Annotated in this window: 59 protein-coding genes and 2 pseudogenes (1 of these 61 only partly in view); 30 read left to right on the top strand and 31 right to left on the bottom strand. The window is 45.4% G+C overall.

Features of this window, described 5'->3' with window-relative positions:
- Positions 1-756: the 3' portion of an ABC transporter permease gene (locus QUB11_RS16380; protein ID WP_333198969.1), read on the top strand. Its footprint begins 462 nt before the window's first position; only the last 756 of its 1,218 coding nucleotides appear in the window; its start codon lies beyond the left edge, outside the window; it ends in the stop codon at positions 754-756.
- A gap of 137 nt (positions 757-893) precedes the next feature.
- The gene (locus QUB11_RS16375; protein WP_333198966.1) at positions 894-2,114 is read left to right on the top strand and encodes an ABC transporter permease; all 1,221 of its coding nucleotides are present in this window, start codon (positions 894-896) and stop codon (positions 2,112-2,114) included.
- A 133-nt stretch (positions 2,115-2,247) separates the two neighbouring features.
- On the opposite strand, the pseudogene QUB11_RS16370 reads toward QUB11_RS16375, so the two are convergent.
- Positions 2,248-3,006: pseudogene (locus QUB11_RS16370) on the bottom strand (transposase).
- A 704-nt stretch (positions 3,007-3,710) separates the two neighbouring features.
- Here QUB11_RS16370 and QUB11_RS16365 point away from each other — a divergent pair.
- Positions 3,711-5,441 carry a phosphatase PAP2 family protein gene (locus tag QUB11_RS16365; protein ID WP_333198963.1) on the top strand — a complete coding sequence of 577 codons (1,731 nt, stop codon included), beginning with the start codon at positions 3,711-3,713 and terminating at the stop codon, positions 5,439-5,441.
- A 130-nt stretch (positions 5,442-5,571) separates the two neighbouring features.
- Here the strand turns inward: QUB11_RS16365 and QUB11_RS16360 are convergent, their stop codons facing one another.
- The gene (locus QUB11_RS16360) at positions 5,572-8,586 is read right to left on the bottom strand and encodes a glycerol-3-phosphate acyltransferase (RefSeq protein ID WP_333198961.1); all 3,015 of its coding nucleotides are present in this window, start codon (positions 8,584-8,586) and stop codon (positions 5,572-5,574) included.
- Positions 8,587-8,723: 137 nt separating this feature from the next.
- On the opposite strand from QUB11_RS16360, the gene psb35 reads away from it, so the two are divergent.
- Positions 8,724-8,918: a photosystem II assembly protein Psb35 gene (psb35, locus tag QUB11_RS16355; RefSeq protein ID WP_333198959.1), complete on the top strand. Its 195-nt coding sequence runs from the start codon at positions 8,724-8,726 to the stop codon at positions 8,916-8,918.
- A gap of 378 nt (positions 8,919-9,296) precedes the next feature.
- Here psb35 and QUB11_RS16350 read toward each other — a convergent pair whose 3' ends face one another.
- Both QUB11_RS16350 and QUB11_RS16345 read right to left on the bottom strand, forming a co-directional pair.
- A complete protein-coding gene (locus QUB11_RS16350) occupies positions 9,297-9,881 on the bottom strand; it encodes a DUF6658 family protein (RefSeq protein WP_333198957.1) in 585 nt (194 codons plus the stop codon).
- Positions 9,882-10,115: 234 nt separating this feature from the next.
- Complete coding sequence (locus QUB11_RS16345; protein WP_333198955.1) at positions 10,116-10,853, bottom strand: DUF2993 domain-containing protein; 738 nt, start codon at positions 10,851-10,853, stop codon at positions 10,116-10,118.
- A gap of 426 nt (positions 10,854-11,279) precedes the next feature.
- Here QUB11_RS16345 and QUB11_RS16340 point away from each other — a divergent pair, with 426 nt between their 5' ends.
- The 5 genes from QUB11_RS16340 to QUB11_RS16320 all read left to right on the top strand — a co-directional run bounded on the left by QUB11_RS16340 (position 11,280) and on the right by QUB11_RS16320 (position 15,434).
- On the top strand, positions 11,280-12,692 hold the full coding sequence (locus QUB11_RS16340; protein WP_333198953.1) for an HD domain-containing phosphohydrolase: 1,413 nt from the start codon (positions 11,280-11,282) through the stop codon (positions 12,690-12,692).
- Positions 12,693-12,786: 94 nt separating this feature from the next.
- Positions 12,787-13,380: a pentapeptide repeat-containing protein gene (locus tag QUB11_RS16335; protein WP_333198951.1), complete on the top strand. Its 594-nt coding sequence runs from the start codon at positions 12,787-12,789 to the stop codon at positions 13,378-13,380.
- Between the two features lie 127 nt (positions 13,381-13,507).
- A complete protein-coding gene (locus QUB11_RS16330) occupies positions 13,508-14,263 on the top strand; it encodes a DUF2993 domain-containing protein (RefSeq protein ID WP_333035730.1) in 756 nt (251 codons plus the stop codon).
- Between the two features lie 235 nt (positions 14,264-14,498).
- On the top strand, positions 14,499-14,789 hold the full coding sequence (locus QUB11_RS16325; protein ID WP_333198949.1) for a DUF1816 domain-containing protein: 291 nt from the start codon (positions 14,499-14,501) through the stop codon (positions 14,787-14,789).
- Between the two features lie 369 nt (positions 14,790-15,158).
- On the top strand, positions 15,159-15,434 hold the full coding sequence (locus tag QUB11_RS16320; protein ID WP_333198946.1) for a DUF1816 domain-containing protein: 276 nt from the start codon (positions 15,159-15,161) through the stop codon (positions 15,432-15,434).
- 162 nt (positions 15,435-15,596) lie between these two features.
- On the opposite strand, the gene QUB11_RS16315 is transcribed toward QUB11_RS16320, so the two are convergent.
- Complete coding sequence (locus QUB11_RS16315; protein ID WP_333391194.1) at positions 15,597-16,607, bottom strand: J domain-containing protein; 1,011 nt, start codon at positions 16,605-16,607, stop codon at positions 15,597-15,599.
- Positions 16,608-17,590: 983 nt separating this feature from the next.
- Here QUB11_RS16315 and QUB11_RS16310 point away from each other — a divergent pair.
- Positions 17,591-17,824 (top strand): hypothetical protein, encoded by a 234-nt coding sequence (locus QUB11_RS16310; RefSeq protein WP_333257076.1) that lies wholly within the window; start codon positions 17,591-17,593, stop codon positions 17,822-17,824.
- Between the two features lie 103 nt (positions 17,825-17,927).
- Here QUB11_RS16310 and QUB11_RS16305 read toward each other — a convergent pair whose 3' ends face one another.
- Positions 17,928-19,217, bottom strand: a complete 1,290-nt coding sequence (locus QUB11_RS16305; RefSeq protein WP_333391192.1) for a glucose-1-phosphate adenylyltransferase — start codon at positions 19,215-19,217, stop codon at positions 17,928-17,930.
- 268 nt (positions 19,218-19,485) lie between these two features.
- Complete coding sequence (locus QUB11_RS16300) at positions 19,486-19,692, bottom strand: hypothetical protein (RefSeq protein WP_333391190.1); 207 nt, start codon at positions 19,690-19,692, stop codon at positions 19,486-19,488.
- A 434-nt stretch (positions 19,693-20,126) separates the two neighbouring features.
- Here QUB11_RS16300 and QUB11_RS16295 point away from each other — a divergent pair, with 434 nt between their 5' ends.
- Positions 20,127-21,593, top strand: coding sequence for a glycoside hydrolase family 13 protein (locus QUB11_RS16295; RefSeq protein WP_333391189.1), 1,467 nt, complete (start codon positions 20,127-20,129; stop codon positions 21,591-21,593).
- 189 nt (positions 21,594-21,782) lie between these two features.
- On the opposite strand, the gene QUB11_RS16290 is transcribed toward QUB11_RS16295, so the two are convergent.
- Complete coding sequence (locus QUB11_RS16290) at positions 21,783-22,196, bottom strand: fasciclin domain-containing protein (RefSeq protein WP_333107900.1); 414 nt, start codon at positions 22,194-22,196, stop codon at positions 21,783-21,785.
- Positions 22,197-22,361: 165 nt separating this feature from the next.
- A complete protein-coding gene (locus QUB11_RS16285) occupies positions 22,362-22,787 on the bottom strand; it encodes a DUF2358 domain-containing protein (protein ID WP_333199006.1) in 426 nt (141 codons plus the stop codon).
- Positions 22,788-22,845: 58 nt separating this feature from the next.
- Between QUB11_RS16285 and QUB11_RS16280 the strand changes: the two genes are divergently transcribed.
- Entirely contained in the window at positions 22,846-23,424 is a 579-nt protein-coding gene (locus tag QUB11_RS16280; RefSeq protein ID WP_333198935.1) for a hypothetical protein, read from the top strand.
- A 122-nt stretch (positions 23,425-23,546) separates the two neighbouring features.
- On the opposite strand, the gene QUB11_RS16275 is transcribed toward QUB11_RS16280, so the two are convergent.
- The 5 genes from QUB11_RS16275 to QUB11_RS16255 all read right to left on the bottom strand — a co-directional run bounded on the left by QUB11_RS16275 (position 23,547) and on the right by QUB11_RS16255 (position 28,489).
- Positions 23,547-24,740, bottom strand: a complete 1,194-nt coding sequence (locus QUB11_RS16275) for a transposase (RefSeq protein ID WP_333391188.1) — start codon at positions 24,738-24,740, stop codon at positions 23,547-23,549.
- A complete protein-coding gene (locus QUB11_RS16270; protein ID WP_333198932.1) occupies positions 24,706-25,344 on the bottom strand; it encodes an IS607 family transposase in 639 nt (212 codons plus the stop codon). Before QUB11_RS16270 ends, QUB11_RS16275 begins: the two co-directional genes overlap by 35 nt.
- Positions 25,345-25,430: 86 nt before the next feature.
- Positions 25,431-26,057 (bottom strand): Eco29kI family restriction endonuclease, encoded by a 627-nt coding sequence (locus QUB11_RS16265; RefSeq protein WP_333391186.1) that lies wholly within the window; start codon positions 26,055-26,057, stop codon positions 25,431-25,433.
- Positions 26,058-26,080: 23 nt separating this feature from the next.
- Positions 26,081-27,271, bottom strand: a complete 1,191-nt coding sequence (locus tag QUB11_RS16260; protein ID WP_333391185.1) for a DNA cytosine methyltransferase — start codon at positions 27,269-27,271, stop codon at positions 26,081-26,083.
- A gap of 36 nt (positions 27,272-27,307) precedes the next feature.
- Complete coding sequence (locus QUB11_RS16255; protein WP_333391183.1) at positions 27,308-28,489, bottom strand: histidinol-phosphate transaminase; 1,182 nt, start codon at positions 28,487-28,489, stop codon at positions 27,308-27,310.
- Between the two features lie 183 nt (positions 28,490-28,672).
- Between QUB11_RS16255 and QUB11_RS16250 the strand changes: the two genes are divergently transcribed.
- Positions 28,673-28,957, top strand: coding sequence for a WGxxGxxG family protein (locus QUB11_RS16250; RefSeq protein ID WP_333198924.1), 285 nt, complete (start codon positions 28,673-28,675; stop codon positions 28,955-28,957).
- Positions 28,958-29,111: 154 nt separating this feature from the next.
- On the opposite strand, the gene QUB11_RS16245 is transcribed toward QUB11_RS16250, so the two are convergent.
- From QUB11_RS16245 to QUB11_RS16210, 8 genes are all read right to left on the bottom strand, one after another.
- Positions 29,112-29,819, bottom strand: coding sequence for an ROK family protein (locus QUB11_RS16245; RefSeq protein WP_333198922.1), 708 nt, complete (start codon positions 29,817-29,819; stop codon positions 29,112-29,114).
- Positions 29,820-29,851: 32 nt separating this feature from the next.
- A complete protein-coding gene (locus QUB11_RS16240) occupies positions 29,852-30,544 on the bottom strand; it encodes a YqiA/YcfP family alpha/beta fold hydrolase (protein WP_333391181.1) in 693 nt (230 codons plus the stop codon).
- Between the two features lie 346 nt (positions 30,545-30,890).
- Positions 30,891-31,376 (bottom strand): Spy/CpxP family protein refolding chaperone, encoded by a 486-nt coding sequence (locus QUB11_RS16235; RefSeq protein WP_333198917.1) that lies wholly within the window; start codon positions 31,374-31,376, stop codon positions 30,891-30,893.
- Between the two features lie 19 nt (positions 31,377-31,395).
- Positions 31,396-31,842 (bottom strand): hypothetical protein, encoded by a 447-nt coding sequence (locus QUB11_RS16230; RefSeq protein WP_333198915.1) that lies wholly within the window; start codon positions 31,840-31,842, stop codon positions 31,396-31,398.
- Positions 31,839-32,429, bottom strand: coding sequence for a sigma-70 family RNA polymerase sigma factor (locus tag QUB11_RS16225; RefSeq protein ID WP_333157121.1), 591 nt, complete (start codon positions 32,427-32,429; stop codon positions 31,839-31,841). Before QUB11_RS16225 ends, QUB11_RS16230 begins: the two co-directional genes overlap by 4 nt.
- Before the next feature lie 292 nt (positions 32,430-32,721).
- The gene (locus QUB11_RS16220; protein ID WP_333198912.1) at positions 32,722-33,264 is read right to left on the bottom strand and encodes an opioid growth factor receptor-related protein; all 543 of its coding nucleotides are present in this window, start codon (positions 33,262-33,264) and stop codon (positions 32,722-32,724) included.
- 376 nt (positions 33,265-33,640) lie between these two features.
- On the bottom strand, positions 33,641-34,984 hold the full coding sequence (gene gor / locus QUB11_RS16215) for a glutathione-disulfide reductase (protein WP_333391180.1): 1,344 nt from the start codon (positions 34,982-34,984) through the stop codon (positions 33,641-33,643).
- A gap of 262 nt (positions 34,985-35,246) precedes the next feature.
- Positions 35,247-35,858, bottom strand: coding sequence for a DUF4231 domain-containing protein (locus QUB11_RS16210; RefSeq protein WP_333257071.1), 612 nt, complete (start codon positions 35,856-35,858; stop codon positions 35,247-35,249).
- 926 nt (positions 35,859-36,784) lie between these two features.
- Between QUB11_RS16210 and QUB11_RS16205 the strand changes: the two genes are divergently transcribed.
- Positions 36,785-37,549, top strand: coding sequence for an ABC transporter ATP-binding protein (locus QUB11_RS16205; RefSeq protein ID WP_333139323.1), 765 nt, complete (start codon positions 36,785-36,787; stop codon positions 37,547-37,549).
- A gap of 181 nt (positions 37,550-37,730) precedes the next feature.
- Here QUB11_RS16205 and QUB11_RS16200 read toward each other — a convergent pair whose 3' ends face one another.
- The 3 genes from QUB11_RS16200 to tadA all read right to left on the bottom strand — a co-directional run bounded on the left by QUB11_RS16200 (position 37,731) and on the right by tadA (position 40,208).
- Positions 37,731-38,087, bottom strand: coding sequence for a hypothetical protein (locus QUB11_RS16200; RefSeq protein ID WP_333198902.1), 357 nt, complete (start codon positions 38,085-38,087; stop codon positions 37,731-37,733).
- Positions 38,088-38,403: 316 nt separating this feature from the next.
- A complete protein-coding gene (locus QUB11_RS16195; RefSeq protein WP_333198897.1) occupies positions 38,404-39,132 on the bottom strand; it encodes a lysophospholipid acyltransferase family protein in 729 nt (242 codons plus the stop codon).
- A 575-nt stretch (positions 39,133-39,707) separates the two neighbouring features.
- Positions 39,708-40,208, bottom strand: coding sequence for a tRNA adenosine(34) deaminase TadA (tadA, locus tag QUB11_RS16190; protein ID WP_333391177.1), 501 nt, complete (start codon positions 40,206-40,208; stop codon positions 39,708-39,710).
- Between the two features lie 75 nt (positions 40,209-40,283).
- Between tadA and QUB11_RS16185 the strand changes: the two genes are divergently transcribed.
- Positions 40,284-40,880 (top strand): TerB family tellurite resistance protein, encoded by a 597-nt coding sequence (locus QUB11_RS16185; protein ID WP_333198893.1) that lies wholly within the window; start codon positions 40,284-40,286, stop codon positions 40,878-40,880.
- Between the two features lie 310 nt (positions 40,881-41,190).
- A complete protein-coding gene (menB, locus tag QUB11_RS16180; RefSeq protein ID WP_015176244.1) occupies positions 41,191-42,024 on the top strand; it encodes a 1,4-dihydroxy-2-naphthoyl-CoA synthase in 834 nt (277 codons plus the stop codon).
- A 230-nt stretch (positions 42,025-42,254) separates the two neighbouring features.
- Here the strand turns inward: menB and QUB11_RS16175 are convergent, their stop codons facing one another.
- On the bottom strand, positions 42,255-42,557 hold the full coding sequence (locus QUB11_RS16175) for a hypothetical protein (protein ID WP_333391175.1): 303 nt from the start codon (positions 42,555-42,557) through the stop codon (positions 42,255-42,257).
- Positions 42,558-43,126: 569 nt separating this feature from the next.
- Between QUB11_RS16175 and QUB11_RS16170 the strand changes: the two genes are divergently transcribed.
- The 3 genes from QUB11_RS16170 (at position 43,127) to QUB11_RS16160 (ending at position 46,475) form a co-directional block, all read left to right on the top strand.
- Positions 43,127-44,374 (top strand): transposase, encoded by a 1,248-nt coding sequence (locus QUB11_RS16170; protein ID WP_333198890.1) that lies wholly within the window; start codon positions 43,127-43,129, stop codon positions 44,372-44,374.
- Positions 44,375-44,399: 25 nt separating this feature from the next.
- The gene (locus tag QUB11_RS16165; protein WP_333391173.1) at positions 44,400-45,626 is read left to right on the top strand and encodes an SPOR domain-containing protein; all 1,227 of its coding nucleotides are present in this window, start codon (positions 44,400-44,402) and stop codon (positions 45,624-45,626) included.
- A gap of 144 nt (positions 45,627-45,770) precedes the next feature.
- On the top strand, positions 45,771-46,475 hold the full coding sequence (locus tag QUB11_RS16160; protein WP_006635935.1) for a PspA/IM30 family protein: 705 nt from the start codon (positions 45,771-45,773) through the stop codon (positions 46,473-46,475).
- 54 nt (positions 46,476-46,529) lie between these two features.
- Here the strand turns inward: QUB11_RS16160 and QUB11_RS16155 are convergent, their stop codons facing one another.
- A complete protein-coding gene (locus QUB11_RS16155) occupies positions 46,530-46,706 on the bottom strand; it encodes a hypothetical protein (RefSeq protein WP_333331468.1) in 177 nt (58 codons plus the stop codon).
- 70 nt (positions 46,707-46,776) lie between these two features.
- Between QUB11_RS16155 and QUB11_RS16150 the strand changes: the two genes are divergently transcribed.
- Positions 46,777-47,562, top strand: coding sequence for a PspA/IM30 family protein (locus QUB11_RS16150; protein ID WP_333391169.1), 786 nt, complete (start codon positions 46,777-46,779; stop codon positions 47,560-47,562).
- A 799-nt stretch (positions 47,563-48,361) separates the two neighbouring features.
- Here QUB11_RS16150 and QUB11_RS16145 read toward each other — a convergent pair.
- Positions 48,362-48,670, bottom strand: a complete 309-nt coding sequence (locus QUB11_RS16145; protein WP_333391166.1) for a hypothetical protein — start codon at positions 48,668-48,670, stop codon at positions 48,362-48,364.
- Here QUB11_RS16145 and QUB11_RS16140 point away from each other — a divergent pair.
- The 6 genes from QUB11_RS16140 (at position 48,665) to QUB11_RS16115 (ending at position 52,924) form a co-directional block, all read left to right on the top strand.
- Positions 48,665-48,910, top strand: a complete 246-nt coding sequence (locus tag QUB11_RS16140; RefSeq protein ID WP_333198882.1) for a hypothetical protein — start codon at positions 48,665-48,667, stop codon at positions 48,908-48,910. The two genes, QUB11_RS16145 and QUB11_RS16140, sit on opposite strands and share 6 nt — an antisense overlap.
- A 27-nt stretch (positions 48,911-48,937) precedes the next feature.
- A complete protein-coding gene (locus QUB11_RS16135; RefSeq protein ID WP_333198880.1) occupies positions 48,938-49,315 on the top strand; it encodes a hypothetical protein in 378 nt (125 codons plus the stop codon).
- A gap of 560 nt (positions 49,316-49,875) precedes the next feature.
- Positions 49,876-50,484: a Uma2 family endonuclease gene (locus QUB11_RS16130; RefSeq protein WP_333198878.1), complete on the top strand. Its 609-nt coding sequence runs from the start codon at positions 49,876-49,878 to the stop codon at positions 50,482-50,484.
- Positions 50,485-50,681: 197 nt separating this feature from the next.
- The gene (locus QUB11_RS16125) at positions 50,682-50,879 is read left to right on the top strand and encodes a DUF433 domain-containing protein (RefSeq protein ID WP_333198877.1); all 198 of its coding nucleotides are present in this window, start codon (positions 50,682-50,684) and stop codon (positions 50,877-50,879) included.
- 25 nt (positions 50,880-50,904) lie between these two features.
- Positions 50,905-51,888, top strand: a complete 984-nt coding sequence (locus QUB11_RS16120) for a hypothetical protein (protein ID WP_333198875.1) — start codon at positions 50,905-50,907, stop codon at positions 51,886-51,888.
- A 160-nt stretch (positions 51,889-52,048) separates the two neighbouring features.
- Positions 52,049-52,924, top strand: coding sequence for a pentapeptide repeat-containing protein (locus QUB11_RS16115; protein ID WP_333391163.1), 876 nt, complete (start codon positions 52,049-52,051; stop codon positions 52,922-52,924).
- A gap of 194 nt (positions 52,925-53,118) precedes the next feature.
- Here QUB11_RS16115 and QUB11_RS16110 read toward each other — a convergent pair whose 3' ends face one another.
- A complete protein-coding gene (locus tag QUB11_RS16110; RefSeq protein ID WP_333198871.1) occupies positions 53,119-53,667 on the bottom strand; it encodes a hypothetical protein in 549 nt (182 codons plus the stop codon).
- Between the two features lie 197 nt (positions 53,668-53,864).
- Here QUB11_RS16110 and QUB11_RS16105 point away from each other — a divergent pair, with 197 nt between their 5' ends.
- The 4 genes from QUB11_RS16105 (at position 53,865) to QUB11_RS16090 (ending at position 55,861) form a co-directional block, all read left to right on the top strand.
- Positions 53,865-54,986, top strand: a complete 1,122-nt coding sequence (locus QUB11_RS16105; RefSeq protein ID WP_333198869.1) for an ATP-binding protein — start codon at positions 53,865-53,867, stop codon at positions 54,984-54,986.
- 307 nt (positions 54,987-55,293) lie between these two features.
- Positions 55,294-55,503, top strand: coding sequence for a type II toxin-antitoxin system HicB family antitoxin (locus QUB11_RS16100; RefSeq protein WP_333058537.1), 210 nt, complete (start codon positions 55,294-55,296; stop codon positions 55,501-55,503).
- A gap of 2 nt (positions 55,504-55,505) precedes the next feature.
- Positions 55,506-55,730, top strand: a complete 225-nt coding sequence (locus tag QUB11_RS16095; RefSeq protein ID WP_333058538.1) for a type II toxin-antitoxin system HicA family toxin — start codon at positions 55,506-55,508, stop codon at positions 55,728-55,730.
- On the top strand, positions 55,727-55,861 hold the full coding sequence (locus QUB11_RS16090; protein WP_333198866.1) for a hypothetical protein: 135 nt from the start codon (positions 55,727-55,729) through the stop codon (positions 55,859-55,861). Before QUB11_RS16095 ends, QUB11_RS16090 begins: the two co-directional genes overlap by 4 nt.
- 16 nt (positions 55,862-55,877) lie before the next feature.
- Here the strand turns inward: QUB11_RS16090 and QUB11_RS16085 are convergent, their stop codons facing one another.
- Both QUB11_RS16085 and QUB11_RS16080 read right to left on the bottom strand, forming a co-directional pair.
- The gene (locus tag QUB11_RS16085; RefSeq protein ID WP_333058540.1) at positions 55,878-56,456 is read right to left on the bottom strand and encodes a Uma2 family endonuclease; all 579 of its coding nucleotides are present in this window, start codon (positions 56,454-56,456) and stop codon (positions 55,878-55,880) included.
- 205 nt (positions 56,457-56,661) lie between these two features.
- Positions 56,662-56,775: pseudogene (locus tag QUB11_RS16080) on the bottom strand (photosystem II q(b) protein); the annotation flags it as partial.

The following is a 56,775-nucleotide window of genomic DNA, read 5'->3' as shown; positions in this document are numbered from 1 at the left end:
TTAGGATCGGAAGCTGCCGAACAATTGTTTGGCAATACACAGCCAATTGGTCAATACATTCGCATCAAAAACTCGACTTTTCAAGTGATTGGTGTCATGCAGGCGAAAGGCTCAAGTTTTGGCGACAATCAAGATATGAATGTTTATTTGCCGCTGACAACAATGGCTAACAGAATTGTTGGTCGCTCGTCTCCCTACGGTACAAAAGTTACATTTATTTCGGTTGCTATCAAAGATGAAACTATGATGCAAGCGGCCCAGTTTCAAATAGAAAATTTGCTCAGGTTGCGTCATAAAATTACTAAAGAAGATGATTTTACTGTTCGCAACCAGAAAGATTTAATGAATACTTTGGGCAGTATTACTGGTGCTTTGACGTTGATGTTGGCTTTCGTGGCGGCAATCTCGCTGTTTGTCGGCGGCATCGGGATTATGAATATCATGCTGGTTTCTGTTACCGAACGTACCAAAGAAATTGGATTGAGAAAGGCGATCGGAGCTTCTCAGCAAGATATCCTGATTCAGTTTATGATAGAGTCTGTGATTTTGTCAGCGGCAGGCGGGGCGATCGGCACTGGATTCGGTATCGGCGGCGTCCTTTTAGTAGCTGCTTTTACTCCCCTGCAAGCTAGCGTTTCCCCAGTGGCGATCGCACTTGCAGTAGGTGTTTCCGGCAGCATCGGCTTATTCTTCGGCATTGTACCTGCAAAACAAGCGGCTAAACTAGATCCGATTGTGGCATTGAGAAGTGCTTAAGAAGTCATTAGTCATTAGTCATTAGTCATTAGTCATTAGTCATTAGTCATTAGTCATTGGTTATTTGTTGGTTTCAATTACCAATGCCCGATGCCCGATGCCCAATTCTCAATTCCCAATTCCCAATTCCCCAAAGTATGAATTTTATTGAAAGCGTCAAAATGGCCGGTCAAACGCTACTAGCCAACAAAACTCGCAGCAGTTTAACCATGATCGGCATGATTGTCGGCAACGCCTCAGTAATTGCCATGATTGGAATTGGAGAAGGAGCTCAAAAATTTGTAGCAGGACAAGTTCAATCCCTGGGTACAAACGTATTAATCGTGAGGCCTGGAGTACCGAACGCTAGGCGAAGTACCATCTCAAGTGCGCCTCAAACTCTCGTATTGCCAGACGCAAAGGCGATCGCAACTCAAGTCCCTTCCGTTCAAGGCGTGTCAGCAGAACTTAACAGTTCAGAGATTGTTCGCTACAGCAACAAAAATGTTTCGTCTCTAATTTTCGGCACAATTCCAGAGTTTCTAGAAGTTAGAAGCTTTGAAATGGCAAAAGGGCGGTTTTTGACCGAACTTGATGTTAAGCAAAGTAACCAAGTTGTGGTGCTCGGTTCAGAATTGGCCGAGAAACTTTTTGGCAATACAAATCCCTTGGGCGAACAGGTGCGGATTAAAAATGTCAGCCTCAAAGTAATTGGAGTATTGGCGCCCAAAGGCACATCTTTTGGTACGAATTTTGATAATTCCGCCGCTGTGCCGATCGCCACAATGGCCAATCGCATTGTCGGGCGCACATCTCCCTACGGTTTGGCTGTCACATCGATATTTATTTCGATTAAAGATGAATCGCAAATGGACGCGGCGCAATTTCAGGTAGAAAACCTGCTGAGATTGCGGCACAAAATTACTACCGAAGATGATTTTACTGTCAGAAATCAGAAAGATTTAATGGCAAGAATGGGGGCAATTTCCGGCGCTTTGACTCTGATGTTAACTGCTGTTGCCAGCATTTCCCTATTAGTCGGTGGCATTGGGATTATGAACATTATGCTTGTGTCTGTTAGCGAACGCACTCAGGAAATTGGGCTCAGAAAGGCGATCGGCGCATCTCAACAAGATATCTTATTTCAATTTATTGTCGAAGCTGTAATTTTATCAGCCGCCGGAGGGATAGTCGGTACTTGCGTAGGTGTGGGTGGTATCTTGATTGTAGGTAATTTCACGCCCTTGCAAGCTGGAATATCACCCGTGGCGATCGCCCTTGCGGTCAGTGTATCCGGTGCAGTTGGCCTATTCTTCGGCGTTGTCCCCGCCCGCCAAGCGGCAAAACTCGACCCGATCGCAGCTTTGAGGAGTGCTTAATAAATATCTACTTACCTTGGTTACAAAATACGCTCATTTTATGATATCGGAATATGGGTTATATAAAAATTTTAAAAAAGTATTTTTTTGTAAAGATTTAACAAAGTTGCACTGTTTGAGCATTGGTAACAAGTTAAGCCTGTATGGCAGTTGTCAAGGGGGTTTGAGAAGATATCTCAAAGAAATATCGATCGGAGCCTCGCTGTCGATCGGGGCTCATGTGCAACAATTAACTTAACATTGGGCTTTCGTTGAGATTTAACAATACCTAAATCCCGATTTTCTCTTCAAGGCGAAATACTCCATCGGGTCAGTTGCCTTTCCTTGTTGGCGGGCTACATAAAAATGGTAAAGACCCCGGTAAATCATCTCTAATGAAATCGAATCTATTGGTAAAGAGAGTTGGTCAGCAACGGCATTACCTAAATCGACCAAGATTGCATAAAATATCCAAGTTCCCCAAATTTGAAGCTGAACGCCATTGAGAGAACCCGTCCACAAATAACTTAATCCCAACAGCCTTTTTACGGTATTGAAAGCTTCTTCAATCCTCCAGCGCCTGCGATATAAATCTGCCACAACGTAGGGTGGTAAAACTTGAGGTTCAAGTACGCTTAAGGAGGCAGGAAAACTTAAAAATCTCTATCGACATGGCTTGTTGAGTAACTGTCGTGGGTCGGCACCACAAAAAGCCTTATCTTGCTAACATTCTTGTGAGTTCTGTTACTCCGGCTACCTCTCGCCACAGCAAAGTTAATACTGCTGCTACCATCAAGGGTAGGTTAAGAATTCTGGCTCGTAAACCCGGTTGACGGTAGTAATTTTCTTGTGAGGTGATGGCTGGTGTTAGTAATGCCGATAGTTGCGAGGCAATCGCATCATCTTCCACCATCGGTCTTGTGGTTTTTTTGGCGTGGGATCGGTTGGTCTTTTGACTCTTAGCCATATTTACTGACCTACACAATCGCTCAATTATTTGTCAATTATATCGTTCGATCGTACCAACTCTCGCAATCGATCGTCCTCGCCCCGACGCTCGAAAGTACACTTGTGGTGCAACCCGGGATCGATCGCCCGCCACTGTTATCGATCGCCCGCCACTGTTATCGATCGCCCGCCACTGTTATCGATCGCAGTGCCACGCCAATCGAGCCAACAACTTATTAATAATGATAATCGCGCCCTTGCGTGGGAGAGTCTGCCACAGGCGGACTCTCCCACCCTTACCCCTTGTTTGATGATCATTATTATCCAATTATATTTATGCACAAAGGGGTATTGACAGAATCTACTCCTTTTGTTGAATTATCATTATCCAATTATATTTATGCACAAAGGAGTATTGACAGAATCTACTACTTTCTAACTTGTTACCAAGGCTGTTTGATGAACTTTTGTAAATAGTATTTTGAATTACATTTACAGCGCAAAAGTTCATCAAAAACCCATTAAATGTTAAAGATTTAATAAACCTTTATTGTGGCGTTTGCTTACGAACAACAAAGTTTAATAATATTAAATCTGGGGTAAACAGACTTAAGCATCTACTGACAGTAGGAATCTATGCGCTTTAATCAAAATATCCAATAAATCAACATGGCATCCCTGACCCATAGTCCTCAATTTGACTATCTCGAAGGAACCACCCAACCAGACATATTTAACGCTTTGGATGGCAACGACATAATTTATGCCAACAGCGGAGACGACTATCTCGAAGGCGATGTCGGCAAAGACAAAATCTGCGGCGACCAAGGTAACGATACTATCATTGGCGGTGCAGACGACGACATTCTCTGGGGAGGCAAAGGCAGCGACCTAATTGGTGGCGATGCCGGCAACGATATCATCTATGCAGGCGCAGGTAGCGATACCGTGAGCGGCGGCACAGGCGATGATATATTTGCCATTGCTAAAGGCAGCGGTGGCCCAACTGTAGCAACAGCCGACTACATCGCCGACTTCGGCAACGGCAATGACAAAATTCGATTGCTAGATGGCCTCACCTTTGAAGATTTAAACATCCAGCAAGGCACCGGAGTCAACAGCAACAGCACCGTAATTCAAGACAAACTAACGGGCGAGTATTTAGTAGTATTGCAAGGAGTCAACAGCAACACAATCAACCGCGACCAATTCACAAATCAGCTATCGGGAAACCCTGTCATTGAGTGGAACGGAGTCATGCTGAATGCAGTGCGGACAGCCAACACCGCGCCTCCCCTCGCCTCCCGCAACATGGCAATGGTTCACGCAGCCATTTACGATGCTGTTAACTCGATCAGCAAAAAATACAGCCCTTACCAGGTCAACATAGATGCACCAGCAGGCACATCAGCAGAAGCTGCCACCGCCGCAGCCGCCCATCGCGTCTTAGTCAGCGTCTACCCAGCGCAAGCAGCCACATTCAACGAAGTATACGCATCGTCTTTAGCTAAAATTACCGATGGCAAAGCTAAAGAAGACGGGATTGCCCTCGGACAGCAAGTTGCTGACCAAATTATCAGTTCGCGGAGTACAGACGGCATCACAAAAGTAGTGCAGTACACCCCCTCAACCAACCTTGGCAGTTGGGTGCCGACTCCCCCCGCCCTTGCCCCCGCGCTGGCACCACAGTGGGCAGAAGTTACTCCCTTTGCCATGACTAGCGGTTCTCAGTTCCGCCCGGTCGCCCCGCCCGCCCTTGACAGCGCGCAGTACGCAGAGGAAGTTAACTACGTCCAAGAAATCGGCAAAAGTGACAGTCTTACGCGCACCGCAGACCAAACTGTGATCGCCAAATTCTGGGCCAACGGCGCTGGGACGTTTACCCCTCCGGGTCACTGGAACCAAATCGCCGAAGAAACAGCGAATCTCACTGGTCAATCCTTAGAAGATAGCGCCCGCTTGTTCGCCCTGCTGAATATTGCTCTCGCCGATGCAGCTATTAGTTGCTGGGATGCCAAGTACCAGTACAATTTATGGCGGCCGGTGACAGCTATCCGCCAAGCTGACACAGACAACAATCCCGAAACGACAGCCGACCCCCTGTGGACTCCGCTGCTAACTACTCCACCGTTCCCTGAGTACACGTCGGGCCACAGTACCTTTAGCGGTGCGGCAGATCCTGTTATGAGTTCTGTATTTGGTTCGGATTACGGCTTTGCTGATCGGGGTGATCCATCTGTCAACACTTTGCGAACCTATCAAAACTTCAGCGAAGCGGCCGACGAATCGGGCCTGAGTCGCATTTACGGAGGCATTCATTTCATGAGTGCTAACGTAAATGGTTTAAGTGTGGGTAGAAATGTGGGGAATTATGTTGTCCAGAATTTCTTAACAGCCTAGGAAAGTTGGGGCGGGTTTACAAGATTGCTGAGATGTTGCACCATTTTCAATAATCTTTTTAGGAACGGGCAAGATGCCCGTTCCACAAAACTCAATTTTATTGTGGAACAGGCATCTTGCCTGTTCCTAATTATTCCAGCAATTCCACAGTGCCGAGATAGCCATCTACTCGGACTTTTTGACCGTCTCGCAAGCGAGTTGTAGCTTCAGAAATATTCATAACTGCGGGAATTTTGTACTCGCGAGCGATAATTGCTCCGTGAGATAGTTGGCCGCCAACTTCGGCGATAATTGCTGTTGCTCCTAATAGCAGCGGTGCCCAACCTGCATCGGTGTATGGGACTACTGCGATCGCATTTTCTCCTAAATCCGTGCTCGCGGTGCGGCAAATCTTGACAAAGCCTTCGACACGGCCAATACTTGCGGGAATTCCCTGGATGATATTAGTTTCCGATGTTGCGGAGTCGATCGCCCTTGTCTGAGAATTTGGCAGCAAATTGCCGTAGACAACAGGGGGAATCGGACGATCGCGATCGGCTACCAGGCGATCGCGCCTTTGGCTAATTGTATCCTGAAAAGAAACACTCGCGCCGCTACGAATCCACTGCTGAATTTCCCCAAATTCCAGATAAAAAATATCCCCGCTTTCGTGAAACACCTGCATTGCCAATCCGCAAGCTTCAATCTCCAAAAAAGTCCACCGTAAATGAGCCAACAACCGCGCGTAAATTTCGCTAATTTCGTTTTTGACAAGCGCTCTTTCTTGACATTTATCTAATCGCCACTTCTGCGAAAAAGTCAATCCTCTTTCACGCTTTTCAACTAAATTTGTTGCGCCTTTTTGAGCCATATTTATTAGCAACTTTTGATAAACTTCCGGTTGTTCTCGCCAAGTAGGAACAGCAATATCCGTCCCCACCTCGCTCAAATATCCGTAAATATCAAGCCACTTTTCAAAGTCGGCTTGTAAAGCCGGAGTTGCCGCAAATGTCTGTGCTAAATCTGCGACTGAACCAGTTTCGTCAGGCTGGGAAACAGCAGCTTGCCGCAATTTCTGAGCCAACTGCTGTAAAGCTCGCACCGAAGCAATTTCAGGAGCGCTGTCATTAGCAAGCCAGTCATCATCAACGCGAAAAATTGCCTTGCGAATAGCCAGCCCGATCGGCCCTAATATATTGTAGTAAGTAATCGGTTTCAGCCACTCCTGAATTTGCTCCGCTCTCTCCAACAATTCCGTTAAATATTGATAATTGGGCATTGGGCATTGGGCATTGGGCATTGGGCATTGGGCATTGGGCATTGGGCATTGGGCATTGGGCATTAATATTCCTTTTGACTCATCCTCCATAATTAATCCGTGTATCCGTGTCAAAATCCGTGTCGTGCCGGCCTTCTCCAGACTTTGCAGTGCCGGGAGGAAAATAGAACTACGATCGCCCTTAAATTCTGCATTGAGCGCCCTCTCTCGCTGCACCAGACGCCACAACCCAGGCAAAGAAGGCAAAATCTTCCCCAAAGGCGGCTTGCCCATTTTTTGCCCTCTGAGCAAAAATTCCAAACCCTGCTCCGGCAATCCCATCATCCGAAAAATTTCGCCCAACAAAGTCGCATTAAAATAGGCGTGAGAACCGAGCAAAGTTGCCGTTTCATTAAAGTTTAAGCCGATCGCGCGATCGCCCAAAACCACCTTGAATATTTCTCCCCAAACGCCGCAAGTCAGCGGCCGATTAATCGACCAAGTTAGCGGACGAATTGCACCGGGAATCACTTCCGCTGCAATAGTACGCGTCCAAAAAGGCTGCAAATTAGTAATTGGGCGGCTTTGCAAAATCCAAACTTTTTCCCCGTCCCAACTCCACTCAATATCCTGCGGAATTCCGTGAAAAAATGCTTCAATCGCTTGGGCTTGTTTCACCAATTCTGCTAAAATCGATTGAGCAATAATTGAATTACTTTGAAGTTCAGTTAATTTTTTTTCTAAGGATTCAGGTTTACTAAAATCAATTTCTAAATGAACCGGAGTACATTGGCCGCCGACAACAGATTCTGCTCCTCCCGGTAAAGCTTCTATAATTACCTGGGAACCACCATCTAAAGGATTGCGGCTGAACATGACTCCCGCCAATTCGCTGTCAATATAAGGCTGAATTAATACAGCCATTTGGGTGTCGGGCAATTGTCGCTGTCGGCGATAAGCCACAGCTTCGGAAGTCCAATAAGACTGGCGGCAGCGATTAATGCCGTCGAGTAATTCTGCTTCAGTGAAAACAGGGCCAATAGTTTGATATTGTCCGGCGGCCGAACTCGTATCGCCATCTTCTCCCGCAGCAGAAGAACGCACAATCATTCGATTTTGGATTTTGGATTTTAGATTTTCGATTAAAGAATTAGGAATTGACAATTCCTCACTATTTCCTCGATGCCCGATGCCCGCTTCTTGTGATAATATCCAACCAGAGGGTACATTAAACCCGGCTCGTTTGAGTTGAGACAATTTAGCAGCTTTATCGCCGCAGATTGCAGCATCTAACGAGTCATCAAGAGAAAACAATTGATCTGATTTAGATAAAGCCATATCATCACCTTGACTGAAATTAATTGCTGCTAACAACAAAGCTAATCCTGCTGCTGCTAAAAATTCGGGCATTGATTGTCGCCACACCCAAACCCAAATTGGCGTGCACAGACACCCGCAACGGGAAGCAAAGAGTCTCGCCCGATCGCCCTCACCCCACCACCGCTGTGCCAAACCCCACACCAGCAGCCCCCAAATGCCCGATGAAACAGCCACCGGCGGCGAAAATACCAAAAGACCCCAAACAGCGTTGGTCACGCCTCCACCTCGGGCGATCGCATATCTGCCTGCAACTAGAGGAATTAACAGGGCGATCGCGATCGCAGGTGCATCCGGGAAGTAAAATCGCCCCGCCAAAACCGGCAAAATACCCCTGGCAATTTCCGCCAACACCGCAGCAATTCCCGCTAGTTTCCCCCCGTGAATGAAAGCAGCAGACACACCCACATTCCCCGTGCCCAGCGCCCTCAAATCTCGGCGGCTAAACACTCGCACCGCCCATCCCGTTAGCGGTAAAGCACCCAGACTGAAACTAGCAGCCAACAGCCATGCTATTGTCCCCAACGGCATAAAATCTGCTCTCCTATTTTCACGCTCTAAACATTATGACGGCAATTATGTCAATTTTTCTGTCTTCCGATATATCAACCAGACGGCATTAACACTTAAGATAATATAAAAGTAGAGTAGATAAGGATTTAACTATCATGACAGATGTCAGCTTGACGACCCCAATAGCAGTTCTTGTCGCTGGCTTTATTGCCGCAGTTACGATCGGCTCGATCGCCTGGTACAACTCCAAGCGTCCCCCCGGTTGGGAATCCAAAGAACGCCCTGATTTTGTACCGAAAGTTGATAAAGACGATTTGATTGCTGATGTTTCTGACTCGAAACGTAAATAAAACAAAGTTTCTTTAGAGGAATAAAAGCAGGACTTGTGCATTATTAATGAGAAAACTCGGTCATTACCAGTTGTCATTGCTAGCCAGAGCGCGGCAATTTCAAGGGTTCACCTTTCCATTTTTGGCGCAAGTCCTATAAATCTCAAATCCCCAATCTAAAATCTACAATAAGGTGCGCCCCTAAGCACCCTACATATACAGGACTAAGGCTAAAAAGTAGTTTTAGACGATATATATAGCGTAAGGTGCGTCCAGCGCACCTAGAGATTCTCCGTTCAAGACAGATATAGAATTTCTGCCTAAGTCTTGTGAATATAGTGTAGGGGCAATTCTGAAAAAGCCCCTACAAATCGGCGATACCGCGCAAGTTCTGCTAGCTTATTTTTGCAGCGGATTGAGTTTCGTCACCGAGCTTTCCTTGGCATCTTCAGCGCTATCTTTCAGGAAAGCAGAAGCATCCTTAACAGCGGCGCCTACTCTCTCTAAAATATTGGCATCGGGATCGCTGCGATCGAATACGGGTTGAGCCTTAGCCGGCTGTCCGTCTGGCGCTTCTAACAGAGTTTTATCTCCGCCGAGTTCGAGGTCGAACTTGTCAGTTTCCATCGGTGCAGAACCCGGATAAAGCAGCTTTGAGGAATTAGATTCAGCGGTAGTCGAGGCCAGGAGACGATCGCCTACAATCGACAAATCAGCCCGATTCTTTTCTGCTTTAGCAGGCGATTGATTGACTTTAGGGTCAGTAGACATTTGATAATTCGTGTATCCATCTCCACCGGCCTTGTGAGGGTTATTCATTCCTCCCATTTGAACGGGAGGATTCTCTGGCCGAGCACCTCGAACATCGCCGGGATTACAAGCGGTGCTGGTAAACAGCAGCACACCTGCCATAAATACAGTCAAAAATTGAGTCAAAAATTGACCGATACGCAGTCTTTTAAAAAAAGCAGTTACAGTGTTCACAAAAATTTCCCGATTTTTTACTACTACTTGTCAAGAGTAAAAGTAAACTCCCCATGCGTGCCTCTAACGGCGGTGATATTTTGCTGCGGGTTGCTATCGACTTTTTTATAACTTTAGAGGGATTTCATAAACTGCGGAGATTTTGCCCAAGCAAAGCATAATGGTAGGGTGCGCCAGTTCCAATAGTTGCTGGAATTGAAGAGATTTTTTGTTTCTGACACACCCTACAAGCTCTTAATTAGGGAATTTTTCGACTTTCGCTTCAGCTTGCAAAGTCAGCAAACCAGCTTCCACATTTAGCTGCTGAATTCGCAGGGACATTCCCTCAAGTTCAAAATTTCGCAAGTTTAAAACTTCACCAGCTTTGTCCGCCAAAGCTTCAGTTAAGTCCGGCGAAAATTCCTTGTTTTCGGGATACTCGACATCCTGAAGAGAAATTGCCCAACCGCCCGCTGCGATCTGAGGTTTTGATGTAAAATAAATTTTTTCAGTTGAGGCAGTTTCCTGCACCAATACCTCAGCATTTAAAGCGATTTTTCCGGCTAGCAATTGGCACTCAATAGTTTTAACGTCTATTGTCTGCTGTTGTCCGTCAACAGTAACTTTTAAGTTTTTCAGTTTCCTGCTGATGTATTCGGAATTAAAAGCGCGGTTGATATCGCTTTCTGTTAAAACAGCGCGCGCCGCACCGAAGGCAGGCCCGTTCAGTTCAATTTTGCCAAACATAGCGGTGAGGGGATTGACAGCAATATCCTTTATGTGAATTTGCAAATCTTCCACGCGCAAATCTTGTTGCATTACCAACCCTGTGCCCTCAACGGCAACCGCCTCTACTGAACCCTGGGCTAGCTGGATCGGATCGGTGTTGACTGTGACAGACAAAGTTTCTGATTCGTCTAATTTGCTAGCAATAGCAATCTCTGCCACTTTGTCGATCGCCTGTTCCCCTAAACTTCTATTTTGTTGAAGCACGCTCAGAATTCCTAATAATATTATTGTTTAAAAATAGTAGTTAATACTTAATAAAGTATGCGTCTTCCTCTCGGCAGGTTTCTCGTCTGAAAAAAACTTAGCCAAAGACAGAGGGTTTCCAGCAAATTGCTAAAATTAATCAGGTACTCTTCGGCGCACTCTACATTGACAATCAAGCATCCAGGATACCCGCCACGTGATTCATCCGTCCAGAAATAAAAAACCTGTATCCGATGAAACTTGCCGAACGTATTGATCTCGCGCAAGTCAATGCTTCAATTCTTTAATCTAAAATCTAAAATCTAAAATCGATTGACTCGGTGGCGAAGCGGTGAAAAATCAAAAACTTGGATTTTTGCCAAAAGTCTTTTCGAGAAGTTCGATCGCCCGGTACAATTAAGTTAAGAGCCGGCACCGCCATTTGCAATGAATCCAGAATCAACTCTCGCTAGACTACAAGCTACACTTCCCGACGGAAAACTGCCTTCTAGCTACGGGGTATACTTCAAAAACACCCTAGTAGCCCTATGTCACGCCCTAGAAGACCACATTTTGCAAACCAGTGGCGGGGACAAGAACGAACTCCAACCCTTAGTTTTGGTAACGTTTCAGCAGGGAAAATGGTATTTACAGGAAGCCGATCGCTACCTAGATATTGCTAATGCCTCTCGGCGCGTTGTCATAGGTGCAGTAGCCGACAGCGGTTTTGCTACCCACAAAACCGGGCAATTAGAAAATGTATCTTTAATAAATCTCGATGAGAATGACCCCATAATCGAAGAATGGAATTTAATCATCCTCGCCCCGACATACAAAGCAATGGTGCTTTGCCGCGAACTTTCAGCCCAGGAATACTTGCCAGAAGGCAAGCCTGAAGTAGATACAGAACGAAAGTTCTACGGTTTGTGGTCGTTTGACCAGTCTTTGGTGTCGGCGGCTGCAGAAATTTTTATAGAACAGACGCGACATTACAATTCTCCCCTGGCCGACACTTTGCTGGAAATGCACCACGAAATCCTGGCAACCATTGGCCCGCCCTTGGCCGACATTAGTGGCGTGGTATCGCGGATAGTCACTTACCTGCAAAGTTCTCAGCAGCAAATGGTAGCAATTAACCGCCAAACCCGCGAGTTGTGGGAATTGGAAGGTCAAGCTTTGCGCGTCAGCCGGAATTTGAACGCTAACAAACTTCAAGCTTTTCTACGCATGGCCCAGCGCGTAGACGAACGCGATACCGCAAACCCCACAGCGTCATTGCAGGTGGCGGCTTTGTCGGAAACTTTGGGTCAACTGCTGGATTTGCCGGCTTTGCAGTTGCGGAGGCTGCGGCTGGCTGGATTGCTATTTCGAGTCGGCTTAGTTTCTGCCCCGAATGAGGTGTTCGATCGCACTCCCGATGCTTTTGACGAAGCAACTTTCTCGTTTTGGCGCGATCGCAGTTTCATTGGTTCCCAACTGCTGCAAGCAATGCCGGAACTAGCACCCGTAGCGGAAATTGTCAAGCATAAACTCGAATATTGGGACGGCAGCGGCAGGCCAGAGGGTTTGCGAGCCGAAGCGATACCGATGACTTCGCGGATTTTGGGGTTGGTCGCTTATTTTCAAGAACTGACTCAACCGCGTGGCGATCGTCCCGCTTTGAGTTTGAGCGAAGCTTTGGAAGAGTGCCGGGAACTGTCGGGCACGCGCTTCGATCCGGCTTTGGTGGAAACTCTGGGCAACGTCGTCAGGCTGGCAGAAATGGGTTTGATGGAGTTACCAACTCGCCCTAGCCAACTGCCTAACGTGTGGTTGGAGGATTTGGGCGATCGAACGACCGCGACCGCTCCGGCATTATAAAATAACTCGACTGTTGACTGTTGACTGTTGACTGTTGACTGTTGACTGTTGACTGTTAACCAACAACTGACAACCAACAACTGACAACTGACTAATGACTAATGACCTCGAAGCCATACGCCAAGGCAAAATTTTGATGTTGGCCGGCACTGATTTAGCCGGCAAAGACTTAGCCGGAGCCGATCTCGCCGGTGCTAACTTGTCTCAAGCCAACTTGAGTGGAGCTAATCTCGCCGGCGCTAACTTGCAGCGGGCCGTATTGCGAGCCAACCTCCGCGGCGCTGACTTGAGCGGCGCTAACCTGCGAGGGGCAGATTTTCGGAATGCCGATTTGCGGGGAGCTTCCTTCGCTAACGCTTTAGTCCGCGACGCAAGTTTTGGGGGTGCTTTTTTGACGGGGGCATCCATCGGCAATTTGGATTTGAGCGGTGTCGATTTGCGCGGTGCCGATTTGCGGGGCGCTGCTTTGGCTAGGGCAATTTTGCTTGGTGCCGATTTGAGCCATGCTAATTTGTCCGGCGCTGATTTGTCAGGAGCTGACTTGGAAGAAGCGATCCTGAATGGAGCCGTACTGCGCGGCGCTAACCTGACGGGGGCTAATTTGCTTTGCGCCATGATGGAAAAAACCCTTTGGGATGGAGCTTTGCTCGATCGCGCCTGTCTCCAAGGTACCCCCCTGAGCCCTTAAATTTCAACAATGTTGTTTTGAACACAGACAAAAAACAAGATCTGCTTATGAGGTGAATAAGCACAAGCGATTTTTACATTTCTTAATATGAGGTTATAATGGCGACTGTAGATGAGCAAACGAATAAATGGTAGCAGCTTTGTTTAGCGGTACATCCTTTCAAGGTCAAAGTGGCGATCGCCTTGTTAGTAAAGTAGCAGGAGCTGCGATCGCAGCCTTATTCAAGCGTTCTGAAAAGGCCGAGGCCAACATCCGAGTCGAACCAGTAGCCAAACTCTTGCAGGGAAGCATCGACGGTTTCGACTTCGTTGGCAAAGGTATGTTGATGTACAACGGCCTTCGCATAGAAGTGATGGAACTCTATCTGCAAGCACTCTCCATTGATTTTGGGGCGATTTTTGCAGGTCAAGTGAAATTACGGCAGCCTACCCAGGCAAATATGCGAGTAGTCTTAAGTCGATCGGATTTAACCACCTCATTCAATACACCTTTTGTAGTTGAAAAACTCCAGAAGCTGAAGTACCAAGAGCAATCTCTGCACTTTCAAAACACTGAAGTCAGCTTCGGAACCGACAAATCAATTCGGCTTCAGTCCGAAATTACCGTAGGCGATGCCAGCGAACCGGTCAAAATAGATATTACTGCTCAATTGCAAGTTGAAGACAGACGCAAAATCCAATTTGTCAGCGTTACTTACGGCGGTGACGAGCAAGCAGTAGACTTGGGTCAAGCTATAATTGCCCACGTAAATAACTTGCTAGACTTAGACAAATTTGCCTTAGAAGGCACTCAACTGCGAGTAGACCGCTGCCGAGTTCAGAACGACGAGCTGGTTTTCTACGGTTGGGCTGGTATCGAACAGTTTCCCAAAGGCAAGCGCTAAACCTCACCAGGCTGAGGTTTGCCCAGCCATCTAGTTTGGAAAAAGAGCATTTTTCAGTTAGCAAACAACCCGCACCGGCGGGTTTTGCTTTAGATATTAGATGGGAGGAAAAATCTAAGATCTAAAATCTCGCATCTAAAGTCGATCGAGGCAAAATCAGCACAGAGGTTGATTCGAGCGGGCAAATTATTTTGATAGATTTAAATAATAAATTAAACCACCCTCAAGAATAAAAATGCTCGGAATTTATTTATTTTGTATCTACGTCGCAGTATTGTCCGTGTTTGCTGGCTCCAGCCCCCGCAGCCCTGAGAAATGGTGGGTAGAAATCGTCACAGATTTGCCCCGCTGTACCTACTATTTTGGCCCCTTCGACACCGACAAAGAAGCCTCCAGCAATATTCCGGGCTACATCGAAGACCTAGAAAGCGAGAAAGCCAAAAGAGTTAGCATCCGCATCAAACGCTGTCAGCCTTCGGAACTCACGATTTGCGACAGTGAATTCTCAGAGGGTATCGCGGCTTAAGAATTTTGATAGTCCAGACTCCAGAAACCGGGTTTTTTGACTAAAATACTCCCTCTCTCGCGAGGGGTATCTGTTAAATAACCCGGTTTCTGAGCGTCAAGAGTGCCTAAGTTTTGTTTGAGCTTTCAATTACCTCAAGCCTCAACAATAATATTAAGCCTCATCTTGTCCTAGTCCTTACCTTGCGGAGTTTGTATTTGTAGTGGTGGCTTAAAAGTCGGCATCTTCTCCACCAAAATGCAGATTTTATGAACCATTAACTGCCAAAATTTATCGGGATCGAATCAGCACTGAGGATGAGCCGATCGCTCTCGTTGCGTTGATAAATTGAGAACAGTAAAAACTACTTAAGTCTTCTCCGAGGTAAATATGTTTGAAATCTCTATGTTGGGTATGTTTTTCACAGCTTTTTGGGTGCTAGCTCAACCTGCTAGCAGCACTCGACGCGACGAATGGTGGGTAGAAGTGGATACAGATTCCCCAAAGAGTACCTATTACTTTGGGCCCTATGACAGCAGACAGGAAGCTTCCGACAACTCGAACTACTACATCCGAGACCTGGAGAACAAAGGAGCTAAAAAAATTAGCATCAACATCAAACAAGGTAGTCAACCTACTCAGCTAAGAGCTAGCGAAGAGTCTTGAGAAGGTGGGAAAGTGCAAATTACGGGCGAATAAAATTTGAGTTGTTAACAGGGTTTTTTTCAAATGAGATCGCGCTGGCATACACTAGGGACACAACAATGCTGTGTCCCGATGAAATAGTGAAGAAAGAATCTTATTTGCGTCCGAGAAATGCACGCTTTTTCAAAGCACCATCTGATTGAGATTACTGCGAGGATTAAAAGTGCGATTTGCTTTGATTTTTTCATAGCATTCGCGTTCTACACTGCTAATTTCTTTCGGTGGCACGATCGCAATTTTTACTAACAAATCAGTCCGCTCGTCTTTCTTCGGTTTCGGCCATCCTTTGCCCCGCAACCGCAAAGACTGACCCGAACGAATCCCGGCTGGAAATTTCACAGTGATCATACCTTCTGGCGCCGGCACTTCAATTGAAGCTCCCAACACCGCTTCGTCGGGAGTTATCGGCACTTCGCAGACCAAATTCTCTCCCTCAAACTGGAAGAAAGCGTGAGGCAACACTTCTAATTTTAGGTACAAATCTCCCTGTTGCTTGGTGTATGGGTCAACTTGACCTTTACCTTTTATCCGAATTTTACTGCCGGTTTTCACTCCAGCAGGAATCGAAACTTCCCCCGTGGCGACTCGCTTAGAAGTTCCCCGAAATGCTTCCCCCAGAGTCAGGGAAATGGCGACCTCGGTGTCGAGAGAGCTTCCTGCGGTGCGGTTTTCGTACCCCGCGAAATCTTCAAATCCGCCAAACCCGGTGGGCCCGCCGCTGGTGTTGCGGTAGTTGCTGTAATTCCACTTGGCGTTGCGCGCATTACCCGGACTACTACCCGCGCGACCTAACAAGGCATTGATAAATTCGTCAAAACTGCCGTACTCGCTGAAGTCAACCCCGCCAAAGTCTACATTCGTACTGCCCCCGCCCGGCCATCCACCTGGAGTTGTGGCAGCTTGCTTCCAGTATTGACCGTATTGGTCGTATTTTTTGCGTTTTTCAGGGTCTGAGAGCACTTCGTAAGCTTCGTTTACTTCTTTAAAACGAGCTTCGGCTTCTTTGTTGCCGGGGTTCATGTCCGGGTGATATTTGCGGGCTAGTTTGCGGAAAGTTTTTTTTAATTCGTCAGAAGTGGCAGTTTTGTTGAGTCCCAAAATAGCGTAATAGTCTTTAAAATCTGTTGCAGCCATTAAGCAATCCCCTCTTTATTAGTTGTTATTTGTTAGTTGTTAGTTGTTAGAAAGAATAAATCCCAAATTAGCCGCAGGATGGCGCATTAGTATAATGCCAGGAGCCGAAGTGCCTGCGACATCTCATTCAAATTATAGGTTATCAAAGGTTGGGACTCGATCGAGTTCGGTTGTTGCTGGGCGTTCGATCGCAATTTCCGCACTCCGCTGCTGTTTAAGATTTTATAGCATTCGGCTCTCTCGTGCCCAAGGGAGCCGGAGCAGCCGCATCTAGAAATGCTTTTGGCATTCGACAGCAAAAACCATGCTTTCATCAATTAAGAACGTCCTTACCCTATAGGCCGTTGCTATACCTGTGAGCTGTGAGACGCTGAAACTCCTGCAGCGAAAACTTTTGGGGAGTTATGAGGCTTAGGGCTTTCGGGAGGCTGCAGCCCGGTTGAGGTGAGGCGGGGAAAGCTGCTGCTGTTGCGGGCGCGAGCCCAGGAGGGTTGACATGCGCGGACGATCGATCTTTTTTTGGTCTTTTTTTCCGGGGCGCGGTGCGATGGCTACGCCCCGGCTTACGCCTACGAACTTCTCGATATGAGCTTTATTACCCAATCCAAATCTTAGCAGGTTTTCCTCAGCAATTTCGAGCCAATCTGGTGTCTAAATTGTGACTATATAATACCCTAAATTGCGCCGTTCTTCCACAAATTTTCTAGATATTTTTTATTGACCCCAGACCCGTCCTATAAAATTTTATTTTTACAACCTCTGAATAGATTTAAATCCAAGTAATATAACATAATTTCTCCGCTGTCTGTTAGCTAAATCACACATTTTTATAAAACATTAAGATAGGATAGTATAGCGATAAGCTTTTAACGCTACGAGGGTGCTAAGATTATGAATTATTTGCTAAGTTGGCCTTGCGGCTGCTGCGACGATTGGAAAGATAGTTCCGAGAGTGCTGTGGTACTCAGAAACGGGCAGCGCATTTGTCAGTCGTGCTACCAGCGCAAATACAAGAACCAGAAGTTATTCGCCAGACGCAGGCGATCGGACATATCTGTCTCACGGCAGACAGTAACAGAGACGGTCGCTTATTAATAATGCGCGAGCCTTTGAATAAAGCCAAGTATTTCGACAACCTCGCATCAGCGGTGGGAATTAATAATCAACAAAAAAAGAATGAATTTCGTCATCAGTCATCAGTCATCGGTCATTGGTGATCTGTCACTAATTTCATTATTTATCATCAGTCACTTGAAAAGCAGGTAACAGATTTTAACTTAAAAAACTAATGACTGACGACTAATGACTAATGACTAATAACTAAATGATAGTTCCATCAGGAATCGTGGCATTTTTCAGGACTACGATAATGCCGCTGCGGATGTAAAAACCTTGGTTTTCGCGGTTGGCTTCTTCCACTCGGTCTTTATTAATTAATTGAACATTGCGGCCGATGCGGGCATTTTTATCCACAATCGCGCGGCGAATTGTAGTATCTGCACCGATACCGAGGGCGACGCCGCCGTTGTCCAAACTCGAATGCCGTTCGGCGTCGGGTTCGTAGAAGTCAGCACCCAGGACCAGGGTGTCTTGAATCGTACATCCAGCTTCAATGCGCGATCGAACTCCCAACACAGAATGGTCGATCCGGCACTGTTTGAGAATGCAGCCTTCAGCAATAATCGATTCAGTCACGTGAGTATCTAAAAGCTTAGTCGGCGGCAAGAAACGCGGGCGAGTGTAAATCGGCGCCTTTTCATCGTAGAAACTGAAAGGTGGCTGAGGCTGTTTTGTCAGAGCCAAGTTAGCCTCGTAAAAAGCCTCAATGGTTCCGATATCTTCCCAGTAATCGTCAAACAAATAAGCTTGAACGTTGTGGTCTTTTGAAGAATTCGGAATTATCTCTTTACCAAAATCAGTTTGGTTTGGAGATTCTTTCAGCAGTTTAATCAGAACTTCTCTTTTGAAGACATAAATCCCCATCGAAGCAATGTAAGGGCTTTCCTGAGCCTGCTGCGCTGTCAGTCCCAGTTTAGTAGTATCCACCTGCATTTGTTTGAGCGCATCGCCTTTTGGCTTTTCGCTGAAAGAAACAATGCGGCCGGTGTCGTCGATTTTCATCAAACCAAAATCCGATGCCCGCTTCTCGTCCATGGGCAAAACCGAGAGGGTGATATCGGCGTTGGTTTCGCGGTGTCTCTGCACAAACTTCTGGTAGTCCATGCGGTAGAGGTGGTCGCCAGAGAGAATCAAGTATTCATCAACGTCCCACTGTTCTAGCAGCGAGAGATATTGGCGAACTGCGTCGGCTGTCCCTTGAAACCAGTTGGGGTTTTCCTGAGTTTGCTGGGCGGCGAGTACCTCGACAAATCCCTCGGTGAAGCCGGAAAACTGGTAGGTGCGAGAGATGTGACGGTTGAGGGATGCCGAGTTGAATTGGGTGAGGACGTAGATTTTGACTATTTCCGAGTTGATGCAGTTGCTGACAGGAATATCGATGAGGCGATATTTGCCTGCGAGGGGAACTGCGGGTTTGGCTCGCAGTTTGGTTAGGGGGTAAAGGCGGGTGCCTACACCGCCACCGAGGATGATGGCTAAAACTTTTTTCAAGGAACTTTCTCCCTAGGGTCGATTAACTCTCCAAGTACAGTGTCGGACGGTGAGGGCTTCTTGACAAGGGGGGGGAGCAAGGAAGTTTTGAGTTTTGAGTTAGGAGTTGAGTCGGTTACCCACAAACCAGGTTGTTTAATCCAAATACTTCTTCAAACCCTCAATAAGAGTTAAAAAATCCGGTTTATGAGAGTTGGAGTGTGTCCGGGGCTGGACTTAGGAGTTTTGAGTTGTGAGTTAAAATACCCATCAATACCATATGGATATTTTAAAAATTTTTGAGTTGTGAGTTAAAATACCCTTTCATAAATAAGGGCAGTTTAACAAAAGAATAAGGTTCGGGGTTTTGGCTGTTAATTACAAGTTTTTTGGGTAAATTCCCCGTTTTGGCAATTTCTCGATCGACGCTCATGGCGCTATTGTTCTTTTTCAAGGCCGGTCTATCGCACCGCCACGCCCGCTGACAATCAAGCATCCAGGATACCCGCCACGTGATTCATCCGTCCAGAAATAAAAAACCTGTATCTGATGAAACTTGCCCCGCGAATTTCTCTCGCGCAAGTCAATGCTTCAATTCTAAAATCTAAAATCTCAAATCTAAAATCGATTGACCCTCTGTAGGGGATCAAAGTGCGATCGGGTTCTGCTTGAATTTGATCCGGTTCTTTTTGCTGGCGTTCCTGTTATCTGAGTTTGTGCAACTCCACGGCACTCAGGAAGCGCCGCCCGTCGGGACGATAAATTTCTAGGTAGAGTCAGTTTTCAATCTTAGATTGACTGCAAATTTGTGTAATATTTTACAATTTGTCGATCGACAAGAAGGGATAAAATGTCTATTCTCTACCAAAAGTTAGATACCCTAGAAACCTCTGCTACTGTAGCCTAAGCCGTAAAAGCTAGAAAAAGTGTATGCAAATTCAAACGCCGGACTGGGTTAAAAACGCCGTATTCTACCAAATATTCCCCGATCGCTTCGCCAAAAGCAAACAGCCTCGCAAACGCCTGCTGCAAAACTTCATGTGGGAAGAATGGCACGCAGTCCCCACCCTGCAAGGCTACAAAGGCGGCGACTTGTGGGGCGTGATGGAAGAGCTAGACTACTTGGAAGACTTAGGCATTAACGCAATTTATTTCACCCCCATATTTCAGTCGGCCTGCAATCACCGCTACCACACCCACGACTACTATCAAGTCGATCCGATGTTGGGTGGCAATCCGGCTTTTAAAGAGCTTCTAGACGCAGCTCACGATCGCAACATCAAAGTTGTCCTCGACGGCGTATTCAACCACGCCAGCCGCGGCTTTTTCTTCTTTCACGATATCCTCGAAAACGGCCCCGGCTCTCCTTGGCTCGATTGGTTTAAAATTGAAGGCTGGCCGTTATCTGCCTACGACGGCAATTTTCCTGCTAATTATGCCGGTTGGGATGGGAATCGAGCCCTTCCTGTATTCAATCACGACAATCCAGAAGTGCGAGAATACATCATGGAAATCGCCGAATATTGGATTAAATTTGGCGTCGATGGCTGGCGGCTGGACGTTCCTTTTGAAATTAAAACCCCGGGATTTTGGCAGGAATTTCGCGATCGAGTTAAAGCAGTTAATCCCGAAGCTTACATTGTGGGCGAAGTTTGGGAAGATGCGAGAGAATGGCTCGACGGCACTCAATTTGACGGGGTAATGAATTATCTTTTTGCTGCACCGACTATTGCTTTTGCAGCGGGCGACAGGGTAGATTTAACTCAAATTGAAGGCCGTGCTTACCATCCCTATCCGCCGCTTTTTGCTAAAGAGTACGGCGACAAAATTCAGCAGGTTTTGGAACTGTACCCGTGGCCAATACAGCTAACTCAACTTAATTTGTTGGCCAGCCACGATACTGCGAGGTTGTTAACAATTGCAGGAGGCGATAAAGCTAGCGTCGAACTTGCTACTTTGCTACTGTTAACTTTTCCGGGAGCTCCTAGCATTTACTACGGCGATGAAGTTGGTTTGCCCGGTGCTCTCGATCCCGATTCTCGCCGCGGTTTTCCCTTACAAGCTCGCTGGGAACTTGATGTTTTAGATTATCACAAGCAGTTAATAGCTTTGCGGCACAAATACGCTGCCCTCCGCACTGGTTCGTACCAAGTTCTGTTTGCTGAGGGAACAGTTTACGTTTTTGCCCGAATTTTGGGGGATGAGGAAATAGTTGTTGCTGTCAATGTCGCGACCGAAGCAGCTAATATTAGCTTTGAGGCCGCTAATTTGAAATCTCCTCACGATAAATTGCTGTATGGGAAAGGCGAGTTTGTTTGGAAAGGTGAAGGGGAAACTCGGCTTTTAGAATTGATGCTGCCGGGGCGCTCAGGATTGATTTTAGGTTCTGATAATTAGTTCAGCAATTACGCAAGTGTCACGAGCCAATAGACTTGTAGGGTGCGTCAGACCGAGTTATGGACGGATGATCGATGGCTTGGGATCTGACCCACCTTACTAATTGTGACACTTGCGTAAGTTCTCTAGTTTAAAATGTAAGGTGCGCCCATAAGCACCCTACTAAATTTAGAGATGCCGCAAGTTTGATTATGCTGCAACCAATGCTGGTATTAGCACCGCATCAATGATATGGATGACGCCATTGTCGGCAAGAATATTGGAAGTGAGAACTTTAGCATCATTCACTTTAAGTCCGTCAGAAGTATCAATTCCTACCACAGAACCTTCCACTGTTTCAGCAGAACTTAACTCAAGCAAGTTCTCAGTTAGTACCTCGCCAAACAGAATGTGATAAGTCAGAATTTTCTTGAGCTTGGGTATGTCTTCCAGCCAAGACGTAATAGTGTTCGTAGGAATTTTGGCAAATGCCTCATCAGTTGGTGCTAAGACGGTGTAGGGGCCCGGACTTTGCAATAAATCTAACAAACCAGCCGCTTCAATAACAGTCACGAGGGTTTTGAAAGAACCGGCATTGGTGGCAGTCTCGACAATATCAGCCATGATGTTTTTCAGGAGTGCAAATAGCAGAAAATGAATCAGAGGCGACAATCATTTTAGCAATTTACAAATAGCAGAAAATGAATCGGAGGGATGATGATTATTTTAGCCATTATAAGTTAATTCGGTTGCCGGCCCTGATGGCTAGGCGCGATCGACCTTTGTGGCTTATACTTGGGTCGCCTCCTCCCCTTTGCGGAAAAACTGCTTTAAAATCTCTCCGGGTTCTCTGTCCCAGGTGTCGATATGTTCGTAAATTAAGCCGTCTTTATCCAGTTTATAAGTAGAGTAGCCGTTAAAAAAAATCCGAGCTTTCCAGGGAACCCGCAGTGTCCCGCGAACAGTCCAATTTGCCACAATAGTATCAGGGGCTGTCTGACCTACGTCGTGCAGGTCGAAGTAAATCTCGTTAAAGAATAGCTGCCCGTGAAATCGCAGAGTCCAAAAGATAATGCGATAGTTGATTTTTCCTTTAAATTTGTTAACAGGGTCTTGAAAATAAACATCTTTTGTGTAGATGTCGTAGGAGATGTCTTTTTCAAAAAGCGTCGGGAGATCCGCTTTCAGGGTGTCTACTGCTTGTTCTACCTGCATTTGATATTCGATCGCACTCAAACGACCACCTTGTGACAGTATTAATTTATGACTTTAAATGAATAATCTCGATCGGCAGCGGGAGGAGAAAAAAATTGATACTTCAACCAGCTCTAATCTTACCTCTAATTATATTGTCCGCCTCGGCCTTTCTGCTGACCCGGACTTGCGAAATCGAAACCTTGGCACAGATTTGACAGAACACCCCCACTCCTCTGACATTCTCGCAGAAATCAACAGCGGCAAGCTGTTGATGGTAGATAGCCGTCGCCGGAACGGCCTAATTTTGATTAAACGTTTCCACGCGGAGTTTGCCGGGCCTGGGGCTGCCGTTGGGGGCGCTTTTGATGTTGACTCTGTGCAGGCGATTCCCGTGGGCGATTTTTGTTTGGTTTGCCCTCACTCTCCCCAAGAAATACAGAAAGCTTTGGGAATTCGGCGGCAGTGGGTGCGGTTAATGGAACAGTTAACGGCAAAGCCTACAGCTTTGGAACGCGCACAAATGGTTTTAACTCAGTTTGAACAATATTTGGATTGGGAAACGGTGGCACAAATTCCCGATGAAGCTTTGGCACTTTTAGTAGGCGTATTTCCCCAAACCATTCGGGCGGCGCGACAAGAAAATGATCTAAGATGAAAATATTTTATCTATTTCCCAATTCTCAACTGTGGCAGCAAACTATCGAATCAGACGCCAAATTAAGGACACCCTAACTGATACTTTTAATTCAGACAATCCCCGACAATCGGTGAAAATCTTCAGATAGCACACTCATCAGACAGGTCCCAGAGTATGGTGGTATCCCACAAAGCTTTGAGAAAAATCCCCAAAGCGCCATTAAAATCGCGGGGTATTTCATAACCACAATTGGGACATTTAAAACTTTTAGAGCCACCCAATTTTTTGTGAATATGACCGCATTTTGTACAAGTTTTAGAAGTGTATTCTTCAGTCACCCTAACCAATCTCGAACCGTAACGATTACAGAGATGCTCCAAGGTTTGCGAGAACTGATAGAATGCCCAAGTCATCATCGCCCTCGCCGATTTGGAATTGAGCTTACGAGCGCCTTTTGCCACCATTTGAGAAGTTTCAAAGGTGGGTAAATAAATGACATCGTAATTCCGAGCCAAGTAACTCGCTACTTGTTTGTGGATTTCAGAACGTAAATTTTTGATTTTCGTTCTTACCTTTTCCATAGCTTGTTTTAGTCGATAGCGCAATCGAGAGAACTCACCGCCTTTAGAACGGCTAAGTTTTGATTGCATTTTGTCTAAATGCTGGCACAATCTCGCAATTTTCCCAAAGTCATATTTCCCGAATTCAGTAAAAGAATTGCCGTCAAATCCAGTTAAAAAACAGCGCAGTCCGGGGTCGAGCGCGACAGTTTTTCCGCCGTTTTTAGACTCCGGAACGTTGATCTCTACTGGCATATTCACAAACCAGCGTCCCTTGTTGTAAGTGACTTCTACGGCTTTGTCGTAGTTAATTAAGCAAAAATCTTGTCCAGTCCACAGAGGTTTCTCCAAATTTTTACTGGCATTCGCCATTAGATGACCGTTTTTATAGTCGCCCGGAGCGAACTGAATAGTCTGCTTTTGGGCTCGGATCGATCTGAATCGGGCTATCTTCAGTCCGACTAAAGGATGGGGTTTTGCCTTTTTCCCTTTACCTATTTGAGCGGGTTGTTTGTCAGTTTTCTTCCAAGCTGTATAAGCCTCGAAAAGGGCGTTATCTAAACTGTGGGCTATTCCTAACTCTTTACACCATTTAGGGATTATTTCGTCGCCTAGAGTTTTACAAAAGCTCCGAAAAGCTTGCTTGCCAGAAGTTTTTAAGACTGGCTGGTTAGTTTTTTTCTCTACAGTGTAGTAGATAAATTTTCCCTGGTGTTTATTCAGGTAAGCAATCGCATTGTTATACACTTTTCGATTGGCATGAATTCTCAACATCCAAACTTTCTTCGTCTCCCTCTTTGGATAAACCCGGTACGTCAGAGTCTTCAATGATTTGCTTTTTGTACTTTCTGAGTCCGTACAATCGGCAACTGAAGACGTGGATGATGGCAAGTATGTCTTCAACCATCTCCCGTTCTGGACTGAGTGAACTATTGTTGAGAACCACAATCTTGCACCCGCCCCGCTCCGCAAACCATGAGATAAGATCGAATCCGAACCGGCATAATCTATCTTTTGAGGCAATGACAACCATTCCGATGTCGCCTGTGTAAATGTGTTCCAATAGGGCGATAAGACCTTTTCTTTTGAAGTTGAGGCCACTCCCGATGTCTTGGATGATTTCGCATCCGGGGTAGCGAGACAGAAGAAAGTCAGCCTGTCGTAAAAGATCGGCTTTTTGACTTCGACTGCTAACTCTGGCGTAGAGGATGGTTGGTTTAGTAGATGGAATATTGACAACTGAGTCACAATCGTAGCGTCGCTGTCCTGACGGTGTTCGGTACGCTTTGATTTTCCCTTCTTTTTCCCACCGTTCAAGGGTTTTTGAACATACTCCGAGTCGTTGAACAGCGATTCTTGGTGGTACATATGTGGACATATTGGGTTTGGTTAGGTGAATTATTCCAGTCTACACCAATTGTCTGATTTATAAGGGAAATGTCTAAGAAAAGCCCGTCCTAGGGATTACTCTTCTATCATCCGCTGACAATGCTGTGTTATACTAACCGACAAAGCATCAATATCGAGCGGAGTATTCCCTACAGGAAGCTTGGTGGCAAAAGTGCGACCGAGGTGCAATCTATCCCATACAGAACGTTTTTGCCCTGCTCGCCCACTTCCAGGGTCATGTATCCCGAATCCCGATATTTCTCTATTCCAAACAGGGCTGAAGTGACGGATCAACACTGCTTCTCCCCATGAAACTAAATCGATTTCCCTCGGCGCGACTTTGAAGGCAAAATCCTCTATTTTTAGATTGTCTACAGCTTCGATAGATTTTCTATGCTCTAACAAGCGTCCGTAAAGAGTGTTGCCAATAGTTGTACGCCCCGTCCGACGACCTCCCGGAGCTGCTTTACCTACATAGATTGGCAGACAGCACTTACTCAAGTTTGCCTGTTTAATAAGGTTATACATTGAGAAGTCGCCCTGGTAGTACAGCAAATATGCTCCGCAATATTGGATCAAATCCTCCCTGACACGATCCAGTTCCTGAAGATTATAACAATTTTGCTTGCCACAGAAAGCGATTAAGTTTTCTTGTATATCTGGCGGTACTCTAAATACTTCGAGCATGGAGTAAATTCTCACATCTAAAATCTCAAATTCATTGACTACACTCTCGCTGTTCTAACTGTCTCCAGCCGCAATCTAATGCTAGAGGCAATAACTTCTGCCAAAGCGACTGGTACAGCATTCCCCAACTGCTTCATAGTTTCTGTCCAACTGTGAGGAAAGAAGTATTCGTCAGGGAAAGTTTGCAGTCTAGCAGCTTCGCGAAGCGTAAAGTAACGCACCTGTCCCGTGGTATCAACTAACATATTTTCTCCTCCAGGGACCCCGTGAACTCCTGCTTTTAAAGTTTTAGCTGGTTCATCTAACAAGCTGCCTGTATGGCCTGGATACTTTCTGGCTCCTGGTATAAAAATGTGATTTAGTACGCTGTTTTGGCTTTCTTTATTGCCTTCTTGTGGTAAGTCCGAAATGGCATCCCGCACAGTGCGCCAAGGCTGTTTTTGAGGTGGAAACAAGTTGAACTGAAGATTGAATATGCGCGAGGAAAGCTTGCTAGGTATGTCTGGACGATCGCTTTTAGAGATTTGATTGCGCTCCCAATAATTGCCAGTCACCCATTGCTCCCAATGCAAGGCTTCCTGAGAACAAGTCGGTTCAGGAAAAGACCACTCTAATCCTAAATCCGATCGAAAACCTACAATAAAAACCCTTTCGCGCTTTTGGGGAATGCCGTAGTCTGCCGCGTTGAGTAAGCGAAACACTACACGGTATGATAGTCCCTCACCGCGACCGGCGGTATGATGCTGTTCTAACCGGGACAGGTGATGGGGCCAATCCTCATCCAGTCGTTGTACAACTTCTGGATAAGTGAGTTGTAGGACAATATACTCAAAATATTTAGTGAAGGAGGAACGCAATAAACCTTTAACATTTTCGATAACAAATGCCTTGGGTTTGAGTTCTCGCACGGCCCGAAAAAAGTGCGGAAACATATTTCGATCGTCCTCACTCCCGCAGTGTTTTCCTCCTACCGAAAAAGGCTGACACGGCGGCCCTCCAGTTAGGATGTCTACCCCCTCTTTGAGTTCTAGGGATGTAAAATCGAATTTAGCGATATCTGTCTCAAAAACAGGCCAGTTTGAAATCGCTTTTACACCCCGCCGCTGATTTTCTCGAATTGTCTCGCAAGCATTTTTGTCAAGCTCGATCACTGCTTTGTGACAAAAGCCTGATTTTGATACGCCTATTGCTAAGCCTCCTGCTCCGCTGAATAGTTCTACAGAGTTCATTATTAGCATTGTATTGAGCAACGGTGGATATTAATTTTAATCTAAAATCGCTGCGATTCGATCGACTGTCCGCTGATTTTCCTCCGGTCTACCCACCGTAATTCGCAAACCTCCCCCAGTATGCCTAATTAAAGTACCTCCCTCTTTTAGCTGCTGCATGATTTGTTTGTGTTCCTGTTCGGCAGATTCGCCCTCACCAGCTTTGACTCGCAGGTAAACGAAGTTAGCCGCACTCGGCCAAACTTGCAATTTTTGATGCTGAGTTAGCGCTGCAATTAATTTGGCTCTTTCTGATAGAGTTTCGGGAATGGTTGCTAGCAATAACTGCCGCTGCGCTAGAGCTAACTCGGCTGCAGTTTGCGAGAAACTGGGAAGGTTGTAGGGGAGACGAATTTTTTCTAAGGCGGCTGTGAGTTCGGGATGGGCGATCGCATATCCGACTCTCATTGATGCTAGCCGAAATGCTTTGGAAAATGTCCGCAAAATTATCCAATTCGGGTGGTTGTGCAATTGGTCTGCTAAAGTATTTTGGCTAAATTCAAAATAAGCTTCGTCAATTACTACTAATATCTCTTCGGGTAAATTTGACAACCATTCTATTTCATCGGTTGTCAAAGCATTGGCTGTGGGGGAATTGGGATGAACGACAAAGACTGCGCGCACGGGGGGATTTTGATTTTGGGCTATCGCCCTTTTAGCCACCTCGATATCGATTTCAAAATTTTCCTCTTTCCGCTGAACACTCACAACGGGAATTCCGAGGGTTTGGGCGATTATTCCATACATCGAAAAGGTGGGATTCGCAACGAAAATAGAGCCAGTACCGCCTAAACAAGTAGCTATTAAGATGGATCTAATTAGTTCGTCGGAACCGTTGCCCACAGAAATATTGTCGGCTGTAATGGCGGTTTTTGGCACTGTAACCCCCCCTAGCCCCCCCTTGTTAAGGGGGGGGACATTTAGGGATTCATTGACGTATTGGGCGAGATCCTCTTTGAGCGCTGCGTGGCCTCCGTCGGGATAGCGATTTGTCTCAATTAACTGCTGGTAAGTCCAAGCTAGCTTTTTTTTTAATTCTTCTGGCAAGTCGTAGGGGCATTCATTGGTATCGAGGCGATCGATCGCACTTTCGGAGTGCGCTGGTTCTCCTGATGTGCCGCCCGGATGGGGAGTGTATGCGGTAAGTTCGGCTAAGTCTTTTCGGATAAAGGGAAGCATGGTATAGTTTACGACTTTTTATTTTAGATAATCTGCTTAGAAGCATCTGAACTTAGCATAGAGCTTGTTCTATCTCGAAAGCAAGAGGAGAGGGGGGATTTAGTTTCTGTCGATCGATTGATGCGTTGGCTGTGGCAAATTGATTATTCTTAGAAAGTAACTGCTAATATGTGGAAACCAAGTATGAAAGTCAAGCCTTCCGATCTATCTAAAAATGCCGCCGCTACCCTCATAGCTTTGAGTTTGGCTGTTCTCCCTTCAGCTATGCCTGCCTCAGCTCAAACCGAGTCAGCTCCGGCCCAGAACAATACTGAGTCTAATGGAGTTGTTCTAGACAGAACTCCCTTTCAAGAAAGCAAGGAAGACAACAATCATTGGGGTGCTTTGGGTTTGTTGGGCATCCTCGGTTTGGCGAATCTGTTTCGCAAGGATGAACCCAAACGCTACCGCGATCCGATGGGCCAATAATTGTTTAAACTGCCATCGCACCAGCCAAAAACCAAATCAACCGTCGTGGATTCAGAAACCGGGTTTTTTACGGAAAGACTGGATTATTGCCTTTCATCCCAGCAAGAAACCCGGTTTCTTTGATATTAATGGCCATTTTTGCCACAAAGTTTATTCAATCCCGCCACAAAGCAATCCCGCCCAATAAACCGCTAACATTTGGTACTATTTTAACCTGTGGCGGTAACTCAATAGCAATCTTTTTAGTATTGCCGCCGCCGATGTAAATGCGATCGCAGTTAAAGAGATTTTGCAGATAGGTGAGGGCTTTTTCCAGACGGCGATTCCATCTTTTGGAACCGACTGTATCTAATGCCGATCGCCCTAATTGCTGTTCGTAAGTTTCCCCTTTGCGAAACGGGTGATGTCCTAATTCTAGATTTGGCACCAAGATACCATCGACAAATAAGGCAGAACCGAAACCGGTGCCAAGGGTAATTACTAATTCTACCCCCGTCCCAGCAATTGCTCCCAATCCTTGAATATCGGCATCGTTAGCCACTCGCACAGGTTTTCCCAAGCGATCTTTGAGGGTAGTTTCTAGGTCAAAATCTATCCAAGACGGATCTAAATTCACTGCGGTTTTGATAACGCCTAGACGCACGACGCCGGGAAAACCGACGGATACTCGGTCAAATTCCCCTTGTCCGCTTGCTAAAGAGGCGATCGCCTCTAGTACGGGTTCCGGTTTCGGTGGTTGAGGCGTTTCTAAACGGCTGCGTTCCGTTTGGGGCTCGCCTTCATTGTCCAAAACCATAACTTTGATGCCACTTCCGCCAATGTCAACGGCTAGGGTGCGAGTCGATCGATCTTGTTCAGTCATTTGATTTTTAAGACTTGCAAGTTGGTCAAATTTTAATTTTGGAATTGGCAAAACTTTTGAATCGCTTCCCACATTTCCGCTAGGACATTTCCCAAAGAATGATCGTCTTCTAATTCAATTAATTGCACCCAGGGACGGTTAGCGGCAAAATCTCTGCTAGCTTGAATCGGTATTATTGTATCATGCTTGCCGTGAAGAATTAACGTAGGCACGGAGCGCATTAATTTTTGTTCAGGGTATTGAGCCATATCTGCCACAAACTGATAATTCAGCGGCAGATAACCTTGTTGGCCGTAGTGGTAAACGGGCAAATATTTCTCAGACTGCCATTTTTCTAACTGTTGCTGTCCCAACAGTGGCAGCCAGTGGGAGATAAAGTCAAAAGCCGGTGCTAACAAAACTATTTGTTTTACTGACAATTGTCGCTGGGCCAACCAAGCCGCTGTCAGCCCCCCAAAACTAGACCCAATTATGGTGACTCCCCCTAGAGTTTTTACATTTTCTGTGGGAGATTGGGAGGATGTTGTTGACAAAAAGTCTGTTTCTATTTGGTTTAATTGGCGGGTGAGAGTGAGCCCCGAAAAATTGTTTTGATTGAGATCGGGAGTTTTTAGGTCAATTCCTAGGTAAGAACAGCGATCTCGGAAATATTTTGCCTTAAGGGAATCGGGACTTGAAGCAAATCCGTGTAAATAAATGTAACTCGAATCGTTCTGTAGATTCATCCAGAAATTTTGATGAGACTTCTCAACTAATTATTTTAACTTAAAATGAGTTATAAAAAAAATCCCGACACTAACTCCAAGAAAATATCTACTGAGATTCAAAACATATCAAGCATTCGCACGCATTTAAATTGTTGGGTTTAGAGGGTTTATAAAAAGATAAAGCAATCGCATAGACTTAAAAATGCTGTGCTTTTAAATGGCTTTTACGGAGAGACAAAACCATCGCATAGATTACATAAAAGCTGCCTTTATCAATGCCTGAATTTATTAATATTTACCTGCTTACAATGAATCGCATAGTGCGTACTGTGTACCCTGCGATTCACTCTAAACTACTCGTCAATTACTGGGGCTTTTGACCGTTTTGCATCCGGTTTTTAGCAGTTTGTCGGCGCTGCTGCATCAGTTGAGCTAATTGGCTACGTTGTTCGGCAGTGAGAACTTCTCGCATTGCGAGTGTAATTTCAAATTGCACCTCTTCCAACTGCTGCCTCAATCCGATTATTTGACGGTGTTTGTCGCGTATTTGGCTGGCATTTTCCGTGCCGGACATCATCGTTTCCAATTCTTGTCTGGCTTGGCGGACTGCTTGCATTCGTTGGGAAACTTGGTCTTTGTAGCGATCGCGCACGGCTTGCATTTGCTGCTTTTGGTCTGCGCTTAAATTAAGTTTCTCGAACATCCCACCTTCCCTGCCAGCGGGTCGATTGGGACGCTGGTTTTGGGCAATTGTTTCCGGTTCTAGGGGATTAGGAACTGCTATTGCTGCGGCTGTGCTGCCGAGAGTCAGCATTAAAACGGCTAGGGCAGAAATACGACGAATTGACATGAAAATTACCTCTTTGAGATTAGTTATTTGTTGGCGGTTCGCTATCCGAGGAAACTGGGAAATTCAACCACTCTGTTTGCGGGCGATTGGTCATATTTTCTTGGGGAGAATCATGGAGGACACCCTCCCAGTTAGTGACTAAAAATGCTTCTAACTTAGCAGTTTCCTCATCGGGCAATTGTGCAGTCTCAAACGGACGGTAGCCAGACCAAAGAACTAGCAAACCAGCAGCAATCGCAGACGACACAGCCCACTTAGAAACAGATGATACTTTTAACCTGTCATTAGACTTAGGTGACGTAGTTACTCGCGTTTTTTTCCGCTGGGTTTCATTAACAACGCTCGCCTGATTACTTTCTATTGTCGCTAAAATTTTTAGCTCTAAATCTGGTGCAGCTTCAGGAATATTTGGGCGATGTTGCTTCAAGAAATTAACTAACTCTTGGTCGCTGCTTGGGTTATTCATAGCTCGCTGACACCTTCTTTTTGCAAAAATTGCCGCACAGCATTTCGGGCATAAAACACGCGAGATTTGACGGTTCCCGCAGGCAGTCCCAAAATTTGGGCTACTTCTTTTTGCGGAATGTCTTCTAAGTCGTGCAGCACCAAAACGCTGCGGTGTTCAAAGCTCAATTGCTCCAGTCCCCGCTGCACTAAATCTTGATAGTGCAACTGCATCAAGTCCGAGGTGTTATCTTTGAGAATAACTCGATCCATTGTTTCTTGATTTTTGAGTTGGGAGTCAAAAGAATGCTGTTTAGCAAATGCTTGTCTTTGGTCGGAAGCCACATTCCAAGTGATTCGATAAAGCCAAGTAGAAAAGTTTTCCTGGTGCTTGAGTTTGGGCAATCCTTTCCAGACTCGCAGGAATACTTCTTGCGCTAAATCGTCAAGAAGCGACGGGCCGCAGAGTTGGTAAAGGGTTGACCTGACTTTGTGTTGGTAGCGTTTGTAAAGGTAGCGAAAGCAAGTGCGATCGCCCTTTAAACATTGAGCAACTAAGTCCGAGTCGGAACAGTCATCGGTTAAAACATTGGCTGACACAGCTAACACCTGTGAAGTCTCCCCCACCAGTTCGTTATCTGAAGTGTTTAGACAGGGCGATGGCGAAAAAGGTTCAAATCATTTAAAATTTTATTTTGAGCATGAATCCGCTTGGGCTGGAAAACTGCACCAATGTCAGTAACAGGCAAGATGCCTGTTCCACAAAAATTAAATAAATTTTATTGTGGGCAGTAAAGGTTGGGCTTCTAGCCCGCCCCTAACAGGCAAGAGACCTGTTCCACAAAACTCAATTTTATTGTGGAACGGGCATCTTGCCCGTTCTTAACAATAATGCAAGATGTTATTTATAACTATTTACAGCATTTTTCCAATAAGTATAAGTTTTTAAACCAATACTTTCTTTGTCTTCGTTATAGAGCTCATCTAAACAGTTGAAAAAAGCTAAAGCGTAATTTTTCAATCCCAACTCTGTCAAACTTGTGAGAATCCTAGTCAGCCGCAGGTAATTGTGATTAAATTGTTCAATCCACTCTCTTTTTCTTGACAAATATTCCTCTGATTTCGCAATTACAATTTCTGCGTTTTCCCCTTCGCGGCATTCCAAACCGTAAAATCCCAGCATGACCTTGAACGAATAAAGTAAGCGATTTTTCAACTCTTCACTTGTTCTAAAAGCTTGAATCACCTCATCATTTAAAGTAGGAGCACTGGAATTAAAACGACTCTTTTCTCTCAGCGGAAACAGCCATTGAATGTAATTGTGCACGGATTCCAGCTTCTGGTAATCCCACGACCAAATATCCTCGATCGCCCGACCTTGTGAATCAGGCTGCTGACCGAGATAGAATGCTAAAATTTTGTTTTGTTTTATTGAATCACTCATTAATCTGCTATACAAAAAATCAGAAGGTTACTCTTCAGTCGGTTAAAACTGAGATGTTACACCAATATAAATAAAGGAATTGATCGCGGGGTGGGGGCGGGTTTTTGAGTCTTTGGGTATCTCTTTAAGCTATTGGTGAACCCGCCCCTACAGATTTTTAAGAATGTTGTTCTTCAGTCAGTTTTAACTCACATCTTGCACCATTCGCAATTACCTGTAGGGGCGGGTTCGCCAACAGCCTCTCCGGTTGCAGATAGGTTAAATAAACCCGCCCCTACCCCACCAATAGCCCTTTATTGACATTGGTGCAAGATTTCAGTTTTAACCGACTTTAGCTATTAGCCAGGGACTTAAGTCCCTGGCGGCTTCGCCCGCTTTACCGCAAAGTAACAAACTCTTCAGCAGTCGATGGGTGAATGCCAATAGTCGCGTCGAAGTCTTTCTTCGTAGCTCCCATATTAACAGCGATCGCCATTCCTTGAATAATTTCGCCCGCGTCTTTCCCAACCATGTGCACGCCCAAAACTCTGTCAGTATTAGTTTCAACGATTAACTTGACAAAAGTTTTCTCATCTGCACCTGTCAAAGCATGAAACATCGGCCGAAACTTGGCTGTGTAGCACTTAATTGAATCGCCAAATTTAGCTCTGGCTTGGCTTTCTGTTAAGCCGACTGTAGCCGCTTCCGGCTGGGAAAATACCGCTGACGGGACATTTTCGTGAGTGATTGCTCTCGGATTGTTGCCAAATTCAGTATCTGCAAAAGCGCGTCCTTCGGCGATCGCAATTGGCGTTAAATTGATGCGGTTGGTGCAATCTCCGACTGCAAAAATGTGCTGCTGACTGGTGCGGCTGTCTTTGGTAACTGCGATCGCACCTTTATCTATTTCTACTCCCGCGTTTTCTAAACCCAATTTTTCCAAGTTGGGCAAGCGCCCGGTAGCGGACAAAAGCGCGTCTACTATTAGCGTTCCTTCGGATTTTCCCGACAGAGTTAATTTTAAACCTTCTGGGGTTTTCTCAATGTGGTTGATCGAGCTTTCTGTCAAAATGTTTATTCCGTGCTTACTCATTCCTTCTTGCACGTTAGCGCGAATTTCTTCATCGAAGTAGTGCAGTATTTGATCGCGCCGGATGATTTGAGTTACTTGGCTTCCCAACCCGTTCATAATGCAAGCAAATTCGACACCGATGTAGCCGCCACCCCAAATTGCCAACCGTTTTGGCTGCTCTTTTAGTAGGAAGATTTCGCGAGACGTAATCGCGTGTTCGATGCCGACAATTGGGACTCTTTGCGCTTCTCCGCCCACTGCAATTAAGATTTTAGCTGCGGTAAATTTTTTGTCACCAACTTCGACGGTATGGGGGTCAATAAATTTGGCGTATCCTGAGATTAATTCGACTCCGGCTTTTTCAAGAAAGCTGATGTGCAGTTTGCTCAGCCGCCGCACTTCTGTGTCTACCGTGGTGACGAGTTTTTCCCAATCAAAGCTGCTTTCAACTGGACTCCAACCGTAGCCCACCGCATCTTCGTAAAGGTGCGAAAATGTTGAGGCGTACACCATGAGTTTTTTGGGGACACAGCCGCGAATTACGCAGGTTCCGCCTACTAAGTCATTTTCGGCGATCGCCACTTTTGCGCCGTAGGATGCTGCTCGCTTGGAACTCGCCAATCCGCCGGAACCCGCACCTATCACAAACAAATCGTAATCGTATGTCATAATTGTATTTACCAAAAATCCTCAACTTACCAAGTTTACGCTTAAATTTTCTTAATGATAGCTCAAAAATTTTGCCTTTGAGAACTTCCGATCGCTACATACATAGCTAATTGAGGGGTAAAAAAACGGGGGACTAGCCGATATTTGGTTATAGGATAGCCCCAAAATGCCATCTGTGATGAAAAGTTTAGCCGTATAATAGCAGGTGGCCTCACTCAACCCTACCTGCTTACTGGTATTGTCAGATTCGTTAACTCGGCCCCTACTTTAACTCGGTAGATTGAGCTGGGTCTGTATTCTGATCCTTTGACGCTGTATCATCAGGTTTTTGGATTTGCTTGAGATGAATCTCATTCACCTGATTGATAAAGTTTTCTATTGCCATTTTTGTCATTTGTTGATGTTGGGCTGCGTCCGCTACATCATAGCAACGATAAGCTGGAGTCACTCCTAATACAAATTTCTCCTGTTCCGCTTCTAACAATTCCACAGCCGTGTTAGCAGAAATCCAATTCTCCTGAAAAGGAAAGGAGGTAACTATACTGGCGACTATCGAGGCGACAGCGGGACAAATTACGGGCAGCCACTTGAGCAAAGATTGACCTGGTTCCAATTTGTCTACCAATACTAAAATTGGTGTGACTCCCGAGAAAATCACGGTTGCCAACTGGAAAGTATAGTAAATATTTCTCGAAGTCTCTCTGGTGTTTTTATAGTCGTCAATCAACTCCTGGCAATATCGTAAAGCCTTTTCTCTCACCGGGGTAATCGAATTGTTATCCGAAACATTATTCGGGTTTAAGAGGTAATTATATAGTTCCGCTTTTCTTCGGATTTCTAACAGATTAGCATTATTCCTAGAGTTTTGAGCCAATTGCCTATTGGCCAGGAAGAGAAAAATAAAACTAGAGAGAAAAACAGATCCCAAAATAACGATAAGTTGATTGTCTGGAAAAACTCTGGTAAGGAGGCACGCACCCACAAAAGCGGCTATGGATAAATACTCAACAATTTTCAGGAAAGATAACATTTGTGGACTCGATGAGACTGTATTGGAAATCTCGGTCTGGTTTGTATCTGCAGAAGTAGTCATTGGTTTGTAGTCTGTTTTGTGATCGGACACAAGTTTAGCCTATTTGGGTGTCTATTTCACCCAAGCCCTGTCAACTTGGTGAAGAAGGCCCTGAAACCCTTGAAAAGTTGTTGATGGCGATCTTTAAATATTCCTTGTATAACAGTAGATGACCAATAAACTGGGTTTATTGGTCATCGCCAACGGGTAGGATGACGTAAAGCAGGGCGATCGTATTTTGACAGTGGTTGCCATAAGCACCCTACAGAGAGAGTCAATCGATTTTAGATTTTAGATTTTAGATTTTAGCATTGACTTGCGCGAGATAAATTCGGGGGTTCCTTTATCGGATACAGGTTTTTTATTTCTGGACGCATGAATCCGGGGACTTGTATCCTGGATGCTTTCGGTCAGTGCATAAATAGTATAGATTTTTTGGCTCTGCTGAATTGATGTATGATTTTGCCTGTAGGGATAATTCTAAGTCCTTACACCGTCAGCGGTGGGGCAATCACGGGGGGATTTCCCCTACAAATTTTATACCCCATTCAGCAACGCCGATTTTTGTTTCCACTCCGACTTTACCTCCCAGTTGGTGTCAAAGTATTCACTTTGATTTGAATATAGATTTTCTGTTCATTAGCATCGAAACAGCCGTCACCCCGATCGCCAAAACCGATGGGAAGTGTTAGCTTAGTAGTTAGTTGTGTCGATCGCACAGAAAAAAAATGCCTGAACTACAAACCGATACATACCAAGACCTCGACCCGCAAGTCCTCTCAAAGCCCGTTGTTGTCGGTCTGGAAGAGGTAACAAAAGTTTACGGGATTGGCGACCTGGAAGTTCGCGCCTTAAACGGCGTCAGCTTGACCGTAAGACAAGGAGAATATTGCTCGATTATGGGCGCATCGGGTTCCGGCAAATCTACAGCTATGAATATTATCGGCTGTCTCGATCGACCGACCAGCGGCAGTTACTACTTAGACGGCGTAGATGTCGCCCAAATGCCCGAATCAGAATTAGCCGGAATTCGCAATTTAAAATTAGGTTTTGTCTTCCAACAATTTCACCTATTGCCTCAATTGACAGCATTAGAAAATGTCATGTTACCGATGGTTTATGCCGGCATTCCCGCAGCAGAAAGACGCGAACGGGGAGTAGATGCTTTAACCAAAGTAGGCCTGGAAAGTCGGCTGCAAAACAGACCGAATCAACTATCAGGAGGACAGCAGCAGCGGGTAGCCATAGCCCGGGCTATTGTCAACCGTCCCGTGTTGTTGCTGGCTGACGAACCTACAGGTGCATTGGATACAAAAACTACTCAAGAAGTAATGGATATTTTTACAGAATTCAATGAAAGTGGCATGACTGTTGTTATGGTAACGCACGAACCCGAAGTCGCGCGTCAAACTCGCCGCGTTGTCTGGTTCCGCGACGGTCAAGTTATTCACAATAATCTCAACCCCGAAGAGCTTTCACACGCTGTATTTTAGTATAATAGTCCGCGAAAAGCGACAAGAAAATTGGGCGATTGAAATCGCTTCTAGACAAACGAAGTCCGCCTACGCGGACTGAAGAATCAAGAGAGTATTACTTCTATCCAACAGGGCTTTAGCTATTAGACAGGGGTTTTCAACCCCTGGCGGACTAATAGACAAAACACCCGATATGTGATTAATGAAAAGCACTCGGAAAAGCTTCCCAAACTCGATCGACAAAATCTCTAAGTTGCCGAGATGCGATCGCACCATCCTTTTTCTCAGCATCCAGAGAGTGCAACTGGGTCAACAGTGAAATTACCTCAGTATCTAAAGCCGCCCGAAACAAGCTCAGCGGCCAAAGCAAATCAGCACCATCTCGCAAATCCGATAAAGTGTATTCTGTGGGTGAATCCTTCCCCGACACAGATACAACTAACATCAAAGGGCGCACCCAACAAACTTGACGTGCCTCAACCACTTGGATCACCTCGGAATGCAGGCACGCATCTCCACATTCTAAACTAACAATTTGACCAGGCTTAAAGTTCAAAGCACAACCCATTAATGCTCACACTTAATACAGGCATAACAAAGCAACCAAATAAGTGCTGCATCTCTCGACAGCACCAGAAAAAATTATATCATAATTCCTTCTTCCTTCTTCCTTCTTCCCTCTTCCTCTTTCCTTCTTCCTTCTTCCTTCTTCCGACTGCCATCGGACTGACATCCGTTACATCCGTTATATAATCCGTTGCCGAACTTCCTTCTTCCTGGCATCCGTTACATCCCGTACATTGCTCGTTGCCGAACTTCCTTCTTCCTTCTATCCGTTACATCCCGTACATTGCTCGTTGCCGAACTTCCCCTCAACTTTCATCAAGCTTTTTAAGATCCATTTCGAGCTGGGCACTCAACAATCTTGCTTCTTTTTTACCACCGCCACCATTGGCATAATCCGCCACGGAAATCGGAGAACCGATCGCAATTTTTACCTGAGCACCCCATTGAGGAATCCGCGGGCGATAGCGGATACTCATCGGTACAATTTTCACCCCCAAACCCGGTTTGCTCAACTCTGCTTGCATGGCCAAACGCGCCAATCCAGGCTTAATCGGGTGAACTTCGCCATCCTGAAAAATGCCGCCTTCGGGAAAAATCACCAACATTTCTTTCTCGAGGAGTAGTTCCACGCCGTAACGGAGACTGCCAATTGCCGGATGCTTGAGATCCACAGCAAACCCCCCCAAATTTCTGATGAACCAACCTTGCAGTCCTTTCACTTCATCAGCAGTTACCATAAACCGCAAATCGCGTCCAGTCACCTTCTGTCCAGTTGAATAAGGCATCATCAGGGCATCCCACCGGGAGCGGTGCGTAGGGGCTAAGATGACAGGCCCGTCTTTCGGCAAGTGCTCCTGTCCGGTTATCTCAATCTTGCCAAAATGAAACGGTAGGACAACATAGTGACCTAGCGGATAGAGCAAGGAGGTTAACCAAGGAGAAACGCGAGAGGTATTAGATGCTACCTTGGCAGGCATTGGCTTCACTAGAGATGATTTACTGGACTCAACGGCGATCGTGGCGGTGTGGGGCATAGCAATTAAGCTGCTTTATCGAGATCTAAAGTCTAAAGTAAGGTGTTGGCTAAATCTTTAGTTTTTAGATCGGGACAGTTTTGCTATTGGCCTTGTGCCGATCGAGCGATCGCGCCCGCAAGAGATAATCTCTAACAGGTAAAACCTCAGCCAACCGGACAGCACTAATGCAGAGCAGTCGGCCGCCTCGAAAGCTTGAGCTGGCAATTACGGATCTATTATTCCAGTTAAAGGGTCAATCCATTTTAGATTTTAGATTTTAGATTTTAGAATTGAAGCATTGACCCAGCCCAAAAACGGATACGCTGCCACGTACAGGAGTCGTGGAAAGATAAAAATTTTCGACCCTAGTTCAAGCTCCCAGATTGCATCTGTGGGGTAAATCGAGAATCGAAAATCGAAAATCGAAAATCGAAAATCGAAAATCGACTGACCCCACGGATAAATTCGGGGGCTCCTTGATCGGATACAGGTTTTTTCTTTCTGGACGCATGAATCACGTGGCGGGTATCCTGGATGCTTGATTGTCAATTTCGATTAAACATCGCCCCGAAGAGAGTAAAAAATTTTACCTGTTAATTTTTCCGGCGCGCTTCAAACCAAGAAAGCAACTGATCGCGGCAAACAGACTCCATAATACCGCCGAGCACCTCTAAGCGGTGACACGAATGCGCGCTATCGGGAATATTAGCTGCAGTCCGAATCGTGCCAGTTTTCGGGTCATCTGCTCCGTATACCAGCAAACCAATCCGAGCTTGGACGATCGCACCTGCACACATCGGGCAAGGTTCCAGCGTTACGTAGAGCGTACATTGGTTAAGATGCCAGTCTTGCAAAACTTTGCCGGCCGCCCGCAAAGCCAAGATTTCAGCGTGAGCAGTCGGATCGCAATCTCGCTCTCGCCGATTTTGCGCTTCGGCAATCAATTTGCCAGTACCGTCAACAATGGCAGCGCCCACGGGTACTTCACCGGCATCACCGGCTGCTTGTGCCAATTCGACAGCCCTAGTCATCCAGCGTTTGTGAATAAAATAAGTAGTATCACTAATAGACAACGGCTCAGCTTTATAATTCACGTCATACCTAAGTAACAGAAAAACTTAAGATCGATAAATAAAGTTACATTACAGCTTAATCGAGAGTCTTTAATTATGGACACCACTACGATTACCACTGAAATTGTTGAGCTGTTGTGCCGCATTAGTCGGCAAAAGCTGCGCGAACAAGATATCACTCCTTTGGTAGTGTTTCTGACGGCTCTGATTTCCATCCTGCGCGGAGTGATGATTATTGACAGGACGATCGCAGTTGAAGAAGAAGAACGGCTGCAAAAGACTCTCAAAGCCTTTGCCAGCGGCGACCGCGATCGGATCGAACTAATTCAGCGCCTTGTCAAAGGAGTATCGAAACAGCAGGTTTACTTCAACCCCACGGAATTGCTAACCCTGACAGCTTTGTTCTCAGAATCTGAAAAACTGTTGCTCATCGGTTCCGGCTACGAAATGTCAGCGGCAGACGGACACATCGATATGCGGGAGCAAATGTACTTACAGTCGATCGCAAATCGGCTCGGCCTCGACTCCAGACACATTGCAGTCATAGACACTTTATTTACTAAAGAAGGAACCCTCGACTCAGAAGCTTTTGCCGAAGTTAAAGCTTTACTCGATCCCAGCGAATTCGAGTCCCGCGATCCGGTATTTGGCAAAGCAGCAAAGCACTTGCTGAGTATTTTACTCCGCAAATAATCCAGCGCATATAAGTTTTGGGGCAGTAAACATTAGTGAGAGAGGATTTCGAGGATTTGACGCTGTTTCCATTTGAGACGGGACTTGCGCGCTCTTACCGTCAAAAACCGGGTTGTTTAAACCCTACCAAGAGCGCTGCACGGCGTATGTTGCTCAAAAACCTGGTTTCTGCCTAAGTCCCGCTTTATTTTTTTTTGCAACAGTCGATCGACCCTTCTATCCCATTGAACCGAATGCCTCTAAAATCTAAAAGCGACTTGTCGCTGCCTTGATTGACTCAGCTCAATCTCCAATCTCAAATTGATTGATTATGCAAATTGAATGGCAAACCGCCAAAACCTACGAAGACATTCTGTATCACAAAAGTGGTGGCACCGCCAAAATTACCATCAATCGACCTCACAAACGGAACGCTTTCCGTCCCAAAACAGTTCTGGAACTGTGCGATGCCTTTACTGATGCCCGCGAAGACACAAAAATCGGCGTTGTCCTTTTCACCGGTGCGGGGCCTCATACAGACGGCAAATACGCCTTTTGTGCCGGCGGCGACCAAAGCGTGCGGGGCTCGGCGGGATATGTAGACGAAGGTGGCATACCCCGGTTGAACGTGCTCGACTTGCAGAAGTTGATTCGATCTATGCCCAAAGTTGTAATTGCTTTAGTTGCAGGCTACGCAATTGGAGGGGGTCACGTTCTGCACTTAATTTGCGACTTGACGATCGCTGCTGACAATGCTATTTTCGGACAGACCGGCCCCAAAGTCGGCAGTTTCGACGGTGGTTTCGGAGCTAGCTATCTCGCCAGAGTAGTCGGCCAGAAAAAAGCCAGAGAAATTTGGTTTTTGTGTCGCCAGTACAGCGCGCAGCAAGCCCTAGAAATGGGTTTAGTCAACTGCGTCGTGCCCGTCGAACAACTAGAAATAGAAGGGATTCAGTGGGCTGCGGAAATTCTCGAAAAAAGTCCGATCGCGATTCGCTGCTTGAAATCCGCTTTTAATGCCGACTGCGACGGTCAAGCCGGTTTGCAAGAACTGGCGGGAAATGCCACTTTGCTGTACTATATGACGCAGGAAGGCGCAGAAGGCAAACAAGCCTTTTTAGAAAAACGGCAACCTGATTTTAGTCAATATCCTTGGCTGCCATAGCTGGATGGAGAAATCAGTTTTTTTTATGCGCTCATATTAAAGTAGATGCTGCTGATTTTTATGAGTTAGTAAAGCCAAATGCACGCGATCGTCCAAAAGTGTCAGTATTGATACCTGTTGCCAAAAAGAATGAAACTGCTTTGCCAGATCCAAACCATGATAATGATCGGTGATTCCCCTATCGAAAATCGAAAATCGAAAATGGTATGAGCAGCAGGGCAGCCGACGAACTAGACCGATACTGCTGCTGCCGATTTTTCGGTTAACGTTGTCCCTGTAAGCTGGCAGGCATTGCGATCGGAAAGAGTGACGGTGGCATCCTGCAGCGTCAGAGTCGATTCTTGCCACAGTCCAATTTCTTCTATGTTTTCCCAAGATGACCTAAAAGGCGAAACCGCTAAAGTACAAGCTTTCCACTGACTTTGAACCGGGCCGCCTAGTAAAGCGCAAACACCCCCGCGTCTGCCTTCAGGGGTATAGTGACGGCAGTGACCACAAGCTGAAGTTAAAGGTGAAGTTAAGGAGGTTTGCATAAAAGTTCTTAGGGAAATCATTTTCATCTCTAATTGTCCTTTGTAGAGCTAGCAGGTTTTAGAGCATCCCAACCTTTATGCTGTCTGGGTTGTAGCGATCCCCGAAGCATAATTAAATTTTATAATTTATTTATAATCTCGTTATATATAGAAACAATAGGTTCGGTGCTTGCTCATTGTATAGGTAAAAACATAGGTTAAAAGTTTATAAAGCAGTCAGGGATCAAGAAAAAGTACAAATGCCAAACCAGTATGATAGGTTACAAATAAGCGGTAGCTGAGAATACAAAAATTGGCTGAGAGTGTCGGTAAGCAGCCTCCGGGAAACAGCAACAATTAAGTTTTCCAATGAAAATGAAAAATAGCTGCCGACGAGCGAGCCCCTGTTGCATTGACGCCAAAAGTAGCTAATCATAATAAAATAGGCAAGTTTTCAACTAAAACAGCAGGAGTCCTGCACTCTAACGGTACTCCGTTGAGTGACGGGAGGAATGCGCGTGAGGCTCAAGAGCTGAACAAATTATCTATAAACGCAACAGAATTTATTCAATACGTGATACACTCTTGTCATGAAACAAGTCCTGACAGTATCTTGCAAACTTCAAGTAACGCCTGAGCAGTCCCTCAAACTTGATGCGACCCTTCAGGCGTTCGCTAATGCTTGTGAATACGTGAACCAAACTGTGCCGCCAACCCTGACAAATGAATTGGCGATGCAATCTTTGGTATATCACGATGTCAGAGATATGTTTGGACTTTCGGCACAGCTAGCAATCCATGCTATTAGACGGGTTTCTGGCAACAGAAAAACAGCTAAAAAAGATGGGAAGCCAGTCATCCGCTTTGCTCCTACTAGCGTCACTTACGATACCCGTATCTTTTCTTTTAGGGAAAAAGATTGGACAGTAAGTTTGACCACTACTGGTGGTAGGGAAAGGTTTGCACTGGCTATCGGGAACTACCAACTTGGATTATTGAAAGGTCAAAACCCCAAGACTGCTACTTTGTGCAAACGCAAAAATGGCAGTTACTATCTTAATATTCAGCTTGAATCTCAGCCAGCCGAGCCTCCACCTTGCAATCAAGTTTTGGGTTGTGACTTGGGTAGGACTGATATTGCAGTTACTTCTGATGGAGATACATTTAGCGGTAAACAAATTACCAAAGTTAGAAATCATTATGCCAAGTTGAGAGCAAATATCCAGCGAAAAGCCACGAAAGGCACGCGCAGCACTCGGCGTAGATGTCGAGAATTGTTGAAACGGTTGTCGGGCAAGGAAAAGCGCTTTCAGACCTTGGTAAATCACACTATCAGTCACCGTATCGTAACCAAGGCTAAGAACAAAAATCAAGTTATCGCTTTGGAAGATTTGACGGGAATTAGGGAACGCACAAATCAGCAGCCACGCTCAAAAAAAGAGCGGAGACTTAGCAATAGCTGGGCATTTTTTCAGTTGCGCCAATTCCTGATCTACAAAGCTATAAAGCATAGCGTAAAGATTTTGTTTGTGGAGCCTAGATACACTAGCCAAATGTGCCACAAATGCAATCAGATTCACCCTGTAAAGGGTGAATCTTATAGAAACGGCAAAAAGTTTGCTTGTGGTCATTGTGGATGGAAAGGTGATGCCGACTTAAACGGCAGTAAGAATATTGCTGCTATTGGGGCTTTCGTAAATAAGCCCGAAGGTTCGAGATTGTTTTGCAATGTGCAAGATCATTTCAGGGCTATTGAAAGCCCACACTGTACCTGTACTCAGGGAGCGTGCTGGGTAATTTACGCTTCTTGTTTATCTCTACAATCAAAACATTATTAATTCAGAGGCGGTAGGAGTTTTGCTAATGAGTAAGCGTTCTTCGGTTGAATCCCCAAATCATCAATCCTCTTCAACCCCAATCAACCCTGCTTTGCAAGCAGTCCTGGGGAGTCTAGATGTAAACCTAGAAGCAGAACTGACAACATACAGAAGGCACAGGAGGCGCGCCGAACAGTGGGTGTCGCCCTCAGTTCGTACCGGCAAGCAAACAGCCACAACCGAGCAACAGCTAGCCCAAAATTTGCCGCCAGAGACTGCGGAGGAAACCCAGCAGCCCCTATCGCTGCCCCTATCCCTTGCCGGCACTCAGGGCGATGCCCCGCTAGCAACTACCAGGGGCGGCACAAAATTATCTAGCAGTGCCTTCGCACCCAACAAGTATCTCGAATCAAGCGAAAAACTGATCGAAAGTTTGGACGAGTCAAAAGCTGAGCCTACAGTAGAACGCAGTTTAGCCGCCAGTTTGTTAACTCCCTTGGGACTGAGTTCGATGCTGCTGTTTTTGCTGTCATGCACAGCTTTGGGCTACGCAGTCATGTACCCGTCAAATTTAGTTAAGATGGCAGGCCTGAACCGTTTGCTCGATCGCAGCGCACCCTCTTCAAGCGACAGTCCCGCCTCTACTGCCATCTCAGATACCACCACCAAGGAACTGCCGAAAGCTCCAAATCTGGTATCCAAGGAATTTGTCGAGCTAGATTTGAGCACTCTCAGCAATGTTAAGCCGACAGTCAGCCCGATTCCTTCCCCGTCACCAAAAGCATCAATCCCGCCAACTCCGCCAGCGCCTCCGGGCCCGGGCGCGGCTGTGCCGATTCCTACAGAAGACGGCAACCCGGCCAGAGGCAGGGAACAAGGACTCAACAATCTGAGTACAGCTTTGCTTCCCACTCCCAGCCCCAGCGCCGCCCAGCCTGTGCCGACACTGCCGACACTGCCTCCAACACCCTCCCCAGCCCAGCCTGCAGCCACATCCCCAGCCGCCGCATCCCCAGCCGCCGCATCCCCAGCCGCCGCATCCCCGCTGGGAAGGCCTGCACGGGCGGCCGACGGTTTCTATTACGTTGTCACCGATTACACCGACGAAAAATCGCTGCAGCAAGCCAGAACCGCTGTTCCCGATGCCTACGTGCGTAACTTCTCAAAGGGTGTCAAGATCCAAATGGGGGCTTTGAACGATCCTGCCTCAGCAGAACGTTTGGCGAAAGAACTCCAAGAAAAAGGGGTGAAGCCACAATACTATCAGCCATAAATTAGGTAAAGGGTGAAAAACTTTAACTAAATTGTTAGACAAAGCTCGACAATGAGGAATGTTTTGTCTAACACAAAATTGGTTTTGTAATTGTCAATTCCCTGTCCTAAATCTAAAATTTAATAAAATCGGGAGACGGGCAAAATGGGATTATTCGATCGCCTATGGCGAGTGATTCGAGCCAATATTAACAGTTTGGTCGGCGCTGCAGAAGACCCAGAAAAAATTCTGGAACAGGCTGTAATGGATATGCAGGAAGATTTAGTGCAGCTCAGACAAGCTGTGGCCGGAGCTATTGCCGCTCAAAAACGCACTGAACGCCAGTGTTCCCAAGCTGAGTCTACAGCAGCAGAATGGCATCAGCGGGCGCAGCTAGCTTTGCAAAAAGGCGAGGAAAATTTGGCGCGGGAAGCTCTGACGCGCAAGAAATCTTATCAAGAAACGGCAACGGCGATGAAAGCCAGTCTGGATCAGCAATCGGCTGTTGTGACTAAACTTAAAGAAAATATGCGGGCGCTCGAAAGTAAAATTTCCGAGGCAAAATCTAAAAAAGATATGTACATTGCCCGAGCTCGATCGGCCGCATCGTCGGAAAGGCTGCAAGAAATGATGGGCAATCTCAGTACCGGCAGCGCTTTGAGCGCGTTTGAACGGATGGAAGAGAAAGTCATGCAGCTAGAAGCTCGCTCCGAAGCAATCGCAGAACTCGGAACTAATGATTTAGAAAAGAAGTTTCTCTCTCTCGAAGGTGCCGACGATGTGGATACCGAGTTGGCGGCGATGAAAGCACAAATGCTTCCGGGCAAGAATACACCCAAATTGCCGTCGAGCGAGCCGCCCGCATCCTGAACCCCAGGCAACAGAACAAGAGTCGGGACGAGCAAAAACTTCTCAACAGCCTAGCTAGAGATGGCTCGAAGCCTGTTGGGGAATTCCCGGATCGAAGTTAAACTCAATATATAGGTGCATGAATAAGCTTGCCTGCATCACATTACTCGATCGCTTTAAACTGGATTTATCTGTCTGCAAAAATTGCCAAAAACTAAATCGCACTAAAAATCTGACCAGAGTGAATTTCACAACTGCGGGCTAGGGCTATCAAGCCTTCTTGCCGCCTACTTCGTACACCTCACCCAGGAAAAATAGCATTATGGGATTATTTGACCGCATTAGCCGAGTCGTCAAAGCCAATCTTAACGATCTGGTCAACAAAGCTGAAGACCCGGAAAAGATTTTAGAACAGTCTGTTACGGATATGCAGGAAGACTTGGTGCAGTTGCGTCAGGCCGTTGCCAGCGCGATCGCCACTCAAAAGCGCACCCAGACTCAGTACAATCAAGCTGAATCTCAGTCTAACCAGTGGCAGCAGCGCGCTCAGCTAGCCCTGCAAAAAGGAGACGAGACTTTAGCCCGGGAAGCGCTGGTTCGCAAAAAGTCTCACGCTGAAACGGCGGCTACGCTGAAAGCCAGTCTGGAGCAGCAATCGGCTCAGGTGGAAAGTCTCAAGCGCAACTTGATCGGTTTGGAGAGCAAAATTTCCGAAGCTAAGACTAAGAAGGATATGCTCAAAGCGAGAATATCCGCTGCTAAAGCTCAGGAACAGCTCAACAATACCATTGGCACCTTGAATACTGGCAGTTCAATGGCAGCTTTTGATCGCATGGAAGAAAAAGTTTTGCAGATTGAAGCTCGCGCGGGAGCTTCGGCAGAACTCGCCGCCGGCGGCAGCAATTTAGAGGAACAGTTCCGCTTGCTCGAAAGCGGCGGTGATGTTGACGACGAGTTGGCTCAGATGAAAGCTCAACTTACCGGGGGTTCTGTGTCTCAAGGTCAATTGCCGGCAGCGGGTAAAACTGCAGCAGCTAGTAGCTCGGAGTCGAGCCCGGTGATTGACGCTGAGTTGGAAGAATTGCGATCGCAGCTCAATAAAATGTAAATCTCTATCAAAATTTACCTATTTCTGAGATCGCAGGTTTGATAGAATGCTCCGCCGACCTACAGGACTAGCTTGGGAGGTCGGAGTTTTTTTGACAAATTCTTGTATGCACAAAGTGGTAATTATGTCAACTATATTTATATTGATTTAAGGAATTAAGTGTTTAAAAAGTGATAGAGTAATTTTATTCCTTGCAAGAGGGCTAGCTTGGGAGGTCAATCGATTTTAGATTTTAGATTTTAGATTTTAGATTAAAAAATTGAAGCATTGGCCCCACGGATAAATTCCGGGGGCAAGTTTCATCGGATACAGGTTTTTTATTTCTGGACGGATGAATCACGTGGCGGGTATCCTGGATGCTTTCGGTCGGAGTGTTTTTAGTAATTGTTAACTACACAAACTAGAGTTGCTGTCAACTATCTTTATATTGAGTTAAGGAATTAATTGTTTAAAAAGTGATAGAGTGGTTTTATTCCTTGCAATTGCGTCGGTCTCGCCCGATCGTAAGTGTAAATAACTATCAAATATGGCTAATCTGTCATGCCCGTGCAATCTTCTAGAGGCTTTTGTAAAATCAAGTTTTTCAAGGCATTAGCGCTTGGTTTTTCAATGGCAGCTATTTGCCCTGCACTGCTATCAGCTCTAAGTCTTGGCGAGTCGATGGTTGCTACCGACTCAGGGGTGCAAGCGCCAATTTTGCATGATCATTTACCGTCTCAATTCAAACTAGATCAAGAAACAGCAGACGATCGCGATCGGCTTCGTGATTTATACTCGGGTTCAGAATTAGATAGAGACACTACAGAGCAAGAAAATAGCATCCCGGAGTTCGATCAATTGACCCAAAGTGAGGCCCCAGAAACTCTCCCTCCATTGCCGAACCGAGGAGAAAACAGACACGAATTTCCGATTCCCAACCCGCGACGGCCAAATCCGGCTCCTCTCCCATAACCCGCGCCGCCAGCGCCCTTGCTTTCAGCCGAACAGCTTTTGCCGCCTGCTGTTCCCCCACCGACACAGCCTGCAGAATTGCTAAGATTCCGGGTACGATAAAAGTCGATCGATTTGAAGTAGTTGGCAGTTGACTTACCGCGAGCTGATCGTGCAAAATCCGAGAAGAGAAATTGCGATCGGTATTGGTACCTGCAGGCGAGAAAGCGATACATCTTTGCTGGGAAAGGATTTTCCGTTGTCGCCGGAAGCAGATAATCGGGGCAGAAATCGGGTTGCGGTGCTGAGGCTGTTTCAGGATTTTACTCAGAGGGGAGAGAGATGTCTTGGCGGGGCGATCGCAGTTTTGTCAGGAAGTGGCAGCATTGGGCGCTACGGTGAGCAGCAGCAGCCCTGACAGTCGATTTTTGCGTGGCGAGGTCAATTGCACTACGTGCGGTTTTTGGTTCCTGAGAGGCTGCTGGTGGTGCGATCGGGTGTGAAATTGGCTGGGGCAGAGCTTTTGTCGATCGAACAATTCGGTATAGGGGGCTCAAACACATGGCAGGGCTACCGTCAGGATGCAATGCTTGCCGATAGCGGGATTTGTGATTCAGCCGAGTTGCGGTATCCGATGCAAGCGCACCGACGACAAACAAGGAGTTTTGCAGGTGACGGCGTTTGTGGATTTTGGCAATGTTTGGTATCCCAGGGCAAGCGCGGTTTTGGAAGCGAATACTTTGCTGTCAGCGGGATTGCGGCTGCGGTGACTGTACGGCGAAAGGTGGAATGCTTGCGGAGGCTGGGGAATTCCTTTGATTGATATTAAGTTGGGCAACAGGAGTTTACAAGAGCGCGGGCTGTATTTTTCTCTATAATTCAAACCTTTTTAGGAAAGCAGTCGTTTTGCGCTTGGCGGAACTGAGCAATTCCGCTATATAGTAATAAGTATCATTTGGCACTCCTCTGTGGATGCCAAGAGTGTATTTTACTGATAATCTTTAAATTAAACTATGTCTAAGGTTCGGTTGCTGCTTTTAAGTTCTTTTGCTTCCGGTTTTGGCCTTTGCTCAATCATTTTGGCGATGTTTACGATGACTTCCCGGCTGTCGTTTACGTCTTTTTTTACATTTGTTTTAACTTTGGTGTTTTTTGGAATTAATCTGCTTTTTGCTTTGCATTATTATACATCGCTTACTAAGCAATTGAGTGTTAAAACTAAAAGGAAAGCGAGAATTTAACGGTTGTGAAACTGAAGCGGGAAAAGGCAGGGAGAGTTTTTTTTGGAATTTGAATGTAATCCAGAAAACGCCTCTGGGTTGAGACAATTATCTAGCTGTCAGCCATAATTATTTAAGGTCTAATTATTTAGGAGGTGCGATCGTGGTTATAACTCAAACCAACCCGCCAAATCTTCCAGGTGCGACAAAGACTCACTTTACTCCAGATGAATACCGGGCGATCGAGGAAACTGCTGAAGAACGTCACGAATATTGTAACGGAGAGATTATCGCTATGCCAGGAGGTTCTCCCGCTCACAGCCGTATTACCGTAGATATTACGACTTTTCTTAACGTGGCTCTGCGAGACACAAATTTTCAAATCTATAACGGCGATCTACGCATTTGGATTCCTAGCTTCAATCATGGAACTTATCCCGATGTTATGGTAATTGATGGTGAACCGGAATTCAATGGCGATCGCACGGATGAAATTCTCAATCCTTTACTGATTGTTGAGGTTCTTTCCCCCTCTACTGAAGGCTACGATCGAGGTGACAAGTTCAGAAAATATCGCTCTCTTGCTAGTTTTTGTGAATATTTGCTGGTTAGTCAAGCTGAACCCTATATTGAGCAATATTATAATGGCGATCGCCCAAGTAGCGATCGCTGGCAATGGCAAGTTTGCGATCGGCTCGATCGGGCGATCGTCCTGCACAGTTTAAATATAGAACTTCCGATGTCGGAAGTCTACCGCCGGATTAATTTTTAAGGGCGATATGGTGACACTTCTAATGAAAGTTAACAATGCTTGTGCTGCACTCTTCTCAATTTCTACATCAATTGCATAAAAGCATTCACCGCATCATATTGATCGGCTATTGGCGAATACAACTTTAGCGATAGCACATCTAGGGCTGGGAATTAATCAGCTAGTAATATAGAGATAACTTGTAGGAGGCTATAGAGATGACAACCATATCCAACGAACAAACAGCTATCATCCGTACAGAAAGAGGACTGACGATCGCAGGTACGCGCATCACTATCTACGACATCATGGACTATGTGACGGCTCAATATCCGCCTAAGTTTATCAGAGGATTGTTTGAGCTTACAGAGGAAGAAATTAACGCAGCTTTAAATTATATTGAAGATAGGCTGTAAATATCCTCTACCTTTTAAGGGACAAATGAAAGTTACAAAACAATTATTACTAACAAGTTTGGGGTTTGTTACTTTGAGTTGGGGAGCAGTAACCCAAATTCAGGGTATACCAGGGGCGATCGCTCAAACACAAGTTCCCATGAGATTGCAACACGCAGAAGGAACTTATACCCTTACGGTGTCAGAAACCAATACCACAAAATCTGCTTATGGGGGTCAATTGCGCCTCTATGACGTGCATATTGCCAAGATGTTTGAGGTGACATATTCGGACTGTCAGGAGATACCCCAAGCTGGCGGTAGAACTTGGTATTACCGCGCCGGAAATGGTAAAATTGATATGGGGCAATTCAGAATCAACTGTCAGTTGGCTAGCGATATTGCTAATACTTATGGTTTAGGGAAACCAGAGCGTACTGCGATCGAATATTCTCAGGGGGAGGCTGGGCGGCCAATATCCAGGACTCGTTCTATTCCAATTTTAGATATTACTGGTAATAAAATTCAGCGGTGGACAAATTTTGTGCAAGGGTTTCGCCCTCAGTCTGCTAATTCTGAAGGTGGTAATTCTCGATCGAGTATTTCTTTTCCAGTTCGTGAAATTCTATCACAGATTGAAGGTAAGACAAGAGTACCAATTTTTCTCCCCAGTCAGCTTCCATTCTCAGAAAAAATTTACTTTAAAAACCGAGTAGAAACAAATGGCTATAGTGTTGAAATGGGCCACATACCTAATTGCAGCAGTACGCCTTGCTATATCGGGAGTATCTCAGCAGAAAGAGGTGGAGAACCAGCCCAAGCACCGCCTAGAGGATTTAGGAGTGAATTCAAAACCATTAAATTAGCCGGCCGAACACAAGGAGTTTTTTCTAATGGCTGCGGTGCTTACTGCACGGCCTTAGTTGAATGGCAGTATCAAGGCGTTTTGTACCGAGTAACCATGAAGAATGGGCGAGAGGAAACGCTCATTCAAATAGCCAATTCTGCAATTGAAGCTGGGCCTCGCTAGTTAAATGTGGAGATACTATTTAGGGAAAGTATACTTTAAAAAAGTAGCCCGTTCGCGGGCCGTTTCCCTGTTTTGCTGTTAGACTAGCAAATATCATATCGGTCTCAATTTCTGTCAAACTCACTATCGGATAAAATTTACGATGCTACCTCAAATGACAATGGCTAAAAAGTTGACGAGCAAGTTTTTAATTGTCATATTTTGCTGTGTGGGAATCCTCTTGATGCACCCTGAAAAAGTCCGAGCAGAAGGAACTCAACCTAATGTAACTAAAAAAACTGATTGCTTTTTAGTTTTCGGACAAGGAACTTGTGGCAGTAAAGAATCTACGAGCAATGCAGTAGCCAATGAAACCGAAATCAAACCAGGTGCTAACCTCAGTGGTAAGAATCTACAAGGTGTTAACCTGCATAATGCTGATTTGAGAAGATCAGATTTGAGTGGTGCAAATTTGACGGGCGTAGACTTAACAGGTGCTGACTTGAGTGAAGTCAAAATCAGCAAAGTTAAAAACCCTGGCAACTTAGATTTTCAGGGATTTGACTGGAGTAAAATTAAGTTGAGTAAGGAAGATTCAATCAAGATAGTTAAAGCTAACTTGAGCAAGCAAGATTTAGTCAATTTTATCAAAGCTGACCCTAGTAACTTGGATTTCAGTGGGTTAGACTGGAATAAAGTTAACTTCAGCCAGCAAGACGTACAGAAGCTCGTCAATTCTAAGTTAGATCAGCATGATTTAATTAACTTAATCAAAAGCGATCCTAATCAGGTAAATCTTAGTAAGGACGAATTACTAGGGTTAATTCAGCTACATTTAAATAACAGCGCTTTATGGCGAAGTTCCACGCTAAATAGTCAAGATTTACTAAATTTACTAGCAAACAAGTTGAGTGCAGTAGACTTAAGTGGAGTTGACTTACAAAAAGCAAACTTTACTGGTAGCAACTTACAGCAAGCTAACCTGAGTGGTGCAGACTTGAGACAAGCAAATCTCAACGGTGCAAAAATGCCTGATGGCACTCTCTATCGACGTTAGTTTTACTTAGTAGAGTGTGTCACCTGCTATAATCGATCTGTTTAATCGAAAATTTATATACATATGACGCACTCTACTAAGCTGTTGTGCATTTAAATCACTTATTCCGATTTGCTGTCAAGATTAAGGTGTAAGCGTTTGGCGTTTTGCTCATACCCAGTTTAAATGCTTAACAGCTTAATACTGGTTGTTTCTTACTCTTCATTCATCATTGATTGGTAATCACTGATATCAACTCGAACCATTTCGCATTGTTGTTTGGCATCAGTTGTGCAAGACACGCAAGAATCGAGTCTTATAGCTGCCGATCCTAATGTTATCTTATATTTTATAGGTAGGGCATTCGTTTTATTAATTAAATTTTCTGCTTGAGCTTTGTATTCTCGCATTTTGTCACCGCACTGTCCTAATTTTTCTTTAGTTCTCAAAGGCTCCATATTTCTGCCTGCGAATTCTAGCCGCTTTATTTCATTGAATATTTGTTCAAGATTGTTATTAGGAATTGTAGGAGTTGTGGCGACAACAGGTTGCGATGATGAGATTTCTCCTGGGTGGGAAAATAATAAAGTTGGTAATAATATTATTGAAATTAGTGTTTTACCAACCCCCATTAATAATCCCCACACGAGCTTAACGGGCAATAGAAAAATACCTACAATTCCCGATAGGACACTGAAAACCCAAGCAAATAAACTTGATATCAAGTGGAGAATAAAACTTGGTATGGCAAATAAAAAATCCATAATACATACCCTCCTAACTATTTAAACTAATTTATAGTTTGCAACATTTACCTGAGATATGACAACTCAAAACGGTTGGATTTAGCACCCTAAATTTTTAACCATCCTGAAGGTATTTAGTAGAACTTAGTATAAATCGGTTGACAAAGTAGGATTTAGTAGGATATAGTTCAGTAAACCTCATTCAACCCTGACCCATGAATGTTAAAGATGTTGTAGAATGGGCGAATAATTTGAGTGTTGATAAAACTGGAGAACATCTCACACCCCTACAGGAAGCAATATTAACGGGTGTTTGGCAAAGGCAAAAATATCCTCAAATAGCTAAAGAGTTTAATTGTAGTGAATCTCACGTTAAAAAAGAAGCGGCTAAGTTATGGGAAAAGTTGCGTGAGGAATTAGGAGAAGATCTTAATAAATTTAACTTTCGTTCCAAGTTAGAGAAAAAATATCGTGTTTCTCAAGTTGCCCATTGGGGAGATTGTTTACAAATTGATAATGTTAATATTTGCGGTGAATTTCTACAAACTATCAAAGATACAGAAACGCCCTCGCCCTTTCCCCCTGAATCTCCCCAAAATCAAGCCCGATCGCCCATAATCGATTTAACAGACGCACCCGAACTCCCTTACTTTTACGATCGCACCTCAGAACTCTCCACCCTCAAACAATGGATTTTACAAGCCCACACCCGCTTAATTACCGTCTACGGCTTAAGTGGAATTGGCAAAAGCGCGATCGCCCTCAAACTCATCGAACAAATTCAAACTGAATTTGATTATATTATTTGGTTAAGTCTCACCCACACTCCCACACTTTCCACCCTCGAAACCGAACTCAAGCAATTTTTTGGGCGATCGCAACAACCCCCATTACCCACAATCATCGATTATTTCCGATCTTCTCGCTGTCTAGTAATTCTTGATGACGTACAGAATATTTTTAGTAGCAGTCAATTAGCAGGTCAATATTTAGCAGGCTATGAAGATTATGGCAAATTTTTTAAACAAATTGCCACATCCTCTCATCAGAGTTGTTTAATCCTCCTCAGTTGGGAAAAACCCAAAGAACTCGCGAATTTAGAAGCCGAGAACCTCTCCACCCGAAGCTTACACCTCAAAGGGTTAGGACAACAAGCCGCAGAAATTTTTCAACAAAAAGGATTAGTCGATGAGGAAAAATGGTCAGACTTGATCGCCCTTTATCAAGGTCATCCTTCCTGGCTAAATATCATTGCTGCAACTATTTTGGAGTTATTTGATGGTAGCGTTTCCCTGTTTTTATCCGATGTAAATGATTTATTTGTAGGTGACTTATAACCCATCTTAGACTCTCACCTAGAGCGTTTATCAGGCTCAGAAAAAAAGGCATTATACTGGTTAGCAACTCAAAATGAAACTGTAGATATTTCCCGAAAAGCTACTGATAGTGAATTATCCCAACCAGAATTTTGGCAAGCTATACAATCTTTAGCGCGACGTGGCTTAGTGGAAAAAGTGTTAGTAGGAGGGCGATCGCTCTTTTTCCTCAATCCCGTATTCAAAGCATACATTCAGTGCAGGTGAAATATTATATAATCTATGAGAGATTACATTTCTTACATTTAACGAATAGAAAGCAAATCTTATGAAAACATTTACCGCTATAATCGAAAAAGATTCTGAGACCAAGCTTTACGTTGGTTATATTCCTGGATTTCCTGGGGCGCATTCCCAGGGAGAAACCTTGGATGAGTTACACGAGAATCTGCGTGAGGTAATTGAGATGCTCCTAGAAGATGATACTCTCGTCATTCAGACTGAGTTTATAGGTACACAACAGATTGTGATCCGATAAACATGAGCAATATCCCAGTTCTGAAACCACAGGAAATAGTCCGCATACTAGAGAACCTTGACTTTGTAGAGGTGCGTCAAAAAGGCTCACATAAGCAGTTCCGTCATCAAGATGGGCGAGGAACTACTGTTCCTTTTCATAAAGGGCGTGATATATCACCTCGATTGCTTCAGCGGATTGCAATTGATATTGGCTTGACAGTTGAGGAAATGTTGGAGTCCCGGTGAGTTTACGTGAACTACGTGACTACTTTTTGCCCCAATTGCTGCTGCAAAACTACCGAAATCCGGGAACTGAAACTGCTGGGAAACAAACTCCCGCCAAGGCAAAATGTGAGGGGAAAGCAGGATTTTTTTAATCGCTCTTCTCAACTTCTACAACGATCGCATAAAAGCATTCACCGCATCATATTGGTCTGCCATACGCGAATAGAACTCGATCGATCGCAAATCCAAATCCGCCAACAGTTCACTCTTACTCACCAACTCATACCCCGTTGGACGCAAACAATAAACCGAAATTACACCATCCTCCCAAAACCAAACCTCCTGCACTCCAACCCGACGATAGATTTCCAGCGTATCAATTCCACCACTCGTCACTGTCACCTCGATCGCCAAATCTGGAACTGACTTGCGCGTACCCAAACAGTAAGACTCATCTGGTTCCTTCCGTGCGCCCAATTCCTTCATCCCGATGGTTGTACTGCCGCGCCCGTAGAAACGAATATTTCTCATCCGCATATAAATTTCTAAAAGCTGGCCTAAAGTGTTTTTAGGTTCTTCGTGGGCCTCAGATAAAGGAGCCATAATTTCTAAACACCCATCCAAATAAGTTAAACGCGCCCCAGTGTCCGCCAAATCAGCATCCAATTTTTCCAGAGTCTCCCATGTCACGTTTGACAGGAAGGCCGCACCTTTACCCAATCCTGCTTTAGAAATTGCGACAACCATCTGACTTACCTTTCACAATCATTTTTCCATAATATACGACTTCAAAAATTTGGAGTCTATCGTAATATTCTATTCTTTAGTCCGCGGAGGCGGACTTCGTTTGTGTAGACGCGGTTTCAACCGCCGAGTCATCGCAAAATATTTTTTCCCAAACAAAAAGCGCCCCTATTTCTAGGAGCGCTTTTTGTCAATCTCAAGTTAAAAATTAACCGTTGATAGAAGGAGCAACCAAAGCTACTGGGGTGACTTCACTAGCAGCCAAGTCAAGCGGGAAGTTGTGAGCATTGCGCTCGTGCATTACTTCCATACCCAAGTTAGC

This window comes from Microcoleus sp. B6-A1 (assembly GCF_036705085.1).
Classification (GTDB): domain Bacteria; phylum Cyanobacteriota; class Cyanobacteriia; order Cyanobacteriales; family Microcoleaceae; genus Microcoleus.
The sequence above is the reverse complement of the archived record's forward strand: the minus strand, read 5'-3'. Positions and strand labels throughout refer to the sequence as shown.

What these genes read in the sequence shown, in the direction of transcription:
- QUB11_RS16375 (WP_333198966.1), top strand. Translation starts at nt 894, where the DNA reads ATGAATTTTATTGAAAGCGTCAAAATGGCCGGTCAAACGCTACTAGCC.
- QUB11_RS16365 (WP_333198963.1), top strand. Translation starts at nt 3,711, where the DNA reads ATGGCATCCCTGACCCATAGTCCTCAATTTGACTATCTCGAAGGAACC.
- QUB11_RS16360 (WP_333198961.1), bottom strand. Translation starts at nt 8,586, where the DNA reads ATGCCGTTGGGGACAATAGCATGGCTGTTGGCTGCTAGTTTCAGTCTG.
- psb35 (WP_333198959.1), top strand. Translation starts at nt 8,724, where the DNA reads ATGACAGATGTCAGCTTGACGACCCCAATAGCAGTTCTTGTCGCTGGC.
- QUB11_RS16340 (WP_333198953.1), top strand. Translation starts at nt 11,280, where the DNA reads ATGAATCCAGAATCAACTCTCGCTAGACTACAAGCTACACTTCCCGAC.
- QUB11_RS16335 (WP_333198951.1), top strand. Translation starts at nt 12,787, where the DNA reads ATGACTAATGACCTCGAAGCCATACGCCAAGGCAAAATTTTGATGTTG.
- QUB11_RS16330 (WP_333035730.1), top strand. Translation starts at nt 13,508, where the DNA reads ATGGTAGCAGCTTTGTTTAGCGGTACATCCTTTCAAGGTCAAAGTGGC.
- QUB11_RS16325 (WP_333198949.1), top strand. Translation starts at nt 14,499, where the DNA reads ATGCTCGGAATTTATTTATTTTGTATCTACGTCGCAGTATTGTCCGTG.
- QUB11_RS16320 (WP_333198946.1), top strand. Translation starts at nt 15,159, where the DNA reads ATGTTTGAAATCTCTATGTTGGGTATGTTTTTCACAGCTTTTTGGGTG.
- QUB11_RS16315 (WP_333391194.1), bottom strand. Translation starts at nt 16,607, where the DNA reads ATGGCTGCAACAGATTTTAAAGACTATTACGCTATTTTGGGACTCAAC.
- QUB11_RS16300 (WP_333391190.1), bottom strand. Translation starts at nt 19,692, where the DNA reads ATGCTTGATTGTCAGCGGGCGTGGCGGTGCGATAGACCGGCCTTGAAA.
- QUB11_RS16295 (WP_333391189.1), top strand. Translation starts at nt 20,127, where the DNA reads ATGCAAATTCAAACGCCGGACTGGGTTAAAAACGCCGTATTCTACCAA.
- QUB11_RS16290 (WP_333107900.1), bottom strand. Translation starts at nt 22,196, where the DNA reads ATGGCTGATATTGTCGAGACTGCCACCAATGCCGGTTCTTTCAAAACC.
- QUB11_RS16285 (WP_333199006.1), bottom strand. Translation starts at nt 22,787, where the DNA reads ATGCAGGTAGAACAAGCAGTAGACACCCTGAAAGCGGATCTCCCGACG.
- QUB11_RS16280 (WP_333198935.1), top strand. Translation starts at nt 22,846, where the DNA reads ATGAATAATCTCGATCGGCAGCGGGAGGAGAAAAAAATTGATACTTCA.
- QUB11_RS16275 (WP_333391188.1), bottom strand. Translation starts at nt 24,740, where the DNA reads ATGTTGAGAATTCATGCCAATCGAAAAGTGTATAACAATGCGATTGCT.
- QUB11_RS16270 (WP_333198932.1), bottom strand. Translation starts at nt 25,344, where the DNA reads ATGTCCACATATGTACCACCAAGAATCGCTGTTCAACGACTCGGAGTA.
- QUB11_RS16260 (WP_333391185.1), bottom strand. Translation starts at nt 27,271, where the DNA reads ATGAACTCTGTAGAACTATTCAGCGGAGCAGGAGGCTTAGCAATAGGC.
- QUB11_RS16255 (WP_333391183.1), bottom strand. Translation starts at nt 28,489, where the DNA reads ATGCTTCCCTTTATCCGAAAAGACTTAGCCGAACTTACCGCATACACT.
- QUB11_RS16250 (WP_333198924.1), top strand. Translation starts at nt 28,673, where the DNA reads ATGAAAGTCAAGCCTTCCGATCTATCTAAAAATGCCGCCGCTACCCTC.
- QUB11_RS16245 (WP_333198922.1), bottom strand. Translation starts at nt 29,819, where the DNA reads ATGACTGAACAAGATCGATCGACTCGCACCCTAGCCGTTGACATTGGC.
- QUB11_RS16240 (WP_333391181.1), bottom strand. Translation starts at nt 30,544, where the DNA reads ATGAATCTACAGAACGATTCGAGTTACATTTATTTACACGGATTTGCT.
- QUB11_RS16235 (WP_333198917.1), bottom strand. Translation starts at nt 31,376, where the DNA reads ATGTCAATTCGTCGTATTTCTGCCCTAGCCGTTTTAATGCTGACTCTC.
- QUB11_RS16230 (WP_333198915.1), bottom strand. Translation starts at nt 31,842, where the DNA reads ATGAATAACCCAAGCAGCGACCAAGAGTTAGTTAATTTCTTGAAGCAA.
- QUB11_RS16220 (WP_333198912.1), bottom strand. Translation starts at nt 33,264, where the DNA reads ATGAGTGATTCAATAAAACAAAACAAAATTTTAGCATTCTATCTCGGT.
- gor (WP_333391180.1), bottom strand. Translation starts at nt 34,984, where the DNA reads ATGACATACGATTACGATTTGTTTGTGATAGGTGCGGGTTCCGGCGGA.
- QUB11_RS16205 (WP_333139323.1), top strand. Translation starts at nt 36,785, where the DNA reads ATGCCTGAACTACAAACCGATACATACCAAGACCTCGACCCGCAAGTC.
- QUB11_RS16195 (WP_333198897.1), bottom strand. Translation starts at nt 39,132, where the DNA reads ATGCCCCACACCGCCACGATCGCCGTTGAGTCCAGTAAATCATCTCTA.
- QUB11_RS16185 (WP_333198893.1), top strand. Translation starts at nt 40,284, where the DNA reads ATGGACACCACTACGATTACCACTGAAATTGTTGAGCTGTTGTGCCGC.
- menB (WP_015176244.1), top strand. Translation starts at nt 41,191, where the DNA reads ATGCAAATTGAATGGCAAACCGCCAAAACCTACGAAGACATTCTGTAT.
- QUB11_RS16175 (WP_333391175.1), bottom strand. Translation starts at nt 42,557, where the DNA reads ATGCAAACCTCCTTAACTTCACCTTTAACTTCAGCTTGTGGTCACTGC.
- QUB11_RS16170 (WP_333198890.1), top strand. Translation starts at nt 43,127, where the DNA reads ATGAAACAAGTCCTGACAGTATCTTGCAAACTTCAAGTAACGCCTGAG.
- QUB11_RS16165 (WP_333391173.1), top strand. Translation starts at nt 44,400, where the DNA reads ATGAGTAAGCGTTCTTCGGTTGAATCCCCAAATCATCAATCCTCTTCA.
- QUB11_RS16160 (WP_006635935.1), top strand. Translation starts at nt 45,771, where the DNA reads ATGGGATTATTCGATCGCCTATGGCGAGTGATTCGAGCCAATATTAAC.
- QUB11_RS16150 (WP_333391169.1), top strand. Translation starts at nt 46,777, where the DNA reads ATGGGATTATTTGACCGCATTAGCCGAGTCGTCAAAGCCAATCTTAAC.
- QUB11_RS16125 (WP_333198877.1), top strand. Translation starts at nt 50,682, where the DNA reads ATGACAACCATATCCAACGAACAAACAGCTATCATCCGTACAGAAAGA.
- QUB11_RS16120 (WP_333198875.1), top strand. Translation starts at nt 50,905, where the DNA reads ATGAAAGTTACAAAACAATTATTACTAACAAGTTTGGGGTTTGTTACT.
- QUB11_RS16115 (WP_333391163.1), top strand. Translation starts at nt 52,049, where the DNA reads ATGGCTAAAAAGTTGACGAGCAAGTTTTTAATTGTCATATTTTGCTGT.
- QUB11_RS16110 (WP_333198871.1), bottom strand. Translation starts at nt 53,667, where the DNA reads ATGGATTTTTTATTTGCCATACCAAGTTTTATTCTCCACTTGATATCA.
- QUB11_RS16105 (WP_333198869.1), top strand. Translation starts at nt 53,865, where the DNA reads ATGAATGTTAAAGATGTTGTAGAATGGGCGAATAATTTGAGTGTTGAT.
- QUB11_RS16100 (WP_333058537.1), top strand. Translation starts at nt 55,294, where the DNA reads ATGAAAACATTTACCGCTATAATCGAAAAAGATTCTGAGACCAAGCTT.
- QUB11_RS16095 (WP_333058538.1), top strand. Translation starts at nt 55,506, where the DNA reads ATGAGCAATATCCCAGTTCTGAAACCACAGGAAATAGTCCGCATACTA.
- QUB11_RS16085 (WP_333058540.1), bottom strand. Translation starts at nt 56,456, where the DNA reads ATGGTTGTCGCAATTTCTAAAGCAGGATTGGGTAAAGGTGCGGCCTTC.